General features: G+C 70.2%; 50 protein-coding genes. 18 read left to right on the forward strand and 32 right to left on the reverse strand.

From position 1 onward, the window contains the following. Window positions 1–33: 33 nt before the first annotated feature. Window positions 34–669, forward strand: coding sequence for an MBL fold metallo-hydrolase (locus tag NYZ98_RS33975; RefSeq protein ID WP_262847939.1), 636 nt, complete (start codon window positions 34–36; stop codon window positions 667–669). Between the two features lie 57 nt (window positions 670–726). Here NYZ98_RS33975 and mnmA read toward each other — a convergent pair whose 3' ends face one another. Beyond that, a complete protein-coding gene (mnmA, locus tag NYZ98_RS33980; RefSeq protein WP_262847941.1) occupies window positions 727–1,797 on the reverse strand; it encodes a tRNA 2-thiouridine(34) synthase MnmA in 1,071 nt (356 codons plus the stop codon). 84 nt (window positions 1,798–1,881) lie between these two features. Here mnmA and NYZ98_RS33985 point away from each other — a divergent pair, with 84 nt between their 5' ends. Continuing rightward, the gene (locus NYZ98_RS33985; RefSeq protein ID WP_262847943.1) at window positions 1,882–2,925 is read left to right on the forward strand and encodes a DUF695 domain-containing protein; all 1,044 of its coding nucleotides are present in this window, start codon (window positions 1,882–1,884) and stop codon (window positions 2,923–2,925) included. Between the two features lie 66 nt (window positions 2,926–2,991). Here NYZ98_RS33985 and NYZ98_RS33990 read toward each other — a convergent pair whose 3' ends face one another. After that, complete coding sequence (locus NYZ98_RS33990; RefSeq protein ID WP_262847945.1) at window positions 2,992–3,924, reverse strand: helix-turn-helix domain-containing protein; 933 nt, start codon at window positions 3,922–3,924, stop codon at window positions 2,992–2,994. A 52-nt stretch (window positions 3,925–3,976) separates the two neighbouring features. Between NYZ98_RS33990 and rplK the strand changes: the two genes are divergently transcribed. After that, entirely contained in the window at window positions 3,977–4,402 is a 426-nt protein-coding gene (rplK, locus tag NYZ98_RS33995) for a 50S ribosomal protein L11 (RefSeq protein ID WP_262847947.1), read from the forward strand. Between the two features lie 47 nt (window positions 4,403–4,449). Here the strand turns inward: rplK and NYZ98_RS34000 are convergent, their stop codons facing one another. Further along, window positions 4,450–5,028 carry a putative quinol monooxygenase gene (locus NYZ98_RS34000; protein ID WP_262847949.1) on the reverse strand — a complete coding sequence of 193 codons (579 nt, stop codon included), beginning with the start codon at window positions 5,026–5,028 and terminating at the stop codon, window positions 4,450–4,452. A 416-nt stretch (window positions 5,029–5,444) separates the two neighbouring features. On the opposite strand from NYZ98_RS34000, the gene NYZ98_RS34005 reads away from it, so the two are divergent. Then, complete coding sequence (locus tag NYZ98_RS34005; RefSeq protein ID WP_262847951.1) at window positions 5,445–6,830, forward strand: AAA family ATPase; 1,386 nt, start codon at window positions 5,445–5,447, stop codon at window positions 6,828–6,830. Between the two features lie 50 nt (window positions 6,831–6,880). Here the strand turns inward: NYZ98_RS34005 and NYZ98_RS34010 are convergent, their stop codons facing one another. From NYZ98_RS34010 to NYZ98_RS34030, 5 genes are all read right to left on the reverse strand, one after another. Continuing rightward, window positions 6,881–7,351 (reverse strand): hypothetical protein, encoded by a 471-nt coding sequence (locus tag NYZ98_RS34010; protein WP_262847953.1) that lies wholly within the window; start codon window positions 7,349–7,351, stop codon window positions 6,881–6,883. Window positions 7,352–7,638: 287 nt separating this feature from the next. After that, window positions 7,639–7,968 carry a DUF397 domain-containing protein gene (locus NYZ98_RS41430; RefSeq protein WP_316249634.1) on the reverse strand — a complete coding sequence of 110 codons (330 nt, stop codon included), beginning with the start codon at window positions 7,966–7,968 and terminating at the stop codon, window positions 7,639–7,641. Further along, window positions 7,868–8,563 (reverse strand): DUF433 domain-containing protein, encoded by a 696-nt coding sequence (locus tag NYZ98_RS34020; RefSeq protein WP_262847958.1) that lies wholly within the window; start codon window positions 8,561–8,563, stop codon window positions 7,868–7,870. The genes NYZ98_RS41430 and NYZ98_RS34020 overlap by 101 nt, the downstream gene beginning before the upstream one ends. Before the next feature lie 322 nt (window positions 8,564–8,885). Then, window positions 8,886–9,080 (reverse strand): DUF397 domain-containing protein, encoded by a 195-nt coding sequence (locus NYZ98_RS34025; RefSeq protein WP_262848049.1) that lies wholly within the window; start codon window positions 9,078–9,080, stop codon window positions 8,886–8,888. A 1-nt stretch (window position 9,081) separates the two neighbouring features. Beyond that, window positions 9,082–9,945: a helix-turn-helix domain-containing protein gene (locus NYZ98_RS34030; RefSeq protein WP_262847960.1), complete on the reverse strand. Its 864-nt coding sequence runs from the start codon at window positions 9,943–9,945 to the stop codon at window positions 9,082–9,084. Between the two features lie 203 nt (window positions 9,946–10,148). Here NYZ98_RS34030 and NYZ98_RS34035 point away from each other — a divergent pair, with 203 nt between their 5' ends. Then, window positions 10,149–10,541 carry an ATP-binding protein gene (locus tag NYZ98_RS34035; protein WP_262847962.1) on the forward strand — a complete coding sequence of 131 codons (393 nt, stop codon included), beginning with the start codon at window positions 10,149–10,151 and terminating at the stop codon, window positions 10,539–10,541. Window positions 10,542–11,011: 470 nt separating this feature from the next. Here the strand turns inward: NYZ98_RS34035 and NYZ98_RS34040 are convergent, their stop codons facing one another. Both NYZ98_RS34040 and NYZ98_RS34045 read right to left on the reverse strand, forming a co-directional pair. Continuing rightward, window positions 11,012–11,245, reverse strand: coding sequence for a DUF397 domain-containing protein (locus NYZ98_RS34040; protein ID WP_316249635.1), 234 nt, complete (start codon window positions 11,243–11,245; stop codon window positions 11,012–11,014). Between the two features lie 266 nt (window positions 11,246–11,511). Continuing rightward, on the reverse strand, window positions 11,512–12,672 hold the full coding sequence (locus tag NYZ98_RS34045; RefSeq protein WP_262847964.1) for a cysteine desulfurase family protein: 1,161 nt from the start codon (window positions 12,670–12,672) through the stop codon (window positions 11,512–11,514). A 58-nt stretch (window positions 12,673–12,730) separates the two neighbouring features. Between NYZ98_RS34045 and NYZ98_RS34050 the strand changes: the two genes are divergently transcribed. Both NYZ98_RS34050 and NYZ98_RS34055 read left to right on the forward strand, forming a co-directional pair. Beyond that, a complete protein-coding gene (locus NYZ98_RS34050) occupies window positions 12,731–13,240 on the forward strand; it encodes a TetR/AcrR family transcriptional regulator (protein ID WP_262847966.1) in 510 nt (169 codons plus the stop codon). Between the two features lie 360 nt (window positions 13,241–13,600). Next, window positions 13,601–14,803, forward strand: a complete 1,203-nt coding sequence (locus NYZ98_RS34055; RefSeq protein WP_262847968.1) for an MFS transporter — start codon at window positions 13,601–13,603, stop codon at window positions 14,801–14,803. Between the two features lie 83 nt (window positions 14,804–14,886). On the opposite strand, the gene NYZ98_RS34060 is transcribed toward NYZ98_RS34055, so the two are convergent. From NYZ98_RS34060 to glgP, 16 genes are all read right to left on the reverse strand, one after another. Beyond that, complete coding sequence (locus tag NYZ98_RS34060; protein WP_262847970.1) at window positions 14,887–15,651, reverse strand: SDR family NAD(P)-dependent oxidoreductase; 765 nt, start codon at window positions 15,649–15,651, stop codon at window positions 14,887–14,889. Window positions 15,652–15,781: 130 nt separating this feature from the next. Then, window positions 15,782–16,948, reverse strand: coding sequence for a hypothetical protein (locus tag NYZ98_RS34065; RefSeq protein WP_262847972.1), 1,167 nt, complete (start codon window positions 16,946–16,948; stop codon window positions 15,782–15,784). A gap of 257 nt (window positions 16,949–17,205) precedes the next feature. Then, window positions 17,206–18,159 carry an electron transfer flavoprotein subunit alpha/FixB family protein gene (locus NYZ98_RS34070; RefSeq protein ID WP_262847974.1) on the reverse strand — a complete coding sequence of 318 codons (954 nt, stop codon included), beginning with the start codon at window positions 18,157–18,159 and terminating at the stop codon, window positions 17,206–17,208. Window positions 18,160–18,168: 9 nt separating this feature from the next. Beyond that, window positions 18,169–18,948 (reverse strand): electron transfer flavoprotein subunit beta/FixA family protein, encoded by a 780-nt coding sequence (locus tag NYZ98_RS34075; RefSeq protein ID WP_262847976.1) that lies wholly within the window; start codon window positions 18,946–18,948, stop codon window positions 18,169–18,171. Between the two features lie 313 nt (window positions 18,949–19,261). Further along, the gene (locus tag NYZ98_RS34080) at window positions 19,262–20,485 is read right to left on the reverse strand and encodes a serine/threonine-protein kinase (protein WP_262847978.1); all 1,224 of its coding nucleotides are present in this window, start codon (window positions 20,483–20,485) and stop codon (window positions 19,262–19,264) included. Between the two features lie 72 nt (window positions 20,486–20,557). Further along, window positions 20,558–22,615, reverse strand: coding sequence for a serine/threonine-protein kinase (locus NYZ98_RS34085; protein ID WP_262847981.1), 2,058 nt, complete (start codon window positions 22,613–22,615; stop codon window positions 20,558–20,560). Continuing rightward, window positions 22,612–24,783: a serine/threonine-protein kinase gene (locus tag NYZ98_RS34090; RefSeq protein ID WP_262847983.1), complete on the reverse strand. Its 2,172-nt coding sequence runs from the start codon at window positions 24,781–24,783 to the stop codon at window positions 22,612–22,614. The genes NYZ98_RS34085 and NYZ98_RS34090 overlap by 4 nt, the downstream gene beginning before the upstream one ends. 248 nt (window positions 24,784–25,031) lie before the next feature. Beyond that, entirely contained in the window at window positions 25,032–25,556 is a 525-nt protein-coding gene (locus tag NYZ98_RS34095) for a YbaK/EbsC family protein (protein ID WP_262847985.1), read from the reverse strand. A gap of 3 nt (window positions 25,557–25,559) precedes the next feature. Beyond that, window positions 25,560–27,212 carry a flavin monoamine oxidase family protein gene (locus tag NYZ98_RS34100; protein WP_262847988.1) on the reverse strand — a complete coding sequence of 551 codons (1,653 nt, stop codon included), beginning with the start codon at window positions 27,210–27,212 and terminating at the stop codon, window positions 25,560–25,562. A 4-nt stretch (window positions 27,213–27,216) separates the two neighbouring features. Then, window positions 27,217–28,059 carry a M55 family metallopeptidase gene (locus NYZ98_RS34105; RefSeq protein WP_262847990.1) on the reverse strand — a complete coding sequence of 281 codons (843 nt, stop codon included), beginning with the start codon at window positions 28,057–28,059 and terminating at the stop codon, window positions 27,217–27,219. Continuing rightward, on the reverse strand, window positions 28,056–29,294 hold the full coding sequence (locus NYZ98_RS34110) for a DUF6395 domain-containing protein (RefSeq protein ID WP_262847992.1): 1,239 nt from the start codon (window positions 29,292–29,294) through the stop codon (window positions 28,056–28,058). Before NYZ98_RS34110 ends, NYZ98_RS34105 begins: the two co-directional genes overlap by 4 nt. After that, the gene (locus tag NYZ98_RS34115; RefSeq protein WP_262847994.1) at window positions 29,291–29,647 is read right to left on the reverse strand and encodes a hypothetical protein; all 357 of its coding nucleotides are present in this window, start codon (window positions 29,645–29,647) and stop codon (window positions 29,291–29,293) included. Before NYZ98_RS34115 ends, NYZ98_RS34110 begins: the two co-directional genes overlap by 4 nt. A gap of 211 nt (window positions 29,648–29,858) precedes the next feature. Then, window positions 29,859–30,632, reverse strand: coding sequence for an enoyl-CoA hydratase/isomerase family protein (locus tag NYZ98_RS34120; RefSeq protein WP_262847996.1), 774 nt, complete (start codon window positions 30,630–30,632; stop codon window positions 29,859–29,861). Window positions 30,633–30,700: 68 nt separating this feature from the next. Continuing rightward, window positions 30,701–31,804 carry a glycosyltransferase family 4 protein gene (locus NYZ98_RS34125; protein WP_262847999.1) on the reverse strand — a complete coding sequence of 368 codons (1,104 nt, stop codon included), beginning with the start codon at window positions 31,802–31,804 and terminating at the stop codon, window positions 30,701–30,703. Between the two features lie 59 nt (window positions 31,805–31,863). Continuing rightward, complete coding sequence (locus tag NYZ98_RS34130; RefSeq protein ID WP_262848001.1) at window positions 31,864–34,008, reverse strand: amylo-alpha-1,6-glucosidase; 2,145 nt, start codon at window positions 34,006–34,008, stop codon at window positions 31,864–31,866. A 148-nt stretch (window positions 34,009–34,156) separates the two neighbouring features. Continuing rightward, complete coding sequence (glgP, locus tag NYZ98_RS34135; protein ID WP_262848003.1) at window positions 34,157–36,760, reverse strand: alpha-glucan family phosphorylase; 2,604 nt, start codon at window positions 36,758–36,760, stop codon at window positions 34,157–34,159. Window positions 36,761–37,196: 436 nt separating this feature from the next. Here glgP and NYZ98_RS34140 point away from each other — a divergent pair, with 436 nt between their 5' ends. The 9 genes from NYZ98_RS34140 (at window position 37,197) to sppA (ending at window position 48,736) form a co-directional block, all read left to right on the forward strand. Continuing rightward, on the forward strand, window positions 37,197–39,224 hold the full coding sequence (locus NYZ98_RS34140; protein ID WP_262848005.1) for an alpha-1,4-glucan--maltose-1-phosphate maltosyltransferase: 2,028 nt from the start codon (window positions 37,197–37,199) through the stop codon (window positions 39,222–39,224). 53 nt (window positions 39,225–39,277) lie between these two features. Then, window positions 39,278–40,990, forward strand: a complete 1,713-nt coding sequence (treS, locus tag NYZ98_RS34145; RefSeq protein ID WP_262848007.1) for a maltose alpha-D-glucosyltransferase — start codon at window positions 39,278–39,280, stop codon at window positions 40,988–40,990. Then, complete coding sequence (locus NYZ98_RS34150) at window positions 40,987–42,417, forward strand: maltokinase N-terminal cap-like domain-containing protein (protein ID WP_262848009.1); 1,431 nt, start codon at window positions 40,987–40,989, stop codon at window positions 42,415–42,417. The genes treS and NYZ98_RS34150 overlap by 4 nt, the downstream gene beginning before the upstream one ends. A 74-nt stretch (window positions 42,418–42,491) precedes the next feature. Continuing rightward, the gene (locus NYZ98_RS34155) at window positions 42,492–43,028 is read left to right on the forward strand and encodes a hypothetical protein (RefSeq protein ID WP_262848011.1); all 537 of its coding nucleotides are present in this window, start codon (window positions 42,492–42,494) and stop codon (window positions 43,026–43,028) included. 67 nt (window positions 43,029–43,095) lie between these two features. Next, window positions 43,096–43,401, forward strand: coding sequence for a YbaB/EbfC family nucleoid-associated protein (locus tag NYZ98_RS34160; RefSeq protein ID WP_262848013.1), 306 nt, complete (start codon window positions 43,096–43,098; stop codon window positions 43,399–43,401). A gap of 5 nt (window positions 43,402–43,406) precedes the next feature. Beyond that, window positions 43,407–43,772, forward strand: coding sequence for a hypothetical protein (locus tag NYZ98_RS34165; RefSeq protein ID WP_262848015.1), 366 nt, complete (start codon window positions 43,407–43,409; stop codon window positions 43,770–43,772). Between the two features lie 93 nt (window positions 43,773–43,865). Further along, window positions 43,866–44,471 carry a hypothetical protein gene (locus tag NYZ98_RS34170; protein WP_262848017.1) on the forward strand — a complete coding sequence of 202 codons (606 nt, stop codon included), beginning with the start codon at window positions 43,866–43,868 and terminating at the stop codon, window positions 44,469–44,471. 160 nt (window positions 44,472–44,631) lie between these two features. After that, window positions 44,632–47,034 (forward strand): 1,4-alpha-glucan branching protein GlgB, encoded by a 2,403-nt coding sequence (gene glgB, locus NYZ98_RS34175; RefSeq protein WP_262848019.1) that lies wholly within the window; start codon window positions 44,632–44,634, stop codon window positions 47,032–47,034. A 10-nt stretch (window positions 47,035–47,044) separates the two neighbouring features. Beyond that, window positions 47,045–48,736 (forward strand): signal peptide peptidase SppA, encoded by a 1,692-nt coding sequence (gene sppA / locus NYZ98_RS34180; RefSeq protein WP_262848024.1) that lies wholly within the window; start codon window positions 47,045–47,047, stop codon window positions 48,734–48,736. Between the two features lie 475 nt (window positions 48,737–49,211). Here sppA and NYZ98_RS34185 read toward each other — a convergent pair whose 3' ends face one another. Both NYZ98_RS34185 and NYZ98_RS34190 read right to left on the reverse strand, forming a co-directional pair. Continuing rightward, window positions 49,212–49,505, reverse strand: coding sequence for a subtilase-type protease inhibitor (locus tag NYZ98_RS34185; RefSeq protein WP_262848028.1), 294 nt, complete (start codon window positions 49,503–49,505; stop codon window positions 49,212–49,214). A 1,118-nt stretch (window positions 49,506–50,623) separates the two neighbouring features. After that, on the reverse strand, window positions 50,624–51,058 hold the full coding sequence (locus NYZ98_RS34190; RefSeq protein ID WP_262848033.1) for a cupin domain-containing protein: 435 nt from the start codon (window positions 51,056–51,058) through the stop codon (window positions 50,624–50,626). A gap of 60 nt (window positions 51,059–51,118) precedes the next feature. On the opposite strand from NYZ98_RS34190, the gene NYZ98_RS34195 reads away from it, so the two are divergent. Continuing rightward, entirely contained in the window at window positions 51,119–51,592 is a 474-nt protein-coding gene (locus NYZ98_RS34195) for a MarR family winged helix-turn-helix transcriptional regulator (protein ID WP_262848035.1), read from the forward strand. A 325-nt stretch (window positions 51,593–51,917) separates the two neighbouring features. On the opposite strand, the gene NYZ98_RS34200 is transcribed toward NYZ98_RS34195, so the two are convergent. The 3 genes from NYZ98_RS34200 to NYZ98_RS34210 all read right to left on the reverse strand — a co-directional run bounded on the left by NYZ98_RS34200 (window position 51,918) and on the right by NYZ98_RS34210 (window position 54,980). Further along, window positions 51,918–52,388, reverse strand: coding sequence for a carboxymuconolactone decarboxylase family protein (locus tag NYZ98_RS34200; protein WP_262848037.1), 471 nt, complete (start codon window positions 52,386–52,388; stop codon window positions 51,918–51,920). A gap of 151 nt (window positions 52,389–52,539) precedes the next feature. Further along, entirely contained in the window at window positions 52,540–53,019 is a 480-nt protein-coding gene (locus NYZ98_RS34205) for an RrF2 family transcriptional regulator (protein WP_262848039.1), read from the reverse strand. A 146-nt stretch (window positions 53,020–53,165) separates the two neighbouring features. Next, complete coding sequence (locus NYZ98_RS34210; protein ID WP_262848042.1) at window positions 53,166–54,980, reverse strand: LTA synthase family protein; 1,815 nt, start codon at window positions 54,978–54,980, stop codon at window positions 53,166–53,168. A gap of 352 nt (window positions 54,981–55,332) precedes the next feature. Here NYZ98_RS34210 and NYZ98_RS34215 point away from each other — a divergent pair, with 352 nt between their 5' ends. Further along, window positions 55,333–55,935, forward strand: coding sequence for a hypothetical protein (locus tag NYZ98_RS34215; RefSeq protein WP_262848044.1), 603 nt, complete (start codon window positions 55,333–55,335; stop codon window positions 55,933–55,935). A gap of 473 nt (window positions 55,936–56,408) precedes the next feature. On the opposite strand, the gene NYZ98_RS34220 is transcribed toward NYZ98_RS34215, so the two are convergent. Continuing rightward, a partial coding sequence (locus tag NYZ98_RS34220; RefSeq protein WP_262848046.1) for a flavin reductase family protein occupies window positions 56,409–56,883 on the reverse strand: 475 nt, incomplete at its 5' end.

Here is a 56,883-nt window from a genome sequence, read left to right on the forward strand (position 1 = left end):
GGGGGGGGGGGGCGGCGGGGTCATGATGGAGGGATGAGGCTCACCAAACACGGACACGCGTGTGTGCGCTTGGAGAAGGACGGCTCCACCCTGGTCATCGACCCGGGCGGGCTCACCGAGGAGTCCGCGATCGAGGGGGCGAACGCGGTCCTCATCACCCACGAGCACTTCGACCACCTGGAGGTCAAGCGCCTCGCCTCGCTGGGGCCGGACGTCCAGGTGTGGACCTGCGCCGGCGTGGCCGCCCAGCTCGACGGCCTGAGCGCCAAGGTCAACGTCGTCGGGGACGGCGACTCGTTCACGGCGGCGGGCTTCGAGGTGGGGGTGGCCGGCCGGGAACACGCGATGATCGCCTTCGACGTCCCGGTGGTGCAGAACGTCGGCTTCCTGATCGACGGCGAGGTGTTCCACCCCGGCGACGCGTTCACCGTCCCGCCGCAGCCCGTGGGCACGCTGCTCACGCCGACCAGCGGCCCGTGGATGAAGGCCCCGGAGATGGTCGACTACCTGCTGGAGGTGGCACCCCGGCGCGCCTACTCCATCCACGACGGCCTCTACAACGACGTCGGGCTCATGCTGGTCGACGCCATCCTGACCCGCCGGGGCAAGGCGCAGGAGGGCGACTTCCGCCGCCTCAGGACCGGCGAGAGCGTCCTGCTGGACGCCTGAGTTCGCCGGGAGGTCCGCCGCACGGACCGGGGACCCGATCCCGCCGGGCCTTGGAGGTCAGGAGGAGGAGGCGATGGTGGCGGAGCCGATGACGGTGTCGCCATCGTACAGGACGGCCGCCTGCCCGGCCGCCACCCCGGTCGCGGGGCTGTCCAGCTCGATGTGCAGCTCGCCGCCGGAAAGCTGCGCGCGGCAGCCGTACACCTCGCCATGCGCCCGGAGCTGCACCGCGCAGGCCAGCGGCTCGTGCGGCGGGCCTGCGGGGCCGTTCCAGACGGGACGCTCCGCCACGATCGAGCCGACCGCCAGGGACGAGCGGGGGCCGACGGTCACGGTGTTGGAGACCGGCTCGATCGACAGCACGTAGCGGGGGCGGCCGTCGGCGGTCGGGCGGTCGATGCGCAGGCCCTTGCGCTGGCCGACGGTGAAGCCGTACGCCCCGGCGTGCGAGCCGACGACGGCGCCGGACTCGTCCACGATCGGGCCCTGCTCGGCACCGAGCCGCCGTGCCAGGAAGCCGCGCGTGTCGCCGTCGGCGATGAAGCAGACGTCGTGGCTGTCGGGCTTGTCGGCCACCGCGAGGTCACGTGCGGCGGCCTCCTCGCGGACCTCGGCCTTGGTGGACCCGCCCAGCGGGAAGATCGCGCGGGAGAGCTGCTCGCGGGTGAGGACGCCGAGGACGTACGACTGGTCCTTGCCCGCGTCGACGCTCCTGCTCAGGACCCCGTCGGTGAGCCGGGCGTGGTGGCCCGTGGCGACGGCGTCGAACCCGAGGGCGAGCGCCCGGTCGAGCACGGCCTCGAACTTGATCTTCTCGTTGCAGCGCAGGCAGGGGTTGGGCGTGCGGCCCGCGGCGTACTCGCTGACGAAGTCCTCGACGACGTCGCGGTGGAACCGCTCGGCCATGTCCCAGATGTAGAACGGGATGCCGATCACGTCGGCGGCGCGCCGGGCGTCGCGGGAGTCCTCGACCGTGCAGCACCCTCGGGCGCCGGTGCGGTAGGACTGGGGGTTGGCGGAGAGCGCGAGGTGGACGCCGGTGACGTCATGGCCGGCCTCGGCGATGCGCGCGGCGGCCACCGCGGAGTCGACGCCACCGGACATGGCGGCAAGCACACGAAGACTCATAACACTGTCGAGGTTACCCGCCCGGCGGCGCCCGCCGGGCAACGCGTTGGCGTCCGCGCCGGACACCTGGGAGGATCAAGGGCCATGCGACTGTTCGGGCGGGGAAGCGAGCCGGGTGAGCCGGTCGGCGGCGTCGCCGACTTCTGGGTGTGGTGGGCCGAGGCCCGGCCGAAGATCGACTCGCTGCTGGTCACCGAGGACGTCCCCGCGCTCGCCGAGGTGATCGCCCCGGCCGTCGCGGCCCTCGACCCCGGGCTGACCTGGGACGTCGTGCCCGGCAAGGCGGCGCTTCGCGCGCTGGTCGTCTCGGCGGCCGGCAACCCGGAGCTCCGGCCGCTCGCCCACCGCTGGGCGCTCGCCGCGCCGCCGTCGGACGCGCTGTGGGAGTTCCACCCGTCCCGGCCGGCCAACAGGGGCGCCACGGAGATGACGCTGGACGTGGGCGGGCGCGAGTTCGCGCTCGACAAGCTGGTGCTGGGGTTGCGGGTCCCGAACGGCACCCCCCGGATCGACGTCACCGCCTTCCACCCGATATTTCCGGACTTGACGGACGAGGTGCGCACGGAGGCGACCCTGCTCGCCCTGGACTGGATCCTCGGCGAGGACGAGGTGGCCCGCTGGGTGGGCGACATCGTGGCCGCCACGTTCCAGCCCCTCGACGCCGTGCCCGCCGTCCACCTTCCCGCCGTGGTCGCCGACCTCGCCTCGGAGTACCAGCAGGAGCAGTGGGCGCTCATGGAGGGCCGTACGGCCGGCGGGGCGCGCCTGGTCGCCACCGCGCGCTACCCCCTGCGCCCGGTCGACCACCCGCTCCTCGACCAGCACATCGAGATCACCCTGCCGTACACCGAGGCGGACGAGGACGGCCTGCCGGAGGGGGCCTCGGCGGCGGCGCTCAGGGAGTTCGAGGAACGGCTGGCCGCCGGCCTGGAAGGTCTCGGCGGCACCGCCCTGCTGGCCGCGCACATGAGCGCCGAGGGCACCCGCGTGCTGCACGTCTACGCCGACCCCTCGGCGGGCGCGGCGGCCCTGGCCGAGGAACTGGCGGCGAGCTGGGATGAAGGCCGCGCGCAGGTCGAGTCGCAGGAAGACCCCGGCTGGATAGCCATCTCCCCCTTCCTGAGCTGACCCCTCCCCCATCGGAACGTGCGGATCGTGGACCGTACGGATCGAACGGTCGTCATGCCCGGCGCGTCAGATGAGGTCGGCCAGGAGGGCGGCGGCTATCCAGGCGTGGGCGCGGGTCTGCGGGGGCGGCCACGGCGTGCCGGTGATCGTCGCGACCAGCTCCCAGTGGCGTACGGCGCGCGGGTCGTGCTCCTCGTACCCGCGTGACAGCGAGCGGCGGAACTCCGGGCCGTCCGCCTGGCCGTACACCTGGCCGAGGAGGGACACCACCCGGTCGAGCACGGGCCCGGCGGCCGGGGACCCGGGCTCCACGCCGTCGTCCAGGGCCGCGAGCGCCGTCTCCATGACGGCGTTGTTGAGGCCCTGCCATTCAGCGAGGTCCCGCTCGTCCCGGTTCTCCCAGAACCCACCGCTGTCCTTCCGGAGGGTGGCCCGGTAGTCCTGGTCGGAGACCAGGTCGACCAGTTCCAGCCAGGCGTCGAGCTGCTCGATCGACGGCTCGGGGGGAAGCTCGGGCACCATCGCCTCCCGCAGGCAGGTCAGCCACTCTTCGAGGGCACGGTTCCCTCCCCCGACCTCGGCGACGAACGAGTCCATCATCGCCTCGCGCTCGGCGGCGCCGAGGCGGCCGAGCGAGTTGAGCCTGCGCAGGTCCGCCTCCCCCGGCACGTCCTTGTCGAGCGTGGCCCGCAGGACGGCCCGGGTGCGCTGGAGGGACCTCAGCTGGGTCTCCACCGTGCGCAGATGCAGGGCGAGCACCTGACGCAGATCGCGCTCACCGAGCGAGCGGATGACGGCCAGCCCGACCCCCATCTCCCGGAGCGCGCGGACGAGCTCCAGCCTCGCCAGGTCCCCCTCGCCGTACACGCGGTACCCACCGGACGTACGGGACCGCTCGGGGAGGACCCCGGCGTCGGAGTAGAACCGGATCGTCTTCACCGGGAGCCCGGACAGCTTGGAGAGCTGCCCGATCGTGTACGTGTCGCGCTGGCGGGCCATGTTCCGATTATTCCGTTGAGTCTCCAGTTACTGGACACTTTACCGTTTCCCCATGGCCAAGAACAAGATCACACGAGTCGTGAAGCTGCAGGTCAAGGCAGGAGAGGCCAGCCCCGCGACCGTGGGCAAGGACCTGGGCCCGCTGGGCATCAACCTCATGGACTTCTGCCGCCGCTACAACACCGCCACCGAGACACAGCGCGGCTTCGTCGTACCCGCCGAGATCACTGTGTACGAGGACCGCTCGTTCGACCTCGTCACCAAGATGCCGACGACGGCCTCCCTCATCCGCAAGGCCATCGGCCTGGAAAGCGGCAGTTCCCGCCCCGGCCACCACGTCGCCGCGACCATCACCACCGCCCAGCTCCGCGAGGTCGCCCGCACCAAACTCCCCGACCTGAACACCACCGACCTCACCCAGGCCACGAAAATCATCGCCGGCACCGCCCGCTCAATGGGCCTCGAAATCAAGGACTGATCCCCGCCCACGAGTCGCTTCAGGCTTGAACCACCTTGTGGCTCGCTTCAGGCTTGAACCATCTTGTGGCCGAGCATCACGTCGTACTTGCCGTGCATGACGTCGAGCCGGTACAGACGGGCGGGATACGCCAGCACGTCCGCGAGGAGGTCGGCGCGAAGGAAGTTGCGGCCTCCGGGACCTGTGTCGTGGACGTGGCGGGCCTTCACGTCCGGGAACGCTTCGAAGATTCCGAAGACGGTCTTCGAGAAGCGCAGCGCGAACCACGGGCCGGTACCCGGTTCGTCATCCACCCCGGCGTTGACGTCCTCGAGGAACTTCTTCAGCTCACCCTCCTTGCCCGGCTTCGCCTCAAGGTGGATGTAGTAAGCCTTGTGCCCGGGGGTGTCGTCTTCGCCGACGACAACAAACCCTGGGTGCTCAGAATCGTCCGCCCTCAGATCTCGCGCCGGGTCAGGACCGGGAACGAGCTGCCCCTTGTTCGTCTCGACATCGTCGCTCATGATGACCCACTCATTTCGGCCCCCGCCGACCCGCGACACGCCGGGCCATACCGTCTTGTCCATGCGGGCCGATGCCCGCAGCGGCGCACCGCAGCGCCCGCGCGGGGCCAGCCGAGCGACCACGAATCCACGCTACACCGGGCACCTCGCCCAAGGGCCGCGCCTCGCCTGAGCTGGGAGTTCCCCAAAAATCCACCCGGCTCCAATCCCCACCAAAAGGAGCGCCTCCGGCGCACGTTCTCTTCTTGCGCCCCTCACCGCGAACGATCCCACCGACGCGCACGCCGGCCACCCAAGCGAGGTCACGTCCGAGACCGGGCACGAGGATCAGGACGACGGCGTACAAGGCGATCATCTGGCATCAGAAGACATGTCCACAGCTCGTGCTGAAACCTAGTGTTCGTACCGCTAGTCTCGCGGCAGTCGGTTCCCGCTGAGAGGCTTGACCCTGGCAAGCATCGCATGACCCTTTGCCGAGAATTGCACTGAATAGGCCATATTGAACGTATTGATGAGAAGCCGGAAGTCCAGGTAGCGATATGCTGATAAGCGAGATAGTACTGGAAAATGTAAAAGGATTCGGCGACCAGGCTGCCGGGGTATCGCTGAATTTTGCCCGAGAAGACGGTAGTCTGCCTCGCTGGATCGTGGTGGCCGGTCGTAATGGTGCGGGGAAGTCGTCCTTCCTTCAGTCGATCGCTTTGGCCGTTGCGGGACCATCAGCCGCCAGGACGCTTCGGGAAACATTTGCGGATTGGATTCGAGAGGACGCCGAGGAGGCCTATGTCAAGGCGCGTCTGCGGTTCTCGGACTTCGATGCGTTCACGCCGGGTCGCGTTCCCAAGTTCGAGCCCTGGGCGGGGTTGAGGTGGCTCCGGCAGGATGAAGGGCCGGAACCTTCCATCGAAAGGACGAAAGACAAGGTCCGGGAGGTCTGGGATCCTTATCGAGGACCATGGTCAGCCAATCCGCAAGGCTGGTTTCTCGCGGGTTATGGTCCATTTCGACGCCTGTCGCTGGCGCCAACCGAGGCGCAGCGGATGATGATGACGCCTGGCAGGCCTTCCAGGCTCGCAAGTCTCTTCAGAGAAGAGGCGTCTCTTTCTGAATCCGTGCTGTGGCTTCAGCAACTCTATCTGCGAAGACTAGAAGGATCGGAAGACGCCGAACGAGTGGAGAAAGCCGTACTGAAACTTCTTGGCGACGGGTTGCTCCCCGAAGGCATGCGGGTGGAGCGGGTCACTTCCGATGGATTGTGGATCACGACACCGGACGGGATCGAGCTTCCGCTTCGATCGTTGAGTGACGGTTATCGCACGGTAGCCGCACTGGTGCTCGATCTCGTCAAGCAGCTTTTTTCCGCCTTCGGCGATCTGAAAGAGATAGCCGGAGAGAAGGTGGCATTCGGTCACACCGGGGTAGTGCTCATAGATGAGATCGATGTGCATCTACACGTCTCCTGGCAGCAGAGGATCGGGTTCTGGCTGAAAGCCCATTTCCCCAACCTGCAGTTCATCGTCAGTACGCACAGCCCGTTCATCTGCCAGGCAGCCGATGACAGGGGCCTGGTCCGACTCTCCGCTCCAGGAGAAAGCGAGGGCGCTCGAATCGTGGAGGGAGACCTGTTCAACCGAGTCGTGAACGGAACCGCAGACGACGCGGTTCTCACCGACCTGTTCGGCCTGGACACCCCCTATTCGGGACCCACCATCGAACTGCGCAATGAGGCTGCGAGTTTGGAGAAAAAGGCGGCTTCCGACCATATCTCCGCTGGCGAGAAGGCGAGACTCAGAGAACTGAAATCCAAGTTGCCTCGAACGCCGTCGAAAGATGTGGCAGACGCCATCCGTCAGCTGACCCTCAGCTTCGACGATACGGAGCGCCTCCGGCGCACGTTCTCTTTAGGCGGCACTCACCGTAGGTGATTTCCACCGACCCGCACGCCAGGGTTGATCGTGGCGGCTCGGTGCTTCGGTCAGTGGCAGCGCACGTCGAACCCGGGATCATAGCCTGTGTCGAAGAACTCCACGATGACGTCCTTGAACCCGTCAGGCCGTGATCCGCTCGGATTGACATAGACGGTTCCGGAGAGTTTCCTGCCTGCGACACCCTCGACCGCGGCGGACTCGTAGTAGCGCGCGATCTCGGCGTCGGGCAGCGTGGTGAGCAGGGGCATGCGGACCAGATAGTCGCAGTGATCGCCGTTGGCCGCCTGAATACCGACCGTGCCTTGCATCGCTGAGCTGATATCAAGCTCTGTGTCAGGTGGTAGCGGGAGCATGTGCACCCGGTCCTCCAGCTGGGCCAGCTTCTCGTCGTTCTGCCACTCGGGCACCTTGAAAAGCAGGTAGGCGACGATCAGAGCGAGGAGCGCCAGGCACAGGAAGAACGGCCACCTGCTCCGCTGCTTGGGTAACGCCCCCGGAACCGTTTCGGTGAGCACCATGCCGTCCTCCAGAACGCTCGTCGGGCGGATCACCATTCAACAACATGGACCGCTGACCGTGCCGACGCCTGAGAGCACGGGCGCGGACGATCTGCACTTGCCTCGGCGGGATGCGCCCGTGCTCCCAAGAAGGAGCGCCTCCGGCGCACGTTCTCCCTGGGCGACCCTCACCACAAATGTCTCCACCGACCCGCACGCGAGCCAGTCTCCGCCTAACCCCCGCCTCGGTGCCCGCACGGGCAGACGCAGAGACTGTCAGGAAGACTCACGCACAGCGTTAACGGGCCTCAGGCGTTGAACTGGCTGCCGTTGACGCCACCGAGGAATGCCCGCCAGGCACGTGGCGTGAGTGTGAGTACGGGGCCGTTCGGGTTCTTACTGTCTCGGACGGCGACGACGCTGGGGAGGTTGGTGGCGATCTCCACGCACTCCCCCCCGTTGTTGCCGCTGCGGAAGCTCTTCCTCCAAACAGCCTCACAGAAGTTGGGGCTGGCCAACTCTTCGGGTTTTATTGCCCTACCGCATCTCGTTCTTACGCCGCTGTTCGAACAGGACGGCCGCGCGCACTTGTCCGCGCGACAGTTCGTACAAGTCCGCGACCATCTCTTCTGGGTCACCGGCCCGCACCTGTTCCGCGATCACTTCGGTCGGCACCGAGCGATCTTGCACGACCGGCTCTCCGAACGCCCGAAGTGGATCAATGGTGATCTCCCGTAGGTCGGGGTCGGGACACATACCCGCCGCGTCGCCGTCTTCGTTGAACCGCACTGCGTTCATGTACGTCTCGGCGGGGGCGGTGAGCACGTGCCGGCCGTTGCGGATGACCACGAGCTTCAGCGCTTGATCCAGCTTCACTACGTCCTGGACTCGCTGCACAAGCTCCCTGCCAGTCGAAGTACTCAAGTGCGCCTTGTGCGCCAGGGGATAGCGGCATCCTGTTTCAGATCGCAGAAAATCCATGACGGGCCGCATGTTGACGATGGGCACATTAGCGCTGCGGAATGCCGACAAGAACCGCGCCTCGATGAACTCGCCCCATGTCACCGACTCCTCGCCGGTATGGTCCTCACGGATGACGGGAAGGCGGGGCTTGCCGCTACGCCCATTTCCGTCGATCCAGCGCCTCGCCGTGCCGTCAGGCAGCCCAAGAAGACGATCGACCTGGGCCATCATGTACGTCGGTCGCTCAAGAAGATCGAACACGGCGCTCATACGCGCATCATTTCATCTCCGCAAGAGCTAGGAGGCTTGGACGGCTATTAGCTTGAGAAGCGCACCGCGAAGCCGGGCCAAAGCCCTTTTATTACGTTATCTCGCTGCGTGACGGCGGAGAGCACGTCGGCGAGAGTCGCCAATGGAGAACGCGCGCCGGAGGCGCTCCTTTACGGGGACGCCAGGCGCAGCAGGCCGCCCATCTCAGATCAGGTCGGCCCAGTGGGCCCTTCCCAAACGAGGGCGATCCCGGCGCTGTTCGAGCAAGGCGGCGGGGTGGCCCCCGCCGTGGGGGCGGGGGCTCTGACTACTTCCGTGCTGATCAGGTGTTGAACGTGCCGGCCTGGACGCCGCGCAGGAAGCCCGTCCACTCGGCCGACGTGAAGAGCAGGGCCGGGCCGGTGGGGTTCTTGCTGTCCCTGACGGCGAAGACGCCGGGCAGGTTGGATGCGACTTCGACGCAGTTGTCCTGGTCGGCGCTGTAGGTGCTCTTGCGCCACTGCGCGCTGTACAGCATGTCAGCCACTCTTGTTCACCATTCCCTCGATGAGCTTGACCGATGCCTTCAACGGTAGGGCTTCTGCCCTGATTCGGTCGTACCGGAGCAGCAGTCGCGCGATGTCGGACTGTTCGGCAAATGTCCGTCCGCGCGGCTGACCTTCGGCGAAGGCCGCGTAGGGGGTCCCGTTCTTCTCTGCGATGATGAATCCGCCGGCCAGTCCACAGTGAGCGCCTGCCTCGTTGGGGACGATCTGGATCAAGACCGTTGGCTGGTCCGCGATTTCCAGCAGGTACCTTAGCTGCTCCTCCATGATGCGCGCCGCCCCAATTCGGCGATGGAGCACGCTCTGATCCATGACCAGGCTGATCGACGGCGGGTTGTCGCCCCGCAGGATCGCCTGCCGCCGCATCCGGCCTGCCAGCCGTTCCTCGATCTCCTCGGGTGTGACGTTCGGGGCCGTCGCGAACATCTCGCGGGCGTACTCCTCGGTCTGGACGAGGCCGGGGATGACCATGGGTTCCCAGCTCCGCAGGCCGGTGGCGTCCTGCTCCTCTTCCAGCCACGGCCGGAAGTGCTCGGGTGCCGCGTTCCACGTCGTAGCGACATAGAGGCGCGTCATCACACCATCGAGCCCAAGTGCCTCGTCGCAGAGCCGGGCGAAGTGGCCCGAAGCGTGACGCTTCATGGACTCGACCATGGCGACCAAGGATTCGGAGAACCCGATCCGCTGGGCGAGCTGCTTCTGTGTGAGGTGTGCGGAAGTCCTGTACCTGCGCAGCTCGAAAGCGAAAAGGGCACGTGGGGACTCATGGGGGTCTACATCACTACCACGGGGCAAATTCAGTCCTTCCAGTCGATAGGGACTTCTTGCCCTCCGCACGCCATCCTCACGGAACTGTCGTTAGGTTGTGCGGAGATTCCGCTACCGATCGTAGTCGCCTGTTGTCACTCTGGTATGGCGAAGTCCTCAAGACGAGCGGACCTTCCGCCGAAAGAAAAGGCAAGGGCATGCGGACTGGAAGCCTGTTAGGTGTCATCGACCTAGTCGGTAGTCCCGAGTCAGTCTCACATGGACGCGAGTTCGTGAAGCAGAAACTCGGGGCGAATCACCCTGCCTTGGACGACGTGACTCTCCTGGTTTCCGAACTGGTGACCAATGCCCTGATCCACTCAAACTCCAGAAACGGAGGGAGGATCACGCTCGCAATCGCCGATTGCCATGACCGCATCCACGTTGACGTGGTCGACGCAGGAGGCGAGAACATTCCGCAGGTCTGCGAGGACATCATGTTCGCCGAAGGTGGGCGAGGACTCATGCTCGTGAAGCTGATGTCCTGCGCCTGGAATGTCTACGAGGACTCCGCAGGGCGGACGGTGTGGTTCCAGGTGAAATACACGAGAGAGGACAGTGATCTCTCCTGTCCCCGGAAATGGGCGCACCGCGAAGCGGCATCCCGTCCCGAGGCTGCTCATTGAGCGCTGGGCGCTCGACCGCGAATCCTTGGCCCAAGCCGAGAAAGCACTGGGCGTCGATCTCTTGACCAACGAGGAGATCCGCCCCCGAAGCGGGGTCGGCAGCGCATGGAAAGACATCCCTACATGTGGTGCGGATGTCTTCTTCCCAACGCCCGTGCGCTGTCGGCCTCTTCCATTCCATGGGGGATGAACGGCCGGAAGAAGAGCCGCTCACGGGGGCTATTCACGTCCTGAACGACGCAGGCCCCCGCCGTGGGGGCCCGGGCCTGCGGGTCGGCGAAGGTCACTCGCGGTGAGGGCCGCCAAAAGAGAACGCGCGCCGGAGGTGCTCCTTTGGGGAGGAGCGGCAGGGCCGAGATCACCTGCGATACGAGATACAAGGAAGAGCGTACGCCGGAGGCGCTCCTTGCATGGAAAGCCCGTCGAGCCTCGGTGCCTTTAGCGTCCCTTGTGACACGGCGACTCCCAGATCAGACTGGCTTGCCGAACCCCCGTTTGATGCCGACGAGGCACGCAGACCATCCGGCCCGGTCGACCGTCAACGCCAGCCCGCCCTGATCCTTGGAGTCACGAACCGCGACCGTGCCGTCGGGCAGACGCGCGATCTCGACGCAGTTCCCGTTACCGCCGCTGTAGGAACTCTTGCGCCACAGGACACGGGACAGATCCACATCAGACATCCCGCGCATCCTCTCGTTGATCACTTACGTAAGTCTATCTGCCATATATCTCTGCATCCTCGCCACCGTGTGCTTCCTTAGCAGGTGTTGAGGAGATTGGCAGGCGAGGTTCGGTAGAGGCGACATGGGTGGCCGACGTGCGGGTCGGTGGAGAGCGCTTGCGGTGAGGGTCGCCGAAGAAGGGCGTGCGCCGGAGGCGCTCCTTTATAGGGGCGCACTGCTCATCAGCCGTGCGCCGGAACCGCTCCTTTGCTGGCGGCGCAATGGTCACGTGCGCCGGAGGCGCTCCTTTAGGTGAGGCCGGCGCGGCGGGCGCGTTCTACTGCCAGGGCTATGACGTCGGCGAGTTCGGTGACGTCGGCGGGGGTCGAGGTGTGGCCGAGGGAGAAGCGGAGGGAGCCGCGGGCGGCGTGGGCGTCGGAGCCCATCGCGAGCAGCACGTGGGACGGCTGGGCCACGCCCGCCGAGCACGCCGACCCCGTCGAGCACTCGATGCCCTTGGCGTCGAGGAGCATCAGCAGCGCGTCGCCCTCGCACCCGGGGAAGGTGAAGTGCGCGTTGCCGGGGAGCCGCTCGCTCGGGTGGCCGTTGAGGATCACGTCCGGCACCGCCGCCCGTACGCGGGCGATCAGCTCGTCGCGTAGGGCGGTCAGCCGGGCGGCGTTGTCCGCTTGGCGTTCCACCGCCGCCCGCACCGCCGCCGCGAAACCGGCGATGGCCGGGGCGTCGAGCGTGCCGGAGCGCACGTCGCGTTCCTGGCCGCCGCCGTGCAGCACGGGGACGGGGTCGACGCCCCTGGCCAGCAGCAGGGCGCCGACGCCCATCGGGCCGCCGACCTTGTGCCCGGACAGGGTGAGCGCCTCCACGCCGGACTCCGCGAACGACACGGGGAGCTGCCCCACGGCCTGGACCGCGTCGGTGTGGAACGGGATGCCGTGCTCGCGGGCGACGGCGGCCAGTTCCGGGATCGGCTGGACGGTGCCGACCTCGTTGTTGGCCCACATGACGCTGATCATGGCGACCCGCCCGGGGTCGCTCTCGATCGCCGCGCGCAGGGTGTCGGGGTGGACGCGACCGTACTCGTCGACCCCCACGAGCTCCACGGAGGCGCCCTGCCGGTCGCCGAGCCAGTGGGCCGGGTCGAGGGCCGCGTGGTGCTCGACGGCGCTGATCAGCAACCGGTCGGCGCCGGTGGCGGCGTTGCGCGCCCAGAAGAGGCCCTTGATGGCGAGGTTGTCGGCTTCGGTGCCGCCGGAGGTGAAGACGACCTCGCTGGGGCGGGCGCCGAGGGCGCCGGCGATGGTCTCGCGCGACTCCTCGACGACCCTGCGGGTGCGACGGCCCGCCGCGTGAAGGGATGAGGCGTTGCCGACGCGCGCGAGCTGCGCGGTCATCGCCTCGATTGCCTCGGGGAGCATCGGCGTCGTCGCCGCGTGGTCTAGGTAAGCCATGGCCTCATTAGGGTACCCAGTTTGAGAACTGTACCGTCCAGCCGGTATAGTAACGGATGTGAGAAAAGATGAGCTTTTGAACGCGGCGGAAGAGCTGCTGGCCGAGCAGGGGGCCCCGTGCCTCACGCTGTCGGCCGTGGCCGAGCGCGCCGGCGTGAGCAAAGGCGGTCTTCTCTACCACTTCAGCACCAAGGAAGCACTGGTCAAGGGCATGATCGAGCGATTGGTCGCCGACTTCGACGAACTGGTGGCTTCCCAGCAGGAGAGTTCTTACTCACGTGCCTATCTCGCGGCGACGTTCGTCGCGATCCGGAGCGGCCGGTTGCGGCGCTGGGCGGTCGTCACCGGCGCCGCCGGCGACCCCGGGTTACTCGCGCCCTTGCGCGAGGCCATGGCCCGGTGGCATCGCGAGGGCATGGAGACCGAGTCCGACCCCACGGCGGCCCAGATCGTCCGGCTCGCCTGCGAGGGCCTGTGGGACGTGACCACCCACGACCCCGGCTTCTACGGCGAGGCCCACTACGAGGAGCTGCACCGGCGGCTCCTGGCCCTCCTCGCGAGCCCTTGACGGGTCCTGGCGCCGAGTCCTGACCTGATCGGGGAAGGCTCCCCTGCCCTGACGCGAAGCCGAGACCTGGCCCGCGTTCGTGGTTCCGTGCGGCCGTGGTTCCGTACGGGCCGCCCTGGTCTGCGGCGAACGCCGACCAGATGATCGACCGCCCTTCCTGACGTGCCGGAAGGGCCTCCCCCGCGTGCGGACCCCCGCCCGCTTCCACCTCCAGGCCGCCCCGGCATCCCCCCACATCGCCGTCCGCAGCGCGCGGGCGGGATCGTCATGCCCCGGGCGCCGCCGTTCCCCCACCACCTCACGCCGCCGTTCCCCCCAGCACCACCTCACTTCGCAATGCACCTTTGAAAGGAATCCGTGATGAGCCGCGCCCTGAGGATCGCCCGCAACCGGGCAATCCTCACCTTCGTCCTCGCCGGCCTGATGTGCGGCACGTTCACCGTGCGCATCCCCGCGCTGGCCGACAAACTCGGCATATCCGAGGCGTCGGTCGGTGTCGTGCTGCTCGCCTGGGGGGTCGGCGCGCTGGTGAGCATGCAGTCCATGCGCGGCGTGATGGCGCGGGCCGGCAGCCGTGCCGTCCTGCGCGTCGGGGCCCCGCTCTGCGCGGCGTCGCTGTTCGGGGTGGCCGTCGCCCCCTCGCTCGCGTGGATGGTCGTGGCGGCGGCACTGTTCGGGATGTTCTTCGGGACGGTGGACGTCGCGATGAACGCCCAGGGCTCGACGGTGGAGCGCGCGTACGGCCGCCCGCTGATGAACGGCATGCACGCCGGCTGGTGCGTGGGCGCCATCTCCTCGGGCCTGCTCGGCACGGTGGCGATCTCCCTCGGGGTGTCGTTCACGGCCAACCTGGTGGCGGTCGCCCTGGTGTCGGCCCCGGCGGCGTTCCTGCTCAGTGGCGGTTTCCTGCCCGAGCCGGTCGCCACGGAGCCCACCTCGGGCCGGGCGCGGCGGCGGATGCCCGCGCTCGTGTACCTGCTCGGCGCCATCGCGTTCGGGGCCTTCATGATCGAGGGCGCCGTGGCGGACTGGAACGGGCTGTTCCTGCGTGACACCATCGGCGCCCCGGAGGCGGTCGCCGCCCTCGGTTACCCGATCTTCGAGGCGGGCATGCTGGCCGCACGTCTGGCCGGCGACCGGCTGCGCACCGCGTTCGGCGCCCGCCGCCTGATCATCGCCTCCGGGCTCGGCACGGCCGCGACCTTCGCGCTGGTGATCAGTACGTCGTCGGTGGCGGTCGCCGTGGGCGGGATGGTCCTCATCGGCCTGACCGTCGCCACGGTGTCCCCGATGGCGATCTCGCTCGCGGGCACCGCCACCCGGGACCCCGGTCCCGCCATCGCCCAGACCGGTGCGATGGGGTACGCGGGGCTGCTCCTCGGACCCGTGGTGATCGGCTTCCTGACCGACGCCGCGACGCTGCGGGTCGCGCTGGGGATCACGGTCGTGCTGGGCGTGTTCATCGCGGTCACCGCACGCTTCCTGCCCCGTACGGAGGCGCGTGCGACCGGCGCGGAGATCCGCCCGCTCCCGGACCGCGAGCCGCTCAAGGTCGCCGCCTGACCGGCCAAGAGCCGCCTGACCGGCCAGAACCCGGTCAGACCGGCCAGGACCAGGTCAGAGTCGCCTGACCGGCCAGGACCAGGTCAGACCGGGGCGGGGAAGTGGCCGTCGGCGCGGATCAGTTCCCCGGTGACGTTGCCGTTGGCCGCCGAGCAGAGGAAGACCACCATGTTGGCCACCTCGGTCGCCGTGGTGGTCCGCCCGGTCGCGGCGGCCGCCTCGGCCTTGGCGATGATCTCCGGCGGCATCTGCCGGTCGCCGACCACGAAGCCCGACATGACGAGGTTGGTGAGGATCCCCGAGCGGGCCAGCTCGCGGGACATCGTCCGGGTCAGGCCGTGCAGCCCCGCCTTGGCGGTGGTGTACGGGGAGCTGCCGGGGAGGCCGTCCTCCACCAGCCCGGTGGAGATGTGCGCCACCCGCCCCCAGCCCCGCTCCCGCATGGGCGCCACCACGGCGCGGGTCAGGATGTACTGCCCCAGCAGGTTGGCCTCCAGCGACCGGCGCATCGCCTCGACGGGCGCGGTCTCGAAGAGCTCGCCGGGCGCGGGGAAGCCGGGCCAGGCGACCGCGTTGTTGACCAGCACGTCGACGCCGCCGAACGCGGCCGTCACGCTCGCGGCGGCCTGTTCGACCGAGTCCTGGTCGCCGAGGTCGAACCCGACGGTGACCGCGTCGCCGCCGGCCTTCTCGACCAGCGCGGCGGTCTCCTCGGCGCCGGCTTTGTCGCTGTGGTACCCGACCGCGACCCTGGCGCCCTCGGCGCCGAAGACGACCGCCGTGGCGCGCCCGATGTTGCTCGACGCGCCGGTGACAAGGACGCGCTTGTCCTTCAGTCCCAAGTCCATGATCCACCCTTTCGTTAGCTGGCTAACAGCATTGCCTAGCCAGCTAACGATGTCAACGGAACGCCAGGAAAGCCGAAAAAGGGGCGAGCCCCGGTCGAGATGACCGGGGCTCGCCGTCACAGGGTCCGCCTCACTGGAGGGCGGAGTAGTTGAGCTGGAACGCGGGGTCGGCGAGCGCGTCGCCGTAGGCGTTGCTGCACTGGAACCGCACGGTACGGCGTCCGGAGCCCAGCACGGTGAAGTCGGCGGTCACCGCGCAGCGGGTGTCCGCGGAGCCGACGGGGATCACCGAGACCGTCGCCGCCCCGACCTGCCAGTCCTGGTTCTGGAGCTGCACCTCGAACTTGCCGGTGCCGGTGTGCTGCAGGGTCACCGACCCGGGCACCCCGTAGATGACGTTACGTACGACGTCGGCCGTCAGCGTCACCGGCGGGGTGCTCGCCGGCACCGTCACGAAGGAGGGCGCGGTCAGGTACGCGTGCGACAGCCTGCCCAGGCCCAGCGGGTTGGTCTCCTCGGCGAAGCTGAGGTCGAACGGGGTGTTGAGGACGCCGACCCCGGGGACACCGCGGCAGATGACCCGGATCTTCTCCACCGTCCCGGCGGACTCGGTGGCGGTGGACAGGACCGCGCAGTTCACCGACTGCGCGGAGCCGACGGCCCCGACGTCCAGGGCGTGCGGACGGTCGCCCGCCTGCCTCGGGATCCGGATCTCGTAGTTCCCGGTCGCGGTCCGGGTGGAGGTGATGGTGCCGCTGAGGCTGGAGAACTGCGTGGCGGGCGTCGTCACGGTGCCGATCGGCGCGGTCGACTCCAACTGCATCCGGACGGTGCCGAGCGTGCCCGCGTCGGTGCCACCACGGGTGTAGGACGCGGTGAACGGCCGGTCGGTGAGCGCGCCGCCGAAGTCGTAGCAGTTGACGTTGAACGTGAGGTCGCCCGCGCCGTCTCCGACGGCCAGCGTGGACCGCTGGCAGTTGCCCCAGTCCCCGGCGTGCGCGATCGCGACGCCGGGGACCGATTCACCCAACGAGTATCCGGGGGCTAAACCGGGGAACAGGACCTCGTACTTGCCGGTACCGAAGCGGTACACCGAGATGGCGCCGCCGGCGGTGCCGAACCCCGCGCCGCTCGGGAGCGTGGTCCACCCCGTCGCGTTGATGGTGACCGGGACGTTGACGTAGCCGGCCACGACCGTGGAGGCCGACGCGGGCGCCGTCATCGAGGGCAGGACCAGCGAGCCGACGGACGCGGCCAGGACCCCGAGCGACGCGAGCGCGCGACGTAGAACAGACATGATCTCTCTCCTTTTGTAAGGCTGATTGCCTTTCAAGGAGAGAGTGTGCGGAGCCGGAAATGGGCCGTCAACGCGGACGTCCTGCTCAAGGCACTAATACACACAGACACCGCGAATGACTGCACTCCCGGCCTCCAGTCACCCTGCCGGACGCATTGACAGACCCAGACGACACCCACTCGGACGCGCGGACGGCGCCGCACCCAGGTGGGTACGGCGCCGTCGCCGAGCTCGCCTCAAGGACGCGCGAAGGATGCCTACTTGCGCTTCTCGACCTCGCCGGAGAGCTGCGGGACGATCTGGTTGAGGTCGCCCACCACGCCGAAGTCGGCCAGCTCGAAGATCGGCGCCTCGGGGTCCTTGTTGATCGCCACGATCGTCTTCGCGGTCTGCATGCCGGCCCGGTGCTGGATGGCCCCGGAGATGCCCGCCGCGATGTAGAGCTGCGGCGAGACGGTCTTGCCGGTCTGCCCCACCTGGAACTGGTGGGGGTACCACCCCGCGTCGGTCGCGGCACGCGAGGCGCCGACGGCCGCGCCGAGCGTGTCGGCCAGCTTCTCGATGATCGAGAAGTTCTCTGCCGAGCCGACCCCGCGCCCGCCGGAGACCACGATCGCGGCCTCGGTGAGCTCGGGACGGGCGCCCTTCTCCTGCTTGACGCGCTCGACGACCTTGGCGCCCTTGGCCGCGTCCGACAGCGACACCGTCACCTGCTCCTCGGCCGCCGCTCCCGTGGACGCCTCAAGGGGCGTGGAGTTCGGCCGTACCGTGACGATGGGAGTGCCCTTGACGACCTTGGACCGGACGTTGACGCCGCCGCCGAAGATGGACTGCTCGGCCACGAAGCCGTCGCCCAGGCCCACCGCGTCGGTGATCACGCCGGAGTCGGTCTTGATCGCGAGGCGCCCGGCGATCTCCTTGCTCTCCGGGGTCGCGGCCAGCAGGACCGCGGCCGGCGTGGCGGAGGAGACGAGCTGGGCGAGCAGCTCGGCCTTCGGCGCGACGACGTAGTCGGCGATCTCGGCGGAGTCGGCGACGTACACCTTCTCGGCGCCGTACTCCGCGAGCCTGGCCTTGGCGTCGGCGGAGTAGCCGGGACCGGCCCACACCGCCGACGGCGCGCCCAGCGAGCGGGCCAGCGTCAGCAGCTCCAGGGTGACCTTCTTGACCTCACCGTCGACGTGCTCGACGAGAACCAGAATCTCAGCCATCGGTCCCCCTTAGATGAACTTCTTCGACGCGAGGAAGTCGGCGGCCTTGGTGCCGCCGTCGCCCTCGTCCTTGACGATGGTGCCGGCCGCGCGCGGCGGGGCGACGGAGAACTCCGCCACCTCGCTCCACTTGCCTTCGAGGCCGATCTGGGTGGCGTCGATCTCGGCGTCGGCGACCCCGAAGGTCTGCACCGGCTTCTTCTTCGCGGCCATGATGCCCTTGAAGGACGGGTAGCGCGGGTCGTTGATCTTCTCCACGACGGAGACGACCGCCGGCAGCGTGGCCTCGACCTTGTCGTAGCCGTAGTCGGTGACGCGCTCGACGGTGATGGCGGTCCCGTCGATGTCGACCTTGCGGGCCAGCGTGAGCTGGGGCGTGCCGAGGCGCTCGGCCAGCATGGCGGCGAGCACGCCGGTGCGCGCGTCGGTGGACTCCGAGCCGAGGATGACCAGGTCGAACCCGATCTTCTTCAGCGTCTGGGCCAGGGCGTAGGAGGTGGACAGCGCGTCCGAGCCGTGCAGGGCGTCGTCGATCAGGTGGACGGCCTTGTCGGCGCCCATGGCCAGGGCCTTGCGGATCGTGTCGGAGGCCTTGCTCGGGCCCATGGTGAGGACGGTCACCTCGCCTCCGTGGGCCTCCTTGATCTTCAGCGCCTCTTCGACGGCGTATTCGCACAGCTCGTTGATGACGCCGTCCGCGGCGTCACGGTCGAGCGTGTTGTCCTTGGAACTCAGCTTGCGCTCGGTCGCCGTGTCGGGGACCTGCTTCACGCAGACGACGATGTTCATGGCCGGTGGCCGACCTCCCGTTTCACAGGCGCCGCCACATCGCTGGGGCCGGCGCCGATTCCTCGGCACGTGCGCGCAGGGGTACGCGCACGTCGTACGGACCGCTCCGGTGACCGGCACCGGGAGCCGCCTTCAGACTGTCATGCGCCCTTCGACGCCCTGACAGCGGGTGGGTGAGGACGATCTCCGTGTCGACGGCCTCGTCCCTCCCCCCACATTATGTTACCCGCTAGTAGCTTAGGCGCAAACCCGCAGCGTAAGCTCCCCGCGGCCTTCCTTCCCACCCTACCGAACTTTATTCCAGTAGCGGTCATCAGCTCGCGACGGCGACCATCACCAGCACCACCAGCACCGTCGCCAGGGCCAGCAGCAGCGTGCCCGGGCTGAACACCGCGACCAGCGCCGCGTACAGCCCGACGCTGCCCACCCCGCCCGCCAGGTCGAACACCACCCGCGCCCGCGCCCTGGCCGCGACGCCCAGGCCCGCGTCGACCAGCACCCCGACCCCGTACGCGGCCAGGACCAGCAGCGACATCTCCGGGATGTACTGGCGCACGGCGGCGGCGACCAGGCCGGCGACCACGCCCGTGCCCACCACCCAGCGCTTGCGCACCTTCTCGCGGTGGCGCTCGCGCGCGTCGTCCACGGCGCCGGCCAGGGCCCGCTTGCCGGGCCGCCACTGCTCGGTGGGCGGCTCCGAGAGGTCCGCGGCCCTGCGCCGCGCGTGCGGCACCATCGCCGGGGGGACAGAGGCGCCGAGCCGCACGCAGATCTGCTCCGCCGTGGGCCGGCCCGCGGGTCCGGTCCGCAGGCACTCGTCCAGCAGCGGCATCAGCCACGCGGGCACGTCGGCGAGGTCCGGCTCCTGGTGCACGACGCGGTACGCCACCGCGGGCGCCGGGCCCGTGCCGTACGGCGGCCGTCCCGAGGCGGCGTAGGCCATGGTGGCGCCCCAGGCGAACACGTCGGCCGCCGGGCTCGCCTCCCCGCCCTGCAGCACCTCCGGCGCCAGGTACCCCGGGGTGCCGAGCACGGCGTTGGACGCCGTCACCGCCGCCGAGTCCAGGGCCAGCGCGATGCCGAAGTCGATGAGGTACGGCTCGCCGTCGCTGAGGATGACGTTGGCCGGCTTCAGGTCGCGGTGGACGATGCCGGCGCCGTGGATGGACGCCAGCGCCTCGGCGAGCCCGCGCGCCAGGCGCGTCAGCTCCTCGCCGCGCAGCGGCCCGCCGGTGGCGAGGACGACCCCGAGCGGGCGGCCCTGGACGTACCGCGTGACCAGGTAGGGCCGGGTGCCGGTCAGGGAGGCGTCCAGCACCTCGGCGATGTGCGGCCCGCGCACGCGGCGCATGGTCTCCACCTCGCGGGCCAGCCGGGCGAGCGCGACCTCGTCCGCCGCGACGTGCGGATGCAGCACCTTCACCGCGACGGTGTGACCGTCGGGGTCGAGCGCGAGGTGGACCTCGCCGAAACCGCCCGCCCCCAGCCGGGAGAGCAGGCGGTAGGGCCCGAGCTGACCAGCCGTCGGCACGCTCATGAGACTCCTTCCGGCCACCGCCGACTCCATGGTGCCACTCCGGAGCCCGTCATCCCCGGGACGCTCCGGTGGTCATCGCCCCCAGAACGCGAGGAACCCCAGGCCGAGGTTCTCCATCAGGTCCTTGATCAGCCCGCCGATGAGACCCGTGGCGCTGCTGCGCGCGTGCTCGCTCAGGCTGTCGATCGCCTTGGACGGCGCCTGCCAGGGGACCCACGACGGGGACGCGGAGATCGCGGTCACCACGGCGAAGAACGCCAGCGTGCCGACGATGATCGTCACGATCATGCCCGCCCCGGGGCTGCGGATCACCGCCGTGAGGGTGCGCGCGACCGCCTTGCGCGGCGCGCCGCCGCCCGGCAGCAGGAACAGGCCGCCGACGAACGCGGCCATCCCCCACGCGGCGGCGTCGTTGGTGTGCAGCCCGCCGAGGAAGTGCAGCCCGCCCCAGACGCACAGCGCGAACATCACCGCCAGCGGCGTGACCACGACCGTCATGAGGGCGGCCTTGATCAGCGCCCATGGGGTGCCGAGCACCAGGAGCAGGGGGTCGCTCGCGCTGCCGCCCCGGACCGAGCGGCGCTCGGCGAGATCGCCCCAGAGGTACTCGCCGACGCGCAGGCACAGGACGACGACCACCATGATGATGCCGACCAGCACCGGGAGCATCCGCGCGCCCGCGACCGCCACGGCCAGCAGCAGCAACGCGAGCAGCGGGTGCCCGGCGCGGTACGGCGGCTTGTCGGGCTCGCGCTCGGGAGCGTAGGGCCCGCGTCCCTGGCCGGGCGCGTTCGGGCCGCGTCCCTGCTCGGGGGCGTGCGGCCGGGCGTTGACCGGCGGGGGCGCCGCGCCCTGGGAGGGCCCCATGGGAGGCGGCGGCGGGTATCCGGCGACCCGCTGGTCCACGTACGGCGCCGGAGCGTACGCCCCGGGAGGCCCGTACGGCGCGGGCGGGTAGGCGGGCGGCGGCGCGAACCCCGGGGAGCGCGCGGGCGCGGCGGCCGCGCCCGGCGGCGGGGCGTCGGCGCGGTTGCCGCGCCTGCGTTCGGGCTCGGCGTACCGCACCGGCGGCAGCAGGTCGGAGTAGCTGTCCTCGGAGGCCGGCTTGGTGCGCTTGGTCGGCGCGGACTCGTCCAGGCCGGCCGGCGAGCCGTTCAGCACGTGGGTGCGGTCGGGGACGCCGCCGTTCAGCACGGGGGTGATGTCAGGACCGCCGCCGCCGAGCACGCGCGTGCCGTCGGGGACGCGCCCGTTGCTCTCGGCGGCGTCGAGCCTGCGCGTGCGGCCGTCCAGGACCGGGGACTCCCGGAAGGAGGTCATGCTCGGGTCCAGGGAGCGGGCCATGGCCAGCAGGCCCTGGGCGGTCGGCCGGCCGCCCGGGTTCACGTCGAACGCGGCGCGCAGCCAGCCCCGCAGCCACGCGGGCGCCTGGTCGACGTTGGCCCGGCCCTCCATGATGTTGTAGCAGACCGCCTCGAACGAGCCGGACCCGAACGGCGGCTTGGCCGTGGCGCCGAAGAAGACGGTGGCGGCCAGCGCGTGGACGTCGGCCGCCTGGGTGATCTCGTCGTCCCTGATGATCTCGGGCGCGAGGTAGCCGGGGGTGCCGACGAACATGCCGGTCTGGGTGAGCCGGGTCGCGTTGACCAGGTGGGCGATGCCGAAGTCGATGACCAGCGGGTCGCCGTTGACCAGCATGACGTTGGCCGGCTTGAAGTCGCGGTGGATCACGTCGGCGGCGTGGATCGCGATCAGCGCCTCCGACAGGCCCCGCGCCAGCCGCACGACCTCGTGCCCGGACAGCGGGCCGTCGGCCAGGACGGTCTCCTCCAGGGTGCGCCCGGGCGCGAACCTCGTCACGATGTACGGCGTGACGCCGGTGAGCTCGGCGTCCAGCACCTCGGCGACGCGCGGGCTGCGCACCCGGCGCATGGTCTCGACCTCGCGGGTCAGCCGGTCGCGGGCCTTGAGGTCGGCCGCGACGTGCGGGTGGAGGACCTTGACCGCGACCTCCCTGCCCTCCTGGTCGAGACCGAGGTGGACGACACCCATCCCGCCCTCGCCGAGCCGGCGCAGCAGCCGGTAGGGGCCGAGTCTTTCCAGCGTCTCCGGCACCTTTTCCCCTGTCATCCCGCCTTCCCTCGAAGGCCTTCCAACCGTTCCAGCCAGGTGTCGATGTTCACCGGACTCCAGACTGCCTCCCCGAGCGGCATGATGAGCGTGCTGGCGGCATAAAGTGCCACGATCGTGGCCAGGACCCCGAGGACCGCGGCCACCCCCACCGCCGCGCCCTTGGCCGGGAAGGCCGACGCCATCGTCCTGGTGAGCTGGCGGCCCGGCCCCTCGACCCCGGGCCCGGCACAGATTATCCACAGGGACACCGCGACCCCCCAGCTCAGGGCGGTGCCGACCGGCACCGACCGCACCAGGAAGGTCAGCACAAGGGTCACCGGCACGCCCAGGATCAGCGCGTACGGCACCAGCGCGAGCGTCACGCCGATCGACTTCAGCAGCGGTCCCGGCATCGCGAGGACGCGCAGGACGTCGCCCGCCGACGCGGCGGGCGGGCGGGTGGCGTCGAGCCGGGGCTGGGCCATGTCGGCGGCCCGCAGGAGCACGGCGGCGACCACCACGACGGCGGCCACCAGCACGGGCGCCACGACGGCCGCGGCGACCACGATGACCAGCACCAGCACGCTCGCCACCCCGTACACCGGCGAGCGCCGCAGCGCGCCGCCCGCGAAGCCCGGGGTCGCCTCAGGCGGCAGGTGGACGGTCGGCACGTACGGCGGGGACGGCGCCTGACGGATGTGCGGGGTCATCTCGAAGATGTCCGGGGCCTGCTCGAACAGCGCCTGGTGGTGGTACGGCCTCGGATCGGGCGCGACCGGGGGCTGGCCGGACCGCGGCGGCGTCCCCTGGCCGGACGGCGTGGCCGGGGGCACCGGGGTGGACCGGTAGGCCTTGGCCTGGGCGCCGAGGTCGTTCAGCTCCTCGGGCCTGACCCGCCGGGTGGGCACCTCGCCCTGGTCGGGCTGGGCGGGCTGCCAGGGCTGCGACGGAACGGGCGGCGTGTAGCGGTTCTGCGCCTCGCTCCCCCCTTGGGCGGGGACCTCCGAGCCCGGACGCTGGTAGGGCAGGCCGGCCTTGCGCAGGTCGTCGCCGGTCACGCGCACCGTCGGCCACGGGTCGCCCGGCGCGGGGGCCTGCGGGGCCTCGCCGAGCAGCGAGACGTACTCCTCCTCCGGCGCGCCCGAGGCGGGCCGGACGGGCGGGCGGCCGGTCTGCGGCGGGCCGGTCTGCTGGCCGGTGCGGGCCGCGGGAGGCTGCCCCGTCCACGGCCGGCCAGGAGCGTTCTGCCTCGGCGAGGTGGGCGGGAGGGGCGGGGTCGGGTCGACGCGCGGCGGCTCCGGGCGCGGCATGGAGGTGCCGGTGGCGGGCCCCTCCGACATGTCGGGCACGGTGAGGATCTCGTCGGGCACCCTCGGGCGCGCCTGCCCGGGCCTCGGGGGGACGAGCCGGGAGAGCTGGGCGGCCAGCTCGGCGGCGGAGGGCCGCTTGGCGGGGTCGCGCTGGAAGGCGGCGCGCAGCAGCGGGCGGATGATCGCCGGGGCGGCCTCGACGTTGGCCTTGCCGGCGGTGATGTTGTAGAAGACCATCTCCAGCGTGCCCTTGCCGAACGGCGGCTGGCCGGTCGCGGCCATCAGCATCGTGCCGGCCCAGGCGTGCACGTCGACCTCGGGCCCGGCCTCGTGCCCCTCGATGATCTCGGGGGCCAGGTAGCCGGGGGTGCCGATGAACATGCCGGTCTGCGTGAGGCGGGTGGCGTCGACGGCTTGGGCGATGCCGAAGTCGATAAGCACGGGCTCGCCGTCCAGCATCAGCACGTTGCCGGGCTTGAGGTCGCGGTGGATGACCCCGGCGGCGTGCACCGCGGCGAGGGCCTCGGCCACGCCGTGGGCGAGCCGCAGCAGCCCGGCGACGGTGAGCGGTCCCTCCTGCTTGACCATGTCGTCCAGGGGCTTGCCCGGGACGTATCGGGTCACGATGTAGGGGCGGCTGCCGGTGACGTCGGCGTCGACGACCTCGGCGATGTGCCTGCTGCGCACGCGCCGCATGGTCTCGACCTCGCGCGCGAGCCTGCGGCGCGCGACGTCGTCGCTGGTGACCTCGGCGCGCAGCACCTTGACGGCGACCTGCCTGCCCTGGGAGTCGAGCGCGAGATGGACCACGCCCATGCCGCCTTCACCGAGCCGCCGGAGCAGCCGGTAGGGGCCCAATCGGTCGTCCTGATTCATCTGATCTCCGGCGATGCCCCGGCATGGGTATCCGGTAGGAAGCGCCTTGCTCCAATTGTCACATTTCGCTTACTCTGCGCAATGCCCGCGCCGAAAGCGCTCGCGGGCACATGGGGGCGTGGCTCACGCACCATACTGACTTAAACCCCGCCCATGAGTTGCACCAAGAGGCCACATTCCCGGTAGTACAACGGATGAACCGGCCCCAAGGGTTTCCCATATCCGGAAAGTCTTAGAGTGCGGACGGCTCACTGCGCGAGAGACAGCACTTCAGCGGCCCTCAGACGGGACAGGCTCTCGCCGGCCAGCGCCAACTTGGAGCCCCTGATTCCGCTCCCGATGACGACGTACGGCTGCCGCGCGACCGCCGCGTCCACCAGCACCGGCCACCCGTCGGGCAGGCCGATCGGGGTGATGCCGCCGAACTCCATGCCCGTCATCTCGACGGCGTCCGCCTGCGGGGCGAAGGACGTCTTGCGGGCGTCCAGGTGCCTGCGGATCACCCCGTTGAGGTCGGCCCGCGTCGTGGCGAGCACCATGACGGCCGCGTAGCGGGTCTCGCCGCCGCGCTTGGCCGCCACGATCACGCAGTTGGCCGACTCCTCCAGCCCCACGCCGTACCGCTCGCAGAACGCGGCGGTGTCGGCCAGCGCCGGGTCGATCGGCGCCACCGCGATCTCCTCGGTCATGTCCGCGATCGCGCGGGCCACCGGGACGGCGAGCAGGCCGGGCCGTTCCCCGGCGGGCACCCATTCGAGCGTGCCCAGCTTCATGGGTCACCCCTCCTTCAGTACGCGGTGGTGCAGTTCGGTCACCACCTTACGGGCGGACTCGAAGGCGCCGGCCTGCCAGGCGATCAGATGGGTGAGCCAGTCACCCGCGAAGTAGACGCGCCCGGCCGGCCGTTGCAGCAGCGAGAACCCGTTCATCGACGGCCACCGCACCCAGGCGCCCTCGATGTGCGGCTGCCGCGTCCAGGCCACCGAGGCGCTCGCCAGCAGGTTCGCGCCGTACTTGCGGCCGTGCACCATGCCGCCCTGGGCCAGGGCCCTGCGCAGGCGGTCCCCGTGGGGCAGCGCGGCGTAGGTCTCGGCGTCCGCGCCGGTGTTGTAGTAGCCGACGATCAAACCGCGATCGGTGTGGAAGCCGTAGGAGGGGTACCAGATGTGGCCGAGGTCCAGGTCGGTCTCGGTGGCCCCGCCGTACACGCGGTCCTCGATCTCCCACCAGCGCCGGCCGTACTCAAGGCCGAGCTTGCCCGCCGACAGCGGGACGGGCGTGCCCAGGGCGGCCTGGACGCCCGCGCCGAGGTTGCCGGGGATCCGGGCCAGCAGGTGCGGGGGCAGGGCCGCGACGCAGTAGTCCGCCGTCAGCGGGGCGCCGCCCTCGACCGAGACCTCCACCCCGCCGGGCCGGTTCATGATCCCCGTCACCCGGGTGCCGGTCCTGATGTTGGCCGCGCCGACCTCGCGCGCGAGCGCCCGGACGATGGAGTCCATCCCGCCGACGGGCTGGAACATCGGCATCGCCTGGTCGTAGCCCGCGTCCATGGTCAGCATCCGGCCGAGTCCCTCGCCGAGCACGTCGGAGAGCGCGGGCGGCGGCCCGAGCGCGGTGCCGGGCCCGACGCCGGGGTCGACCCGGTAGCCTCGCCGGTCGCCGCCGGAGTACTCGTAGGACGCGCCGATCTCCCCGAAGCTCGACAGGAAGTCCAGCAGGCGCTCGCGGTCGCCGTCGTCCAGGCGGGCGTCCAGCGCCCCCTCGTCGGTGGCCTTGGCCAGCAGCTCGGAGATGTACCCGTAGGCGTCGGCGCGGGCCGTGCGGGCGCGCACGGGCGCCTTCATGCCCGCGGTGAAGACGTACGCGCTGGCGTTGTTGTTGACGAACACCTCCAGCGGGACGCCCAGCTCGCGGCAGTAGTCCAGGGTGACCATCCACTGCGCGATGCGGGCCGGGCCTGAATTGAAGTACGTGCCGTCCCCGAAGGTCACCCGCTGGACCGCGCCCGCGGCGGCCGGGCCGGGCTCGCCCGCCCCGGCGCGGGCGGGCAGTTCGGTGACCGAGTCGCCGCCGCGCAGGGTCATGCTGCGCCCGCCCACCCGGTCGCGCGCCTCGATGACCGTGCAGTGGTACCCCGCCTTGCCCAGCTCGTACGCCGACGCCAGCCCGGCCACGCCCGCGCCGAGCACGAGCACGGTCGCGGCACGTCCCCCGCGCAGCGAGAAGTCCGACGGCTGGGGCGGGACGTACGGCGCCGGGGCCCGCGTGCCGCCGGTGGCGCCGACGGCGGCGGTCCCCTCGGTGGGGGCCAGCCCGAGCACGCCCATCGCGGCGTACATGGCGCCCGCGCCGCCGGCCGCGCCGATGCCCGCGAGCAGCGCCCGGCGCGTCAGCCCCTCCGCGCGCGGAGTCGATCCCTCTCGTTCCACGCGCTCAGCCGTACACGCCGCTGCCGCAGGCCACCTGGCCGGCGATCATCGCGAAGATCCCGAGCAGGCCCATGATGTCCCGGAAGTCGTCGGTGGTGAACTCGGTGTGCCGAGGGCCCGCCTGCCGGGTGCCGGGGATGAGCGCGCAGCCCGCGGCGATGGCCGTGGAGTTCCACTCGACGCCGAGCGTGAACGGCGGGGCGACCTCGTACGGGCGGAAGTCGCTCAGCCGGTTCAGCGCCCGCGCGGTGGCCTCGCGGATGAGCGCCTGGGCGACGCTGGGCGGCAGCAGCTCGGCGGCGAACCGGTCGATGCCCTTCTTGACCGCGACGGTCTCGACGTCGCCGAGCAGCTCGCGCGCCTCCTCGCAGACCGCCTCGTCGCCGGTCACCAGCGCGACCGGCACCCCGAGGAACCCGGCGAACCCGGCCACCAGCCGCGTCTCCCCGCAGACCTCGCCGTTGAGGTAGACGTTGTGGATCTCCTTGCCCATCCACGTGTGGTTGAGCACCCCGTGCTGGACGCCGGCCCGCGCGTGGTAGCCGGCGAAGCAGGCGGCCTGGAACCCGGCGTCCAGCCCCTGCGCCATGCGCATCGGCTTGCCCGGGCCCCGGATGAGCGAGGCGCGCGCGTCGAGCAGGTCGACGCGGAGGTTCTTGGTCGACCCGTGCGCGTCGTTGACCACCACGGCCGTCGCGCCGCCCTCGAAGGCCCCGGCGACCACGGCGTTGGCGTCCGCGGTCATCAGCTCACAGCCGCGCTCGTAGCCGCGCCCCCCGGCGTGCATCTCCGAGGGGTCGGTGAGCCCGGTCACGCCCTCCATGTCGACCGACGCGTAGACCCTCATCGGCGCCCCCAGCTCTCCACCCGCTCGACGTCCTCCGGTCCCATGAAGCCGAACTCGTCGGCCATGATCTTCTCGATGCCCGCGCGCCACGGTCCGGGGATCTCCTCGACGGCCGGAGGGTAGCACCGCTCCAGCCACCGCGTGGACTCCCGCGTGGCCTGGAGGTACTTCGCTGCACTGGCGAAGGGCGTGTCCTCGATCCCGGGCACGTGCGCGCAGCCGTACTCGATCATCTCCTGACCTCCGTAGGGCGGAGGCTGCTGCCACTTGCGGGCCACCGGCCGGTCGGCGGTGATCGCCGTGCGCATGGGGCGGCGCTCGACGGCGGCCTGGATGAGCTCCTTGTACAGGCACTTGCCGCACCGGCCGCACGGGCCGGCGCCGTCGCCGCGCAGGCACCAGCGGACCTGGTCGCGCAGCTCCGAGCCGAGCGCGACGCGCATCGTCATCGCCTCGCTGATGCCGCCGGCGGGCAGGACGAGCGGCAGCCCGGCCGCCGCGAACAGCCGGCCCCACCGCCCGTGGGGCGACCACATGGGGTTGTCGGGCGTGTACCGGTGGACGTACCGGCCGCCGCCCAGCCAGCGCGAGCCGATCTCGTACCCGAGCGCCAGCCCGCCGAGGTCCATGGCGTCGGCCAGCAGGACGGCGCCGGCCATGACGGCGTGGTGCTCGGGATAGCCGGGGCGCGGGCGGCGCAGCAGGAACTCCAGGTCCGACTCGACGGGGGTCACGTCCCTGCCGGTCTTCGCGGCCAGGCCGGCCAGGACGTCGGAGCGGTAGTGCGTCCACCGGTTCGGCACGCGGGGGTGGCTGACCCGGCGGAAGTGGAGCAGGGGTGCGTCGGGGAGCATCGCGGCCACGGCGGCGGAGTCGGCGCCGCCGCTGTAGGAGATCGCCAGCCGGGTGCCCGACCTGGGGTCGCCGCCCACCGGCCCGGCCTCCACGCCCCACCCGTCGTGCAGGGCGGCGGCCAGTTCGGCGGAGATCGGGCGGTCGAAGAGGACCGCGCGGGTGGTCCATGGCGCGACGACGGTCCAGGCGGCCAGGGCGAGCAAGTCGGGATGGACCGGGGCGCCGTCGGGGGCGGCGGGGCGCGGCAGCCGCACGTGGCAGGTGTCGGTGGCGAGCTCCACCTCCTGCCCGTCGGTGACCGTGCCGACCACGCCCTCGCCGGGGTCCAGGCGCAGCCGCAGCCGCCACACGTCGCCGTCGGCGGTCCAGGTCACCCTCATGAGGAGGGGCCGGGCTCGCGGACGGCGTCGATCGCCTGCCAGAGCAGGACCTCGGCCTGGAGCAGGTGGTCCATCGCCGCGGCCGTCTCGGTGGCGAGCCGGTGCGCGTCCTCGACCCTGGCCGCCAGTGCGGGGCTCGGGGAGCCGCCACCGGCGCCCGCGACCCGCTGGCGGAGCTGGTCGACCTCGCGCCTCAGCGCCGCGACCTCCCTCTTGAGCGCCTGGACCTCCCACAACGAGTCCCGGACGTCCTGCCGGTGGTCGGCCCGCGTGACATAGCGGGCGTCGAACCGGGAGAGGACGGCACGCCGGAGCCGCAGGGGTGCCAGAACGCGCATTACAAACCGCGCCATGACGGGTCACCTTAGCGGGAAAACATGATCTCTCCGAACTCCCGCCAATACCGTTAAGTCACATTTCGCAGAGGGGAATCCCGGCCGTCATCCGGGCCGGACCGGCGTCCGCACTGGTCAGCGACCGAATGCCCGCCTGCCACCGTCAGAGGGTCAGCGCCCGAACACCGCGGACCACCGCCGAGGGGTCGGCGCCGGATCCCGCCGGGGGTCAGCGGCCGGTGAACTCGGGCTTCTCCTTGGCGGTGAACGCGCGCAGCCCCGCGCGGGCGTCGTCGGTGGCGAACAGGCCCGAGAAGTGCAGCCGCTCGATCTCCAGGCCGGTGGCCAGGTCGACCTCCAGGCCGTGGTCGACGGCCAGCTTGGCGGCGCGCAGCGCGACGGCCGGGCCGCCCGCGAACCGCTCGGCCAGGGCGACGGCCTCGGTGTACACGTCGGTGTCGGGGACGACCTTGTCCACCAGGCCGATGGCCAGCGCCTCGGCGGCGTCCACGTGCCGGCCGGTGTAGATCAGGTCCTTGGCCCGGGAGGGGCCGATCAGGCGCGGCAGGCGCTGGGTCCCGCCGGCGCCAGGGATGATGCCCAGCGAGATCTCGGGCTGGCCGAGCTTGGCGCCCTCCCCGGTGATCCGGAAGTCCGCGCACAGGGCCAGCTCGCAGCCGCCGCCGAGGGCGTACCCGGTGATCGCGGCGACGACCGGCTTGCCGATCCTGGCCACGGCGGTGAAGCACTCCTGCAGCCCGGCCGAGTGCGCCGACATGTCCGCGTAGGTCATGTCCGCCATCTCCTTGATGTCCACCCCGGCGGCGAACACCCGCTCGCCCCCGTAGACCACCACGGCGCGCACGGCCGGGTCGGCGTCCACCTCGCGGGCGCGGGCGCCGAGCTCCTCCTGCATCTGGCCGTTGAGGGCGTTCATCTTGGGCCGGTCCAGCCGGATCGTCGCGACCGCGCCGGTCGTCTCCACATGTACGAGTTCCGTCATGACGCCCTCCTCATAGGCACGGCGCCCCGTCCCGGGGCGCGGCATCCCCACGATACGGGCGCCCGCGATCACCGGACCGGCGCCCCGGCCCGCGCGAGGACGTCGCGGTACACGCGCTCGTACCCCGCCGCCATGGAGGTGACGTCGAAGTCGCGCTCGACGTGCGCGCGGATGTCGGCCGGGCGCAGGCCGCCGGCCGCCTCGACGGCGGCGGGCAGCTCGTGGGGGTGGTCGCGGACGAAGCCGGTGACCCCGTCGACGACCACCTCGGGGACGGCGCCGAGCCCGAGTGCGACCACGGGCGTCCCGCAGGCCATGGCCTCGATCATCACCATGCCGAAGGGCTCCTGCCAGGTGATGGGGAACAGCAGGCAGCGTGCCGCCGCCATGAGCCGGCGCTTGCGCACCAGGTCGGCCTCACCCTCGTACCTGGCGTCCGGGCCGAGCCTCGGCCGGACGTGCTCGTCGAAGTAGGCGTGCTCGGCCGGCTCCACGAGCTTGCCCGCCAGCACGATGCGCCGCCCGGCCGCCCGCGCGGCGTCGATGGCCAGGTGGGCGCCCTTGTCGGCGGCGAACCTGCCGATCCACAGGACCCAGTCCTCCTTGCGCTCGGTGAACGGGAACGTCCGGGTGTCCACGGCGTTGTACACCTGCCCGACCCAGTTGAGGTCGGGGGCGAAGGTCCGCTGGGCCAGCGAGATCGCCACCAGGGACACGCGGTCGCCCAGCACCCGGTAGTACTCCCCCAGCTCGCCGACGGCCGGCCCGTGGCACGTCACCAGGGTCGGGGTGGACCTGGCGTGCGCGGTGAGCGGGCCCGCGAGCGTGTGGTCGTGGACGAGGTCGGCCTCCAGCCCGGACAGCAGCCGGGACGCCATCGCCGCGTGCAGCACCTCGGGCATGGTCTCGCCGATGCGCTCGCAGGGCGCCCGCCGGTAGGTGCGCAGGAAAGGGACCTTGGTCGAGGTACGGCCCGCGCCGATGAGGGTGATCTCGTGTCCCAGGCGGTGCAGCCCGCCGACGAGGTCGGAGAGCATCGCCTCGATGCCGCCGTAGCCGCGCGGCGGCACCTCCGACCACGGGGGCGCGACCATCGCTATGCGCAGGCGCCCGGGCTCGCGCGCGTCCCTCGGCGGGCGCCGGCGCCCGGTGAGACCGATGGAAACGGCCATGCCGCACACACCTCCCCCGGAGCCCCGAACTGCTCATACCCATCCAGATCCCCGCGAAATCAGCTCGCGGCGGGGGCGGTCGGGGGGCAGGGGCCCTCGATCAGCCGGACCTCCGGCGGGAGGCCGGTCACCGTGGCGCGGTCGTCGCCCTCCTGGACCTTCAGCGTGAGCCTGGACGCGCCCAGGGGCAGGTTGGACACCTGGAGCAGGCCGAAGCCCTTCGGCAGCGCCGGCGCCACCCACACCTTGCCGTACTGCAGGCACGGGTCGAAGCGCAGCAGCGACCGCACGAGGTGGATGGGCGCGGCGGCGGCCCACGCCTGGGGGGCGCACGAGGTGGGGTAGGGGATCGGCGTCGGGAACTCGTCCCTCGGGAAGCCGCAGAACAGCTCGGGCAGCCGCCCGGCGCAGGCGTGCGCGGCGTCCAGCAGCCCCTCGGCGATCCGCTGGGCCTCCTCGACGAAGCCGTAGCGCATCAGCCCGGCGACGACGATCGCGTTGTCGTGCGGCCACACCGACCCGTTGTGGTAGCTCATCGGGTTGTAGGCGCCCATGGTCGTGGCGAGGGTGCGCACGCCGTAGCCGCTGAACATCTCCGGCGAGATCAGGTGCGCGGCGACGGACGGCGCCTTGTCCTCGTCCACGATGCCCGTCCACAGGCAGTGGCCCATGTTGGAGGCGAGCGAGTCGATCAGCCGCCCCTCGCCGTCCAGGCCCATGGCGTAGTAGCCCCGCTCGGGCATCCAGAACCGCTCGTTGAACGCATCACGCAGGTCGGCCGCCCGTTCCAGGCAGCGCTCCTCGGTCGCGGCGTCCCCGGCCTCGTGGGCCAGGCTGGCGCGCGCCTCATAGGCGGCGTAGACGTAGCCCTGCGCCTCCGCCAGGGCGATGGGGGCCCGGGCCAGCGAGCCGTCGGCGTGGTTGACGCCGTCGAAGGAGTCCTTCCATCCCTGGTTGACCAGGCCCCTGTCGGTCTTCCTGCGGTACCACAGGAAGCCGTCCCGCATGCCGTGGTCCTCGATCCAGCCGAGCGCCGCGTCGGCGTGCGGCAGCAGCCGCCCCACGTCGTCGCCGTGCAGGCCCCAGCGGCGCAGCTCCCCGAGGAGCATGACGAACAGCGGGGTGGAGTCGACCGACCCGTAGTACGGCCGGCCGCCGTCGCAGATCGGCGCCCCGGGGTCCACGCCGTACCGGAGCTCGTGCAGGATCTTGCCGGGCTCCTCCTCGGTGAGCAGGTTGACCTTGGTGCCCTGCAGCTCGGCCAGGCGGCGCAGCGTGCCGAGGGCGAGGGTCTGGTCGATGGGGAGCGCCATCCAGGACGTCAGCAGGGAGTCCCTGCCGAACAGGGTCATGAACCAAGGGGCGCCCGCGGCGATCGAGGGCAGGTCCTCTGGCCGGTCCCGCTCGAACAGCCGCAGGCTGCCGAGGTCGCTCCTCGACCGGCGGAGCGCCTGCGCCAGCGCGGTGTTGGTGGTGCTGATCGTGGGGCTGCTGCGCACCCAGTCGGCCAGGCGCATGGCGGGCGGGGCGTGCTCCAGGGGGTGGGTGGCCGAGAACCAGGCGGGGGCCTCCGTGCCGTCCAGGATGGGGTTGACCTGGAAGGTCACCCGCCACTCGCCTCGCGCGGGCACGACGGTGGTGAAGGTCATCAGCCCGGCGACCACGACGGCCTCCGACTCACCGGCCTCCGCGATCACCCGGGCGCCCCGGGACCGGCTGGCCGAGACGAACTTCATGCCGGTGCGGTCCACGAAGGTCTCGATGTCGGCGACGTGCTGGATGCGGTGCGCCTTGACCTCGAACAGGTCGGCCACGTCCGAGGCCACCAGGAGGGTGACCACGCATCCCGCGGCCTCGTCGGCGAGGTTGCGCAGGGTCACGTCCTCGCGCAGGCCGCCGCCGACGTACCGGTCCCTGATCACCAGCATCGTGCTGTCGGCCCTGCCCGGGCGCGGCGGGATCCGGGCGAGGAAGGCGGCGTGGTACGGCTCTCCCGGCACCACCTTGAGGCTCTCCAGCGGCGCGTCGTCGACGCGCAGCTCCCAGCGGGACACCAGGCGGGTGTCGGCGTAGTACACGCCTTGCGCCCCGCCCGGCAGGATGTCGCCGTTCTGCTCGCACACGCAGAACGATCCCCCCTCGACCAGGGTGGTCGTGGTGTCCCCCAGAGCCCCAGGCTGTCCTTCGAACGTCCAGCCGTCCATGACGGATCATCGCTCCTTCGCGGACGAAATCGCGTTGGCTCCGTCAGCCCTGCCCAGTCACGGCCGATGCACTCGACATCCGAGCGCTAGTTTGACCGTTTTAGGAGTTATGTCGCTATTGAGGGGTGGTAGTGACCTCCGGCCCCGTCTAGCGGAGGGTGCCGTTGGTCATCCCCGCCGGCTCCTCGGGGACGGCGATCAGCCCGAGCTCGGCCGGCGAGGACATGAGCGGGTGATCGGGCACCGCGCGGACGGTGTACCCGAACGCGCCGGTGCGGTCGAGCGGCACGACGCCGGTGTAGGCCGCCTTGCCGTCGTCGCCCGTCGTGTCGGCCGAGAGCAGGACGTAGGACGGGCCGATCAGCTCGTCGTGCACCCCCACCTTGCCGTACGCGGCCTGGACGCTCACGTCCTCGGGCGACAGCTCGCCGAGCGCGACCGTCGCGCGGATCTCCATCGCCGCGCCCAGCTCGGGGGTGTCCCCGATGCCCGACGCCTCGATGTGCTCGACCCTGACGCCCGGCCACGCGCGGGTGAGCCGCAGCTTCCACGCCGCGAACTCGCGCGCCCTGCCGTGGTCGTCCTTGGACAGTTCGCGCGCCGACCCGGCCGCCGGGGTGTACAGGTCGACCACGTAGTCGCGCAGCATGCGCCCGGCCAGGACCTTCGGGCCGAGCGAGCTGAGCGTGTGCTTGACCATGTCGAGCCAGCGGCGGGGATGCGTGCCGTCCGCGCGGTCGTAGAACCGGTCGGCGACCTCGCGCTCGATCAGGTCGTACAGCGCCGCCGCCTCGATGTCGTCACGGCGGTCGGGGTCCTCGACGCCGTCGGCCGTCGGGACGGCCCAGCCGTTGTTCCCGTCGTACCACTCGTCCCACCAGCCGTCCCTGATGGACAGGTTGAGCCCGCCGTTGAGCGCGGCCTTCATGCCGGAGGTGCCGCACGCCTCAAGGGGGCGCAGCGGGTTGTTCATCCACACGTCGCAGCCCTGGACCAGGAGCTGCCCGAGGTTCATGTCGTAGTCGGGCAGGAAGACGATGCGGTGGCGCACGTCCTCGCCGTCGGCGAACTTGACGATCTGCTGGATCAGCCGCTTGCCGCCCTCGTCGGCGGGGTGGGCCTTGCCCGCGATCACGATCTGGACGGGCTTGTCCGGGTCGAGCAGCAGCTCCTTGAGCCGGGCGGGGTCCTTCAGCATGAGCGTGAGCCGCTTGTAGGACGGGACCCGCCGCGCGAAGCCGATCGTCAGCGCGTCGGGGTCGAGGGCCTCGTCGATCCAGCCCAGCTCCGCCGTCGAGGCCCCACGGGCCCGCCAGGAGGCCCTGAGCCGGTCACGGGCCGCGTCCACGAGCCGGCCGCGCAGTTTCCCTCGGATGGACCAGATGTCCTCGTCGGAGAGCTTCTGGACGCTCTCCCAGCCCTGGGCCCTCTCGATCAGCGTGGGGAGCTCCTGCCCGGCGAGCTCCATCACCTCGCGCGCGACCCACGTGGGCGCGTGCACGCCGTTGGTGATGGACCCGATCGGGACGTCGTCCAGGTCGAACCCCGGCCACAGGCCCTGGAACATGCCGCGGCTGACCTCGCCGTGCAGCTCCGAGACGCCGTTGACCCGCTGGGCCAGGCGCATGCCCATGACGGCCATGTTGAAGACCGCCGCGCCGGAGCCGGCCTCGGGCGAGCCCGGCTCGGCGCCGAGCGCGAGGATGCGCTCCACGGGGACGGTGGGCCAGGCGTTCTCGCCGCCGAACTGCCGTTCGATCATCTCGGCGGGGAACCGGTCGATGCCGGCGGGCACCGGGGTGTGGGTGGTGAAGACCGTGCCGGCCCTGACCGCCTCGATCGCCTCGTCGAAGGACAGCCGGTGCTCGGTGAGCTCACGGATGCGCTCCAGGCCGAGGAAGCCGGCGTGGCCCTCGTTGGTGTGGAAGACCTCGGGCTCGGGATGGCCGGTGATCCGGCAGTACGCGCGCAGCGCCCGCACCCCGCCGATGCCGAGCAGCAGCTCCTGCATGAGCCGGTGGTCGGTGCCGCCGCCGTACAGGCGGTCGGTGACGTCACGGGCGGCGTTGTCGTTCTCGGCGACGTCGGAGTCGAGCAGCAGCAGCGGGACCCGGCCCACCTGGGCCACCCAGATCTGCGCGTGCAGCGTGCGCCCGCCCGGGAGCGGGATGGCGACGCGCGCGGGCGTGCCGTCCTCCTCCTTGAGGTGGCTCAGGGGCAGGCCGCCGGGGTCGAGGCTCGGGTAGTGCTCCTGCTGCCAGCCCTCGGCCGACAGGGACTGGCTGAAGTAGCCGTGCCGGTAGAGCAGGCCCACGGCCAGGATCGGCACGGCGAGGTCGCTGGCGGCCTTCAGGTGGTCGCCCGCGAGGATGCCGAGGCCCCCGGAGTACTGCGGGAGGGCGGCGGCGATGCCGTACTCGGGCGAGAAGTAGCCGATGGCGGCCGGCGCCTCGGGGAGCGTCTGGTACCAGCGCGGGGCGGTCATGTACTCGCGCAGATCATCCGCGGCGTCGGCCAGCCTGCGCAGGAACCTGCGGTCACGGGCCAGTTCGGCGAGCCGGTCGGCCTCGACGGCCCCGAGCAACGCGACCGGGTCGTGACCTACCCGCTGCCAGGTGTCGGGATCCACCTCGGCGAACAGATCCATGGTCTCCGGGTGCCATGACCAGCGCAAATTTTGCACGAGCTCGCCCAGGGGAGCCAGCTCCACGGGAAGGACGGTACGGACGGTGAACCTACGGATTGCTCTCACGGGGCCAGACCCTAGTTACTCAGCGCCACGACGCGCGACCGAAACACTCTTGTGCGCCTTCCAGATCTTATGCGTTTCGCTCTCACCACTCCCAAACCCGCTCAAACCTCACGGAAGCGGACTCAGCACTGTGATCTTCACTTGATCATGTACGGCGCCCCCCTCGTACGGCTACTGTCACGGACAAAAGCGTCCTGGTGTACCCCTAACTTCCCTCAAGCATGCTTGAAGAGGGACTATGGGGGCAGTCCCATGTAAGAGCCACATCGACCCACCTCAGGACCCCCGGGGCCGACGACCGTCACTCCTGGGGGTGAAAGCTACGCGCCCGCCCATAGACCGGCATACGGCCGGGAACCTACTTGGAAGCAAAGATCACTTCTTGCCCTCACAATTCCCGGCGGCGCCCGGTGCGTCGCCGCTACCTTGAGACGCGATGATCGGACGAATCCCAATACAGGACATTTCCCCTGTTGTCGAGTGTGGGCGATGGCCCGCGAAGGCAGTGGCGGGTGAGACCTTCGAGATCGGCGCCACGGTGTTCCGCGAGGGACACGACGCGGTGGCCGCCGGGGTGGTGCTGACCGACCCGGCGGGCAAGCGCCGGAGGCTGGCTCTCATGAGCGAGACGACCCCCGGCACCGACCGGTGGTCACTTGAGGTCACGCTGCCCGCCGAGGGCACCTGGCACTTCCGTGTCGAGGCCTGGAGCGACCCCGTCGGCACCTGGCTGCACGACGCGGGGATCAAGATCCCGCGCGGCATCGACACCGACCTCATGTGCGAGGAGGGCGCGCGCGTCTTCGAGCGCGCCGCGCGGGCGGTGCGCCCGGCGGGCTGCGAGGGCTGCGGGCACCGCGCCGCGCTGCAGGAGGTGGCCGAGCGGCTGCGGGACGAGGACATCGACCCCCGGGCGCGGCTGGCCGTGGCCCAGCTTCCGGACGTGGCCGCGACGCTGGCCGTGCACCCGCTGCGCGACCTGGTGACGCGGGGCCCGCGCTTCCGGCTGCGGGTCGACCGGCGGCGGGCGCTGTTCGGGTCCTGGTATGAGTTCTTCCCCCGGTCCGAGGGCGCGGTCGTCGAGGCCGACACCATCCCCAAGTCCGGAAATTTCAAGACTGCGGCCGAGCGGTTGCCGGCGGTCGCCGGCATGGGCTTCGACGTCGTCTACCTGCCCCCGATCCACCCGATCGGCGAGACGTTCCGCAAGGGCCGCAACAACACCCTGCACCCCGAGCCGTACGACCCCGGTTCCCCCTGGGCCATCGGCTCCGAGGACGGCGGGCACGACGCGATCCACCCCGACCTCGGGACCTTCGAGGACTTCGACGCCTTCGTCCACAAGGCCCGCGAGCTCGGCCTGGAGATCGCCCTCGACCTGGCCCTGCAGTGCTCCCCCGACCACCCGTGGGTCAAGGACCACCCGGAGTGGTTCTCGATCCGGGCCGACGGCTCGATCGCCTACGCCGAGAACCCCCCGAAGAAGTACCAGGACATCTACCCCCTGAACTTCGACCGGGACCCGAAGGGGATCTACGCCGAGGTCAGGCGGGTCGTCCGGCACTGGATGGCGCACGGCGTCCGCATCTTCCGGGTGGACAACCCGCACACCAAGCCCGTGGCGTTCTGGGAGAAGCTGCTGGCCGACATCCACGCCACCGACCCGGACGTGCTGTTCCTGTCGGAGGCGTTCACCCGGCCGCCGATGCTCCGCGGCCTGGCCAAGGTCGGCTTCGACCAGTCGTACACGTACTTCACCTGGAAGACCTCCAAGGCCGATCTCGAGGGCTACCTGAGCGAGCTCTCCCACGAGACCGGGCACTACGTGCGACCCAATTTCTTCGTCAACACTCCGGACATCCTTCACGAGTATCTGCAGAACGGCGGCATTCCGGCGTTCAAGATACGCGCGGTCCTGGCGGCGCTGGCGTCACCCACATGGGGGGTCTACGCGGGTTACGAGCTCGCGGAGAACACCTCCGTGCGACCGGGCAGCGAGGAATATCTCCACAGCGAGAAATTCGAGCTCAGGCCTCGCGACTGGGCCGCCGCGGAACGCGACGGCCGGAGCCTGGCGCCTTTCATCACCCTCCTCAATTTGTTCCGAAGAGCACACCCTGCGGTACAGGAACTGCGTAACCTACGTTTCCACAGCGTCGACCACCCGGACATGCTCTGCTTCTCCAAGCGGCTGCCCGGCGCCTACGACCCGTCCACACGACGGCACGGCCTAGGCGACGTGGTTCTGGTCGTCGTCAATCTCGATCCACACAACACCCACGAGTCGACGGTCCGGCTGGACATGCCCGGCCTCGGTCTCGACTGGGGCGCCGAATTCGTCGTGGACGATGAGCTCTCGGGCGATTCGTTCCACTGGCGGCAGGCCAACTACGTACGCCTAGATCCGCACATCAATCCAGCACACGTCCTCACACTGCGAGCGGTTCCGGCCGGCCAGCCGTAGGCATTGGCGGCGACGGCGGAACAGCGAGCATCAGCACAGCGGGGAGTCCACAGGTGAGCTTGACGCCTCAGCCCGTCCCGAACACCTTCAATCACGATAAGCCGCGCGATCCGCACTGGTACAAGCGCGCTGTTTTCTACGAGGTCCTCATCCGAGGATTCGCGGATTCCAATGGGGACGGCACCGGAGACATCCGCGGTCTCATCAACAAGCTGGATTATCTCCAGTGGCTCGGCGTCGACGTCCTGTGGCTTCTGCCACTCTATGAGTCACCCCTCAAAGACGGCGGATACGACATTTCCGACTTTATGAAGATTCTCCCGGATTTTGGGGATCTCGGGGACTTCATCAAGCTCGTCGACGAGGCACACAAGCGCGGCATGCGCGTCATCGCGGACCTGGTCATGAACCACACCAGTGACCAGCATCCGTGGTTCCAGGCGTCCCGGCACGACCCGACAGGGCCGTTCGGCGACTTCTACGTCTGGTCCGACACCGCCGAGGAGTACAGCGACGCCCGGATCATCTTCATCGACACCGAGACGTCGAACTGGACCTACGACTCGGTACGGGGGCAGTACTACTGGCACCGGTTCTTCCACCACCAGCCGGACCTCAACTACGAGAACCCGGCCGTCCAGGAGGCCATGCTGGAGGTGCTGCGCTTCTGGCTCGACCTCGGCATCGACGGGTTCCGGATGGACGCCATCCCCTACCTGTTCGAGCAGGAGGGCACCAACTGCGAGAACCTCCCGCAGACGCACGCCTACCTGAAGCGGGTCAGGAAGGAGGTCGACCGCCTCTACCCCGACCGCGTCCTGCTCGCCGAGGCCAACCAGTGGCCCGCCGACGTCGTGGAGTACTTCGGCGACCCGGTCACCGGGGGTGACGAGTGCCATATGGCGTTCCACTTCCCGCTGATGCCGCGCATCTTCATGGCCGTGCGCCGTGAGACCCGCTACCCGATCTCGGAGATCATGGCCCAGACGCCGAAGATCCCCGAGAACTGCCAGTGGGGCATCTTCCTGCGCAACCACGACGAGCTCACGCTCGAAATGGTCACCGACGAAGAGCGCGACTACATGTACACCGAGTACGCCAAGGACCCGCGGATGCGGGCCAACGTCGGCATCCGCCGCCGCCTGGCCCCGCTGCTGGAGAACGACCGCAACCAGATCGAGCTGTTCACCGCCCTGCTCATGAGCCTGCCGGGAAGCCCGGTGATCTACTACGGCGACGAGATCGGCATGGGCGACAACATCTGGCTGGGCGACCGCGACGGCGTACGCACGCCGATGCAGTGGACCCCCGACCGCAACGCGGGCTTCTCCGACTGCGACCCCGGACGCCTCTACCTGCCGGTGATCATGGACCCGATCTACGGGTACCAGGCGCTCAACGTCGAGGCGCAGCAGAAGAACCCGGGATCGCTGCTGCACTTCACCAAGAAGATGATCGAGATCCGGAAGCGGCACCACGTCTTCGGGCTGGGCGAGTTCACCGAGCTGAACTCCTCCAACCCCAGCGTGCTCGCCTTCGTCCGCGAGCTCGGCGACGACCGGGTCCTGTGCGTCAACAACCTGTCCCGCTTCCCCCAGCCCGTCGAGCTGGACCTGCGGAGGTTCGAGGACGTCACGCCCGTGGAGTGCACAGGTGGAGTGCCATTTCCCCCAATTGGGGAACTTCCGTATCTTTTGACGCTTCCTGGGCATGGGTTCTACTGGTTCACCCTTCCACCCACGAGCGCAGCAACCGAGGAGACGTGAGACATACTCTCGAAGAGCTGCTTGCCGGCTGGATCACCCATCAGCGGTGGTTCGCCGGCAAGGGCCGCGCGATAGCCGAGCTGGCCATCGAGGCCGGCACCCCGCTACCCCTTCGTGGTCCTGCAGAATCCCTCCACAGCGATGTGGCGGGTTCCTCCAGGACCACGGACGACACGGTGAGGCCGCCCGCCTCGGACGACGTGTCCGTTCGCCACCTCGTCATCACCGTGCGGCAGGAGTCCCAGACCGACCGCTACCAGCTCCTGGTGGGCTTCCGCCCCCGGCTGCCCCAGCGGCTGAGGCACGTCGCGATCGGCGAGACCGAGGACGGGTTCGCCTACGACGCCGTCCACGACGCCGAGGTCACCGGCATCCTGCTCTCGTCCATCGCCGACGGCGCCGACCTCGGCGGCCTGCGCTTCCGCCACATGCCGGGCGCCGAGATCGACACCTCGCCGAGGAGCCTCGTGCTCGGCGGCGAGCAGTCCAACACCTCCCTGGTGTTCGGCGACGCCTACATCTGCAAGATGTTCCGCAAGCTGGTCCCCGGGGTGAACCCCGAGCTGGAGGTCGTGTCGGCGCTCGCCGAACGCGGCTCCCCCAACATCGCCCGGCCGTACGGGTGGATCGAGGCCGACGTCGCCGGGGAGAACACCACGCTCGCGTTCGCCCAGGAGTTCCTGCCCACCGCCAGCGACGGCTGGGCCCTCGCGCTCACCAGCGTCCGCGACCTGTACGGGTCGCCGCAGGGCACCGCCGCCGCCGACGTCGGGGGCGACTTCGCCTCGGAGTCCCACCGCCTCGGCATGGCCACCGCCCACCTCCACCAGCAGCTCGCCACGGCCTTCCCCACCGGCACGGTGGAACCGCCCGACATCAAGCGGATGGCCGAGGGGTTCCGGCGCCGGCTGGAGGCGGCCATCGAGGAGGTGCCGGAACTGGCCGGCCACGCCGAGGCGGCCCACGAGGCGTTCGACCGGCTGGCCGACGTCGACCGGCCGATCACCGTCCAGCGGGTCCACGGCGACTACCACCTCGGCCAGGTCATGCGCACCTTCAGCGAGTGGATCGTCCTGGACTTCGAGGGCGAGCCCGGCCAGCCGCTCAGCGAGCGCCGCGCCCTGGACACGCCGGTCAGGGACGTGGCCGGGATGCTCAGATCCTTCGACTACGCGGCACGCCACCTGCTGTCCGACCATCCGGACGCCAAGTCCCTGGAACCGAGGGCGGCCGAGTGGGCCGGCCGCAACCGCGCGGCCTTCATCGAGGGGTACTCGGCGGGCGGCGGGCACATCCGCGGCGACGACGCCGTGCTGCTGCGGGCGCTGGAGCTCAGCAAGGCCGCCTACGAAGTGATCTACGAGGCGCGCAACCGTCCCACCTGGCTCCCCATCCCCCTGGCGGCCTTCACCCTCGACGACCGGTAGGCCTGTTCCGCGTTCGGCCGCGCTTGGGTACGATCCGTATCTGAGCGCGGACGTAGCGTGAGGACGGTGGGTCGATGCGGCGGTGGCGGCTCGTGGTCGCGCTCGCGGGCGCGTGCACTGTTGCCGTGATCCTGGGCGTCTGGCTGGTGGCGGCCCCGGCGGGGCCTGGCCGGGAAGCCCCGGAGCCGGAACGCCTGGCGGCCCGCGCCGGGACGCCCGCCGACGCGACGCGCGTGCCGACCGGCGGATCCCGCGTGCCGTCCGGTGGGTTCCGGGTGCCGCCTCCTCCGGCCGACCTCGCCGCCGACCCCGGATGGGACCCGCGCGAGCAGCCGCCGCCCTCGCCCGAGGAGGAGGCGTACGCGACCGCGCTGGTGCTCGCCGAGCCGTGGCTCGGCCGTTGGGTGCGGGACGCCTACGCGCGGGTGACCGGCAGGTCGCTTTCGTCCCCCGGCCTGCTGCGGGTGCGCAGCCTGATCTTCCGGCGGCACGGCTGCCAGGCCCACCGGTGCCTGCAACTGTTCATCTGGCTCCCCGACCGGTCCCCGATCGACGTCGGGCGCATCGTGGTCGACCTGTCCGCCCGGAACGTTCGCACGCTGACGTGGTGACCCGGCACCGAGAGTGAGCTTCCTCCTTACCCTGGCGCCCCATGGGCATCGGGCGTATATTGCCGCCATGATCTTGGGCCAAGGCACGGCCGCCGACGGCATGGTGCGGGTCACGGTCAGCCTCGATGCGACGGCGGATGACATCGAGCTCGATCCTCGCGTGATGCGCATGCCCTCCGGCGTCCTCGCCGAGCACCTGCGCGACGCGATGCGGGCCGCCCGCCGGCAACTGTTCGACCGGCTCGCCGAGGACCACGAGACCTCCGGGTACGACCTGGAGAAGCACTTGGACGAGATGCACACCGGTTACATGCGCCAGATGGACGGCTACCGGCGCATCATCGACGACATCAACCGGCGACTGGGGAGCTGATTCGGATGATCGTTGATCCGGCCTCACTTGAGGGGGCCGCGCGGGCCATCGAACGCGGCGGCGACGAGCGCGGGCTGATCGACGGCATGGGCTCGGGAAGCGTCTACGCCGACGCCTGGTCCAAGGTCCGCTCCGACGATTTCAAGGACGGCTTCACCCCCGAAATGCCCGAGCTCTTCGACCACGCCATCACCGAGGACATCTCCAAGGTGTTCACCGCGGCGATGCGGGACGGCCTGGACCTCGATCACCGGCTCAACAGCATGAGGTACGAGACGGCCCGCGGCCTGCGGACGATCGTGACGAGAATCCAGAAGGCCAATGACGACATAAAGATCGACATCTTCGGGGTCTTCCGCGTACCGAAGTGACGCGCAGCCGCGTGACACGCACCAGCCTCCGCTCCGCCCGGTGACCGGCGGGCACACCAGCACCACCTGACGACGTGAAGAGGTCACGATCTCGTGTCGGACTACAAGTACGAACTGCCGCTCACCCTGCCCGAGGAGCTCTACGACACCGCGAGGAAGGTCGCGTTCAAGTGGCCTGACTGCAACGAGTCCATGTTCGGCCTGTACGCCGAGAAGTGGCTGTCGTTCGCCAAGGGGTGCACCGACGTCCACGAGCTCCCCGAGTCGCAGATCACCACGGCGGAGGAGAAGAACGAGGGCGCGTTCATCGACGCCTTCGCCGACTTCTGGGACTTCCGGGCGGTGGCGCACGCCAAGACGAGCTCCAACGCCTGCCTGCGCATCGCGGGCATGCTGTCGTACGCCGGCGTGCTCCTGCTGAGCGAGAAGAAGGTCGCCCTGGAGTCGCTGAAGGAGCTGCACGACTTCCTCGACCGGTACACCTGGGCGTGGGTGCCCTTCTCCGACTTCGGGGAGAAGGCGGAGAAGCAGAACAACGAGAAGATCGACTCGGTCCGCGCGTACCTCGCCGAACTCTCGGACCACGTCCACCAGGAGCTCGGATACATCAGCCGGGCGATCGGCGAGTCACAGCAGGTGCTGGGCCAGACGGCGGCCCAGGTCAAGATCGACACGGACAAGATCACGAAGTCCCTGTAGAGCGCGCGACACGGCCCCGCGGAGCCTCCAGACGGGCGCCGTGCCGGTGAAATACGCCATCTTGGTGTGATCCGGGCAACATCATGGGTTGGCGCCGTCATCTGGGGCAGGGTTTAGTTCAGTAGAGCAATGACGGTGCCGAGGAGCGGTGAGCGATCTGATGAACGCGGACACGGACCTGAACCGGCTGGCCGGCGGCGCGCACCACGATCCCCACTCGGTCCTGGGCGCGCACCTCACCCGCGACGGGCTGACCGTGCGGGCGCTCAAGCCGCTGGCCGAGAAGGTCGAACTGGTGCTGGACACCGGCACCCACGAGATGCCCCACGAGGCGTACGGCATCTTCACCATCACGCTGCCAGGGATCGACAAGATCCCCGCGTACCGTGTGCGGGTCACCTACGCGGGCGCCGAGCCGTACGAGACGAGCGACCCGTACCGCCACTGGCCCACCCTGGGCGAGATCGACCTGCACCTCATCGGTGAGGGCCGCCACGAACGCCTCTGGGAGGTCCTCGGCGCCCGGGTCATGCGCCAGGACGACGAGGACGGCACGGCGTTCGCCGTCTGGGCGCCGAACGCGCTCGGCGTCCGCGTGGAGGGCGGCTTCAACCACTGGAACGGCGCCGCGCACCCGATGCGCTCCCTCGGCCGGTCCGGCGTGTGGGAGCTGTTCGTCCCGGGCATCGGGGAGGGCGAGCACTACAAGTTCTCGATCCTCGGCGCCGACGCCGTCTGGCGGTCCAAGGCCGACCCGATGGCGCGGCGGGCCGAGCGGGCGCCGGGCACCGCCTCCATCGTCGACACCTCCGACTACGCCTGGCAGGACGAGGAGTGGCTGCGGCGGCGGGCCGCGCGTGACCCGATGAGGTCGCCGATGGCCGCCTACGAGGTGCACCTCGGCTCGTGGCGGCCCGGCCTGAGCTACGAGGAGCTGGCGGTCCAGCTCGTGGACTACGTGCGGGACATGGGCTTCACACACGTGGAGTTCCTGCCGGTCGCCGAGCACCCGTTCGGCGGCTCCTGGGGCTACCAGGTGACCTCCTACTACGCCCCCACCTCGCGCTTCGGCACCCCCGACCAGTTCCGCCACCTCGTGGACCGGCTGCACGACGCCGGCATCGGCGTCCTGCTCGACTGGGTGCCCGCGCACTTCCCCATGGACGAATGGGCGCTGGCCCGCTTCGACGGCACCCCGCTGTACGAGCACGCCGACCCCCGGCGCGGCGAGCACCCCGAATGGGGCACGTACATCTTCGACTTCGGCCGCCGCGAGGTGCGCAACTTCCTGGTCGCCAACGCCGTCTACTGGCTCAAGGAGTTCCACATCGACGGCCTGCGCGTGGACGCGGTCGCCTCCATGCTCTACCTCGACTACTCCCGCCGCGAGGGCGAGTGGACGCCCAACATCTACGGCGGCCGTGAGAATCTCGACGCCGTCGCGCTGCTCAAGGAGATGAACGCCGTCGCCTACCGCGAGGCCCCCGGCATCGTCACGATCGCCGAGGAGTCGACCGCGTGGCCCGGCGTCTCCCAGCCCGTGCACCTCGGCGGGCTCGGCTTCGGCTTCAAGTGGAACATGGGCTGGATGCACGACACCCTGGCCTACCTCCACCACGAGCCGGTGTTCCGGCAGTACCACCACCACCAGATGACGTTCTCGCTGATGTACGCGTACTCGGAGAACTTCGTGCTGCCGCTCTCGCACGACGAGGTGGTGCACGGCAAGGGGTCACTGCTCGGCAAGATGCCCGGCGACGAATGGCAGCGCTTCGCCAACCTGCGCACGCTCTTCGCGTTCATGTGGGCGCACCCCGGCAAGAAGCTGCTGTTCATGGGCGGCGAGTTCGGCCAGGGGTCCGAGTGGTCGGAGGAACGCGGGCTCGACTGGTGGGTGCTGGACTTCGAGCCGCACCAGGGCCTGCAGCAGCTCGTCCGCGACATCAACCGCGTGTACGCCGAGACGCCCGCGATGTACTCCCAGGACCACTCCCCCCGGGGCTTCCAGTGGATCGACGCCGACGACGCGCCCGGGAACGTCTTCTCGTTCCTCCGGCACGGCGACGACGGCTCGATGGTGGCCTGCGTGGCGAACTTCTCGGGGCAGGCGCACGAGAACTACGCCATCGGGCTGCCCGCGCAGGGCCGCTGGGACGAGGTGATCAACACCGACGCGTACAACTACCACGGCAGCGGGGTGGGCAACCTCGGCTCGGTGGAGGCGGTCGCCGAGCCCTGGCACGGGCTCCCGTACTCCGCCCGCCTCACGATCCCGCCCCTCGGCGCGCTGTGGCTCCGCTTCGCCGGGACCCCGCAACCCGAGACCTCCGCCCTGGACGCCACCGAGGCGACGATCACCCCCATGGACGCCCCGCCCGCGCCCGCCGAGAGCGGGGCGTCGGTGCCCGATGAGACCGGGGCACCGGCGCCCGCCGAGACCGGGACGCTCGTACCCGACGAGAACGGAGCACCGGTGACCGGTGGCGCGCTGGTGGCCGGTGAGCCGGAAGAGACCGCGATCGCCGGGCCGACCGGGCGCGTCACGGAGGAGAACGTCGCCTAGGGTGTCGGCTATGGACCCGACGAAAACGATCATCGATTCGGTCGACCGGTTCCGGCAGCGGCGTACGGCCCCTCTGCTCCTGGAGCTCGATCTGACGGAGGGGCTCGCGGAAGGGCCGCCGTCCGACCCGCTCGCCGCCCTGCTGTCCATGCGCAAGACCCGGCTCGCCGACGTGCTGGAAGGGCTGCGCCGGGCGCGCAGGGACCCGAGGGTCAAGGGCCTCGTCGTCAAGATCGGCGGCCGGCCGCTCGGCCTGGCCATGGTCCAGGAGCTGCGGACGGCCGTCGTCCAGCTCCGGGCCGCGGGCAAGCTGACGGTCGCCTACGGCGAGACGTTCGGCGAGTTCGGCGCGGGAACCATTCCGTACTACCTGGCCAGCGCCTTCGAGAAGGTCTACCTCCAGCCGTCGGGCGACGTCGGCCTCACCGGCATCTCCCTGGAACAGCGCTTCCTGAAGAACGCGCTCGGGAAGATCGGCGTCGACTACCAGATCGCCCAGCGGCACGAGTACAAGACCGCGGCCAACACCTTCACCCAGGACCACATGACCGACGCCCACCGCGAGTCGGCCGTCCGCATCGCCGAGTCCGTCATCGAGCAGGTCGTGGCCGGTGTCGCCGAAGGGCGCGGGCTGGCTCCCGAGCGGGTGCGCGAACTGATCGACCAGGGGCCGTTCATCGGCGCGGAGGCGCTCGAAGCGGGGCTCGTCGACCGGCTCGCCTACCGCGACGAGGTGTACGACGAGATCCGCGAGGAAGGCGACCTGCTGCTGTTCGTCTCGCGGTACGCCAAGGGCGCCATCGCGAAGAAACTGCCGCACCCGGGCGAGAAGGTCATCGCGCTCATCCACGGCAACGGCATGATCCGCCTCGGCCGCAGCGGGCGCAGCCCTCTCGGCGGCGGGGGCGCCATGGGGTCCGACACGATCTGCGCGGCGTTCCGGGCCGCCCGGCGGGACGACAACGTCAAGGCGATCGTGTTCCGCGTGGACAGCCCCGGTGGGTCGTACGTCGCCTCCGACGCCATCTGGCGCGAGGTGGTGCTCGCCCGCAAGGCCGGCAAGCCGGTGATCATCTCGATGGGCGACCTCGCCGCGTCGGGCGGCTACTTCGTCTCCATGGCCGCGGACGTGATCGTCGCCCAGCCCGGCACGCTGACCGGGTCGATCGGCGTCTTCGGCGGCAAGCCCTCGGCCGCCGGGCTGCTCAGCCGCATCGGCGTCAACTCCGAGTCGGTCGACATCGGCGCCAACTCAGGGATGTTCTCCCCCACGCGGGCCTACTCCGAGCCGCAGTGGGAGCGGGTGAACGCCTGGCTCGACCGCATCTACGATGACTTCGTGGGCAAGGTCGCCCAGGGCCGGGGCCTCGACCGCGACCGCGCCCACGAGCTCGCGCGCGGCCGGGTGTGGACGGGCGCCGACGCGTTCAGCGGGGGCCTGGTCGACGAGCTCGGCGGCCTGGAGGACGCGGTCGCCCTGGCCAGGAGCCGGGTCAACCTTCCCAAGGACGCCCCGGTGCGGTCCTATCCCCGCATGCACCCGCTGGAACGGCTCCGCCCGCCGGAGTCCAGCGACGACCGGGCCGCCGCGCTCGGCCAGGTCCGCCTGGAAGCCTGGGGCCCCCTCACCCACCTCGCCGCCGAACTGGGCCTCCCCGCCCAGGGCCCCCTCATCCTCCCCGGCCACTGGACCATCCACTAACCAGGCCCAAGGTCCTCGCCTTCGGCTCGGGCAGTTTTCCAAGACCTACCACCCCAACCCCATCCGCCCCAACCCTTCGCCTCGGCCCGGCCACGTTCACCTCGGGCCGGCCCGTTCACCTCAGGCCGGCCCCCGAACCTGTTCGGGGGCCGGCCTGCTTCGCCATCGCGACGCTTCTCCCTCGGCGCCGACGCGGCGAGACGGGGTACGGCGAAACCGGCGCCCTCTACGGCGCCAAGCCAGCCTGAAACGGCGCCCGGCTCAGAAAGGTCCTCGCCTTCGGCTCGGGCAGTCTTCCCAAAGGCCTAGCGGCCCTGCCGACCCCCGAACCCATTCGCCCTCAGGCCGGGCCCCCACCCCGTTCGCCCTTAGGCATGCCCAGGTAGGGTCCTCGCCTCCAGCCCGGGCAGGATTCCGAAGACCTACCGGCTTCGTCCTCGCATGGCGGATTCCGTCCTGGTCAAGGTCCCAGACATCAGAAATCCCCGATTACCCCCAACACGCTGTCTTTCACACAATCGTTGCTGTAGGTCTGGGACGACGAAACAGGGATCCCGTTCCACGTGCCGCTCGACGACACCGTCACGGGCATGTAGTTGGTGGGGCAGACCCCACCCAGCTTTCCCGTGAGCTTCTTCACGTCCCCGTTGACGACCGTCAGAGCCTGACACGCTGCCGGTGTCTTCGGATGGGTGCCTCCGGTGGGCGAGCAGAGCAACAGGACGACCCGGGAGACCGGCCAGACCGTCGGCCCCTCACTGATCGTCATCACCAGTCCCTTAACAGGGTCCGGCACCGTCGCCCTGACAGGCAAAGCCACGCCTTCATGTGGTGGGTCATCACCCGATCCCGCCCACGCGGCAGACGGACCCGCCACGCCGGTCACCCAGCACAGCACTCCACACCCCACCAGAACTTTGGCGACACACTTCATCATTACCCCCGATCGACACGGCCGCAGCACCCAGCCTGCCCTCAGGTGATCAACTGACTCGCCCCTCACGCCCCCGACACAGTAAAGGTCCTGCTCCCGATCCTGTTGGCTTCCCACACCATCACCATCACCCCGCCCAACCGTCCCCGCCCATTGAGGGCCGGCTGGAACTGGCGAAGTACCGCAGCCCCGTGGCGATCGGCGCCGGACCGTCCCCGACCCTGTCGCCCTCGGGCCAGGCCCTCCCCCTTCGCCATCGAGTGGTCTTGCTTGGCGCCGACGCGGCGGGACGTGGTACGGCGAAGTCGGCGCCGAACTGCGGCGGCCGACCGGTCAAAGGTCCTCGCCTTCGGCTCGGGCAGTTTTCCAAGGCTTCCTGGCCCTTCCGCCCCACCACCGACATCGCCCCCGGCCCCCACCCTCGCCCCGGTTCGAATCGGCCCCACGTTGAATCCGGCTTCGTCGGCATGGTGTTGTCCCATAGCGCCGAGGCGGCGGGACGTGGCACAGAGAATTCGGCGCCGAACTGCGGCGACCAACCGGAGAACCTTTACGAGCACCCCAGTCCTTACTACCCAGGACCGGATGAAGCCCGGTCAGGTCCGGGGGTCGAGAAAGGGGCCGGTAGGCCCCTGGAAACACGCCCGAGCCGAAGGCGAGGACCATATCCAGCCGAACCACAACCAACTCATCGGATCCTGCCGCCAGGTGGAGCCTGTCAGGTACAGCCGCGCGGTAGTGATCGACAGCAATAGCCGGTGAACCGCCGCAGGTCGGCGCCGAATTCACCGCACCACTTCCCACCGCGTCGGCGCCAAAGGCAAAGACATTACGACCGGCGAAAGACGCAGGGGCCGGGGTTGAACAGGGGCCGGGGTTACACAGGGCCGAGGTTGAACAGGGCCGAGGTTGAACGCGGGCCGGGATTGAACACCGGCCATGGGCGGGGACGTTCAGGCGACCCAGGCGGGGATGAGTTTGTCGCCGTCGGGGACGGCGCAGGTGGGGGAGACGTCGATCGGGCCGTCGGGCGTGTACGCGCGGCCACCCGCCGGGGCGGCGACGATCGCGGTGAGGCCGGATTCCGGGTCGGAGGTCAGCTGGCGGCGTACGTCGGCGGGCATGACCAGAGTGTCCCCCGGCCCCACGACGAACCTTCTCCCATCGGCGGCGGGCTTCTCACCATCGAGCAGGACGGAGGCGCCGCCGGAGAGGACCGTCCAGACCTGCTCGACGTCGAAGGCGTGGACCGGCCCGCTCTGGCCGGCGCGCATGTCCACGCGCCAGAGGACCACGCCAGACTCGCCCAGGGTGGGCGACGCGAAGGTGGTCATGACGGCGTTGGGCGTCTCGGTCCTGCGGCTTTCGGCGCGGCGGATGACAGGCATCGCTCACTTCTCCTATAATAGACAATGTTGTTGTCTATATAGTGAATGAGGTTGTCCATCGTGTCAACTGATCCCCCGGGCTTCGAGCTGCCGTTGCGTCTCTTCCTAGGGTTCCGCGTCCTCATTGACGAGCTGCACGCCGAGCTGGCCCGCCGGGGCCATCCCGACCTGCGCCCGATGCACGGGTTCGTGATGCAGGCCATCGGCACGCGCGGCACGACCGCCGCCGAACTGGGCCGCCGGCTCGGGGTGTCCAAGCAGGCGGCGGGGAAGACGATCGACACCCTCGAACGGATCGGCTACATCGAGCGCGGCACCGACCCCGGCGACGCCCGGCGCAAGATCGTGCGGCTCACCGAGCGGGGCGTCGACAGCCTCGTCCTGTCCGCCCGCATCTTCGACGACCTCCGGGCCGGCTGGGCCAGGACCCTCGGCGAGGACCGCCTCCGCGCCCTGGAGTCCGACCTCCGCCTCGTGACCCCACCCGACGTGTTCCGCCTCGACGTCCCCGGCTGGTTCGGCGGCTACCAGTGACGACCCTGCTGGACACCGAATTCTCCAGGTCAGCCACCGTAATCCGGCGCCGGATCCGCCATACCCCGTCCCACCGCGTCGGCGCCGAGCTAGAAGCCCCACGATGGCGAAGCAAGCGCGGGGAACCCGGCCGGTAGCGATGGGCGGGGTGAATGGACGGGGCCGAGGCCGGCAGGCCTCCCGGAATTGGAACCGGTTGAGCCGGTGGGCCCTCGGAGCGCATCGTGAGGGCCGGCCATGCCGGTAGGCCCTTGAAAAACTGCCCGAGCCGAAGGCGAGGACCTTTACCGGTAGGGCTCACAGTTAAGACGCGGCGGGACGGGGATCAGGTCGTCGTGGCGTGGCGGTGGGAGCCGGCCACGGAGCGGATGGTGACGCTGATGCGGTTCCAGGCGTTGATCTGGGCGATGGCCACGACGAGGGCCGCGAGCGACTGCTCGTCGTAGGTGTCGGCGACCTCGTCCCACACCTCGTCCGGCACGCCCGCGCTGTTGTCGGTGATCCGCGTGCTCGCCTCAGTCAGGGCCAGGGCGGCGCGCTCCTCGGGGGTGAAGAACGGCGACTCCCGCCAGGCGGCCACCGTGAACAGCCGTTCGTCGGCCTCGCCCGCCTTCTTGGCCTCATGGTTGTGCATGTCCAGGCAGAACGCGCAGCCGTTGATCTGGCTGGCCCGGATCTTCACCAGATTCAGCGTGCTCTTCGGAACGCCGCTGCCCTGGACGTAGGCCTCTACCGCCAGCATCCCCCGGTAGGCCTCGGCAGCGATCTTGGGGAAGTTCTCGATACGTGGCTGCATGATGTGTCTCCGTTCATCTCATCGAAATTCGTACCTGTGGTGCTGTACCCGCGCCGCCCGCGACCGGCCGCCTCGGGTCTCCTGAATCTAGATGTTTAGTGTCCAGTTTCTCCTTCCACATGTGCGCGAGCCGTTCCCGCGTCGAAATCGGTCAGGTGGTGCGCTCGTACCAGCGCCGGACGCCCGCACCGAGGTCAGGTGAGTGCCGTTCGGCCGACGCCCGTACGTCGGCGAGGGTCTGGGCGGCCAGCGCGCGCCGCCACGCCAGTTCGGCCTTGCGCATCGCGGTCGTGACCGCGCATGGCACCTTGAACTGCCGCGAGGGAGCCTCGGCCCCCATGCCGCGCTGCCGGATCTCCATGCACTGGAAGGCGTCGTCCGGCCCCTCGATCGCCGTCACGACGTCCATGAGCGTGATCTTGTCGAGCGGGCGGGCGAGCTGGAAGCCACCCCGCGCACCCGCTGTGGAGGTGAACAGCCCGGCCCTGACCATGGCCTGGAGCTGCTTGTTCAGGTACGCGGAGGGTAGTTCGTACCCGGCCGCGAGCCGCGCGGTCGGCACTGGGCGGTCGCCACCCAGCCAGTCGAGCGTGAGGCAGCAGTGCAACGCCCACTCGACACCCTCGCTCATCCGCACAATCTAGATACTACCCATCCAGATTTCCGCCCGGAAGGGCACCCCCGAAGCACCTGGCGACCCACCGACTCGCCGCCGGGATAGCGACAGTTCGTCAGTGCGGCACAGGTGAACATCCGGCAGCCACAAGCATCAGTTCGTCAGCGCGGTGACGGTGAGCCTTCGGGCTGCCGCGCGGCGGTCGTCTGGGGCGGTGCCGGTGACGGGGTGGCCTGGGGCTGCGGCCCGAAGGCGGTCAGGAACCGGTCACGGAACGAGTTCATCGGCCAGACCGGCGACTTCGGGCCGGGCTTCAGGCCGTCCTGCCACCCCCACCCGGAGATCCGGTCCAGCACGGCCTTGTCGCGGGCGACGATCGTGATCGGCACCTCCCGGACGGCGCCCGCGCCGGTGACGAGCTGGGCGGGCTGGTGGTCGCCGAGGAAGACGAGCACCAGGTTGTCGTCCCCGTAGGTCTCCACATAGGAGATCAGGCTGTTCAGCGAGTACTCGATGGAGCGCCGATATTCGGTGCGCACCCGCCGGAAGTCGCTCCACACGGCGTCCGGCTGGTTGCCGGTCGCGGGCATCGGGCCGAAGACCGAACCGTCGCCGACGTTCTTCCAGTCGATCATCTGAGGGATCGGCGCCCAGGGCGCGTGGCTGGAGACAAGGGGGATCTCCGCCATCACCGGCGCACGATCCTTCTTGTCGCGTTCGGAGCGCTGGAAGGACGACAGGGTGAACTGGTCGGGCATCGTGCCCCAGTTGAAGCGCGGACCGTGGTACCCAAGGTCCTTGGCCGCGTAGATCTGGTCATAGCCGTAGAACTTGCCCTCAGGCCACTCGCGGGTCACGCCCGGCATGATGCCTACGGTCCGCCAGTTCGCCCGCCGGAAGGCGTCGTTGAGGGTCAGGCGCTTGCTCGCCACCAGGTCGTTGTAGCGCTGCTGGTTGTCGATCCACACGCCGGAGAGCAGCGTGGAGTGGGCCAGCCAGCTACCGCCGCCCGCCGTCGGAGAGGTGAGGAAGGCGCTCCTGGACGCGAACCCGGCCGCGCGCAGCCGGGCGGTCCCGGCGTCGAGCACCGCGTCGACCTGCGGCGCGAACTCCGGGTCCTCGATCGCGTCGCGCCCGTAGCTCTCGACGAACGCGAGGACGACGTCCTTGCCGCGCAACCCGGTCAGCAGGTCCTGGCCCGGGGTGTCGCGGAAGGCGTCGACGGCGACCTCCGCGGCGAACGCCTTCTGGTCCTGCAGGCTCGCGCGCACCTGCTGGAGCAGGCGGTCGTACGCGAGGGCGGCGACCGGTGTACCCGGGACGATCTGCGCGCCGAACGCGGCGCAGCCCACCCAGACGACCTGGAGCACCACGACGGCGGCGGTCGCCGGGGTACGGTGCCGGACCACGAGGCGGGACAGGCGCATGATCGACAGTGTCATGAGGACGAGCACGGCGATCGCCAGCAGCCCGACCCCGACAACGGTGCCGATCGCGCCGACCCGGCCGATGGACGTGGTGAGGAACTCCACGCCGGCCCCGAGGAAGGTCCAGTCGATCAGCGGGTCGAACGGCCGGTCGAGGACCTCGTAGAAGCCCATGTCGGTGAGCTTCACGATGGCCAGCAGCCCGAGGACCACGCCGACGGGCACCGCCACCCAGCGCCGCGCCCACGCCGGCAGGACGAGCACGAGTGCGGCGCCGAGCATGGCCTCCAGCGGGACGCGGACGAACGCGCCGGGGGTCAGGTGGCTGAGGTTGTTCGGTGCGATGAGGGCGAACAGCACGAACAGGCACGCCAGCACGGTGACCACCCGCCCCGCGACCCGCCGTCCCGTCCGAACGCCAACGGCCGGTTCCCCCTCGTCACCTGGGGTGGCGTCATCCGGCAGAGGCTCCCGGGTGTCGTCCGGCAGGGGCTCCCGGGTGTCGTCCACCGCCGGGTCGCCCGCCGGTAGGTCGCTCTCCGCCGCCACTCGTCGTTCAGGTGACGGCCGGCCAGAGCGTGTGGAGAACGACAAACCAAGAGCCTTTCCGCGAAGCCTGCATGATGCGGGTCACCGTCGCGTACGCCGGAACGCGCCGCGCGGACGGGGGTCGTCGGCGGCACCTACCCTCTCTACGGTCGGTGGCCGCCGCCGGTTCAGGCCCGCTGCACTGTGCTCAGCACGTCAACGGCCTAACACCTTATTTTTGAATCGGTCTCATCGCCCGGACCGGCCGCAGCCGTCCCACGACAAAACCTCATCCAGTCCATACTGAAGACCAGATCTCCTTCGGTCGAACACGATAGCAACCCGGCACCTCTCGGCGAGGGAAGGGACCGAGATGCGGAGCGACGGTGGAAGCGGGCTCGACCAGGCCACGGCGTGGTCGTGGACCGACCCGGACACGCTGGCGGCCAACGCCGCGGGCGCCGTGACACCGGCGCAGCGGGCGCTGATCATCGGCCCGCGGATACGACCGCCCTACCTGGCGTGGACGCTGCTGGTCGCCCTGGCGCTCATGGAGGCAGGGGCCGGGGTGCACGGCTCCACCACCAACACCGGGATCAACCCCGAGGGCGGGGTGGCCGGGGGCGTGGAGGAGATGCTCTTCATCATGATCGTGTTGGGCTGGCAGGTCCTGGTCATGGCGCTGGTCAGCGGCGTACCACGCTGGGGGGACCGGTTCGCGCGCCGCCGGGCGATCGTGGCCGTGGAAAGTGGCCGCGTCACGAGCGCCGCCGGCCGGGTGGTCGCCGTCCCAGGCGGCAAGGCACGGGCGATCGTGGGAACGACCCTGATCCCGCTACCAACGGGCTCCCCGGAACTTCCACCACCAGGGACCTATCAGCTCTACTGGCTGGAACCCACGCCCGGCGGCCCAGGCCCCCTCCTCCTATCCGCCCACCCCCAAGACATCACCACCTCAGACCACCCACCCACGTAACCAAAGGTCCTCGCCTCCGGCTCGGGCAGTTCTTTGGGCCTATCGGCTCGCTTTGCCCAGCTTGGTCAACCCGGCTCGGATTCCTCCCGGCCGTGTTCCTCACAAAGGTCCTCGCCTTCGGCTCGGGCAGTGTTTCCAAGGGCCTACCGGCCCCTTTCGACCCCGGACCCAACAGCGCTCAACCCGGCCTCGGGTAGCAGGCACTGAGGTGTTCGCAACGTTTCTTCGGTCAGCCACCGTAGTTCGGCGCCGGATTCTCTGTGCCACTTCCCACCGCATCGGCGCCGCGCAAGAAACCTCCAGCGATGGCGAAACAGGAGGCCTTACGCGGGAGCGAAGGTCGGGGAGCGAGGGGGGGGCGAAAGGATCGGGGCGCGATGGGGCGGGGCGAATGGATCGGGGAGCGAGGGGCCGGGAGCACGATGGGGCGAGGTACAGGGTTGAGGGCGAGCAGAGTGGGACGAACGGCGTCGTCAGGTGGCGGGGCGGTAGCGGGAGCGGAGGCGGGTGAGGGGTGGGAGGGTGGGGTCCACGTAGTCGACGGCGAGGACCTGGGCGAGGAACAAGGTGTGGTCGCCCGCCGGGATCACCCGGGCCGTCTCGGCCTCCAGAGCCGCCACGCCACCGTCCAGGACGAACGCCTCGGTGAGTGCACCACGGTGATGCGGCGTACCAGCGACGAGGAGACGGGCGCTCGGCCGACCCGGGCTGGCGAACCGGCTGGCGACGACGGCCTGGCCGCCGGACAGGAGGCTCGCCGCCCACCGGTCCTGGCGGAGCAGCACCTCGCAGAGATACCCGGAGGAGATCAAGCTGAGCAGCACCATAGGCGGGTCGGCCGACAACGACGAGAACGTGGTGACCGTGGTGCCGATGTCATCCCGCCCATCCCGGACCGTGACCACGGTCACCCCCGCGACAAGCTGCCCCATTGCCTCCACGAACTCG

This window comes from Sphaerisporangium corydalis (assembly GCF_025506355.1).
Lineage (GTDB): Bacteria > Actinomycetota > Actinomycetes > Streptosporangiales > Streptosporangiaceae > Sphaerisporangium > Sphaerisporangium corydalis.

Bases quoted from the DNA above. Each gene is read 5' to 3' on its own strand.
- NYZ98_RS33975 (WP_262847939.1), top strand. From the start codon at position 34: ATGAGGCTCACCAAACACGGACACGCGTGTGTGCGCTTGGAGAAGGAC.
- mnmA (WP_262847941.1), bottom strand. From the start codon at position 1,797: ATGAGTCTTCGTGTGCTTGCCGCCATGTCCGGTGGCGTCGACTCCGCG.
- NYZ98_RS33985 (WP_262847943.1), top strand. From the start codon at position 1,882: ATGCGACTGTTCGGGCGGGGAAGCGAGCCGGGTGAGCCGGTCGGCGGC.
- NYZ98_RS33990 (WP_262847945.1), bottom strand. From the start codon at position 3,924: ATGGCCCGCCAGCGCGACACGTACACGATCGGGCAGCTCTCCAAGCTG.
- rplK (WP_262847947.1), top strand. From the start codon at position 3,977: ATGGCCAAGAACAAGATCACACGAGTCGTGAAGCTGCAGGTCAAGGCA.
- NYZ98_RS34005 (WP_262847951.1), top strand. From the start codon at position 5,445: ATGCTGATAAGCGAGATAGTACTGGAAAATGTAAAAGGATTCGGCGAC.
- NYZ98_RS34010 (WP_262847953.1), bottom strand. From the start codon at position 7,351: ATGGTGCTCACCGAAACGGTTCCGGGGGCGTTACCCAAGCAGCGGAGC.
- NYZ98_RS34020 (WP_262847958.1), bottom strand. From the start codon at position 8,563: ATGAGCGCCGTGTTCGATCTTCTTGAGCGACCGACGTACATGATGGCC.
- NYZ98_RS34025 (WP_262848049.1), bottom strand. From the start codon at position 9,080: ATGCTGTACAGCGCGCAGTGGCGCAAGAGCACCTACAGCGCCGACCAG.
- NYZ98_RS34045 (WP_262847964.1), bottom strand. From the start codon at position 12,672: ATGGCTTACCTAGACCACGCGGCGACGACGCCGATGCTCCCCGAGGCA.
- NYZ98_RS34055 (WP_262847968.1), top strand. From the start codon at position 13,601: ATGAGCCGCGCCCTGAGGATCGCCCGCAACCGGGCAATCCTCACCTTC.
- NYZ98_RS34060 (WP_262847970.1), bottom strand. From the start codon at position 15,651: ATGGACTTGGGACTGAAGGACAAGCGCGTCCTTGTCACCGGCGCGTCG.
- NYZ98_RS34065 (WP_262847972.1), bottom strand. From the start codon at position 16,948: ATGTCTGTTCTACGTCGCGCGCTCGCGTCGCTCGGGGTCCTGGCCGCG.
- NYZ98_RS34070 (WP_262847974.1), bottom strand. From the start codon at position 18,159: ATGGCTGAGATTCTGGTTCTCGTCGAGCACGTCGACGGTGAGGTCAAG.
- NYZ98_RS34075 (WP_262847976.1), bottom strand. From the start codon at position 18,948: ATGAACATCGTCGTCTGCGTGAAGCAGGTCCCCGACACGGCGACCGAG.
- NYZ98_RS34080 (WP_262847978.1), bottom strand. From the start codon at position 20,485: ATGAGCGTGCCGACGGCTGGTCAGCTCGGGCCCTACCGCCTGCTCTCC.
- NYZ98_RS34085 (WP_262847981.1), bottom strand. From the start codon at position 22,615: ATGACAGGGGAAAAGGTGCCGGAGACGCTGGAAAGACTCGGCCCCTAC.
- NYZ98_RS34090 (WP_262847983.1), bottom strand. From the start codon at position 24,783: ATGAATCAGGACGACCGATTGGGCCCCTACCGGCTGCTCCGGCGGCTC.
- NYZ98_RS34095 (WP_262847985.1), bottom strand. From the start codon at position 25,556: ATGAAGCTGGGCACGCTCGAATGGGTGCCCGCCGGGGAACGGCCCGGC.
- NYZ98_RS34105 (WP_262847990.1), bottom strand. From the start codon at position 28,059: ATGAGGGTCTACGCGTCGGTCGACATGGAGGGCGTGACCGGGCTCACC.
- NYZ98_RS34110 (WP_262847992.1), bottom strand. From the start codon at position 29,294: ATGAGGGTGACCTGGACCGCCGACGGCGACGTGTGGCGGCTGCGGCTG.
- NYZ98_RS34115 (WP_262847994.1), bottom strand. From the start codon at position 29,647: ATGGCGCGGTTTGTAATGCGCGTTCTGGCACCCCTGCGGCTCCGGCGT.
- NYZ98_RS34120 (WP_262847996.1), bottom strand. From the start codon at position 30,632: ATGACGGAACTCGTACATGTGGAGACGACCGGCGCGGTCGCGACGATC.
- NYZ98_RS34125 (WP_262847999.1), bottom strand. From the start codon at position 31,804: ATGGCCGTTTCCATCGGTCTCACCGGGCGCCGGCGCCCGCCGAGGGAC.
- NYZ98_RS34130 (WP_262848001.1), bottom strand. From the start codon at position 34,008: ATGGACGGCTGGACGTTCGAAGGACAGCCTGGGGCTCTGGGGGACACC.
- NYZ98_RS34140 (WP_262848005.1), top strand. From the start codon at position 37,197: ATGATCGGACGAATCCCAATACAGGACATTTCCCCTGTTGTCGAGTGT.
- NYZ98_RS34155 (WP_262848011.1), top strand. From the start codon at position 42,492: ATGCGGCGGTGGCGGCTCGTGGTCGCGCTCGCGGGCGCGTGCACTGTT.
- NYZ98_RS34160 (WP_262848013.1), top strand. From the start codon at position 43,096: ATGATCTTGGGCCAAGGCACGGCCGCCGACGGCATGGTGCGGGTCACG.
- NYZ98_RS34165 (WP_262848015.1), top strand. From the start codon at position 43,407: ATGATCGTTGATCCGGCCTCACTTGAGGGGGCCGCGCGGGCCATCGAA.
- glgB (WP_262848019.1), top strand. From the start codon at position 44,632: ATGAACGCGGACACGGACCTGAACCGGCTGGCCGGCGGCGCGCACCAC.
- sppA (WP_262848024.1), top strand. From the start codon at position 47,045: ATGGACCCGACGAAAACGATCATCGATTCGGTCGACCGGTTCCGGCAG.
- NYZ98_RS34185 (WP_262848028.1), bottom strand. From the start codon at position 49,505: ATGACGATCAGTGAGGGGCCGACGGTCTGGCCGGTCTCCCGGGTCGTC.
- NYZ98_RS34190 (WP_262848033.1), bottom strand. From the start codon at position 51,058: ATGCCTGTCATCCGCCGCGCCGAAAGCCGCAGGACCGAGACGCCCAAC.
- NYZ98_RS34200 (WP_262848037.1), bottom strand. From the start codon at position 52,388: ATGCAGCCACGTATCGAGAACTTCCCCAAGATCGCTGCCGAGGCCTAC.
- NYZ98_RS34205 (WP_262848039.1), bottom strand. From the start codon at position 53,019: ATGAGCGAGGGTGTCGAGTGGGCGTTGCACTGCTGCCTCACGCTCGAC.
- NYZ98_RS34215 (WP_262848044.1), top strand. From the start codon at position 55,333: ATGCGGAGCGACGGTGGAAGCGGGCTCGACCAGGCCACGGCGTGGTCG.